Origin of the sequence: Stenotrophomonas sp. 3diitr2024, assembly GCF_042136455.1 — a bacterium.
Taxonomy (GTDB): Bacteria; Pseudomonadota; Gammaproteobacteria; order Xanthomonadales; family Xanthomonadaceae; genus Stenotrophomonas; species Stenotrophomonas sepilia.
Genome location: NZ_JBHHMJ010000702.1, coordinates 1 through 56205, shown reverse-complemented (window position 1 = coordinate 56205; position 56205 = coordinate 1). Strand labels below are relative to the sequence as shown.

General features: G+C 65.5%; 53 protein-coding genes and 1 pseudogene (1 of these 54 only partly in view). 29 read left to right on the top strand and 25 right to left on the bottom strand.

Annotated features, from left to right (window positions below; all coding sequences use genetic code 11):
- The 4 genes in view from ABGA94_RS18320 to ABGA94_RS18305 are tightly spaced (at most 9 nt apart) and all read left to right on the top strand, a layout consistent with a single transcriptional unit that may run on beyond the window.
- A protein-coding gene (locus tag ABGA94_RS18320; protein WP_375367886.1) for an FAD binding domain-containing protein crosses the window boundary here: on the top strand, positions 1 to 119 show its final stretch. The gene continues 832 nt to the left of window position 1, outside the view; only the last 119 of its 951 coding nucleotides appear in the window; its start codon lies off the left edge, out of view; the stop codon is at positions 117 to 119.
- A complete protein-coding gene (gene paoC / locus ABGA94_RS18315; protein ID WP_375367885.1) occupies positions 119 to 2323 on the top strand; it encodes an aldehyde oxidoreductase molybdenum-binding subunit PaoC in 2205 nt (734 codons plus the stop codon). Before ABGA94_RS18320 ends, paoC begins: the two co-directional genes overlap by 1 nt.
- Before the next feature lie 9 nt (positions 2324 to 2332).
- Positions 2333 to 3394, top strand: coding sequence for an XdhC family protein (locus ABGA94_RS18310; protein WP_375367884.1), 1062 nt, complete (start codon positions 2333 to 2335; stop codon positions 3392 to 3394).
- Positions 3370 to 4005, top strand: a complete 636-nt coding sequence (locus ABGA94_RS18305; protein ID WP_375367883.1) for an NTP transferase domain-containing protein — start codon at positions 3370 to 3372, stop codon at positions 4003 to 4005. The genes ABGA94_RS18310 and ABGA94_RS18305 overlap by 25 nt, the downstream gene beginning before the upstream one ends.
- Positions 4006 to 4035: 30 nt before the next feature.
- Here ABGA94_RS18305 and ABGA94_RS18300 read toward each other — a convergent pair whose 3' ends face one another.
- Together ABGA94_RS18300 and ABGA94_RS18295 are read right to left on the bottom strand one after the other, a co-directional pair.
- Entirely contained in the window at positions 4036 to 4506 is a 471-nt protein-coding gene (locus tag ABGA94_RS18300; protein WP_375367882.1) for a hypothetical protein, read from the bottom strand.
- Positions 4507 to 4863: a hypothetical protein gene (locus ABGA94_RS18295; RefSeq protein ID WP_138969993.1), complete on the bottom strand. Its 357-nt coding sequence runs from the start codon at positions 4861 to 4863 to the stop codon at positions 4507 to 4509.
- A gap of 590 nt (positions 4864 to 5453) precedes the next feature.
- Here ABGA94_RS18295 and ABGA94_RS18290 point away from each other — a divergent pair.
- Positions 5454 to 5978 (top strand): transporter, encoded by a 525-nt coding sequence (locus ABGA94_RS18290; RefSeq protein WP_375367881.1) that lies wholly within the window; start codon positions 5454 to 5456, stop codon positions 5976 to 5978.
- Between the two features lie 61 nt (positions 5979 to 6039).
- Here ABGA94_RS18290 and ABGA94_RS18285 read toward each other — a convergent pair whose 3' ends face one another.
- Positions 6040 to 6795, bottom strand: a complete 756-nt coding sequence (locus tag ABGA94_RS18285) for a tetratricopeptide repeat protein (protein ID WP_235649592.1) — start codon at positions 6793 to 6795, stop codon at positions 6040 to 6042.
- A 165-nt stretch (positions 6796 to 6960) separates the two neighbouring features.
- Between ABGA94_RS18285 and ABGA94_RS18280 the strand changes: the two genes are divergently transcribed.
- The 3 genes from ABGA94_RS18280 to ABGA94_RS18270 all read left to right on the top strand — a co-directional run bounded on the left by ABGA94_RS18280 (position 6961) and on the right by ABGA94_RS18270 (position 9818).
- Positions 6961 to 7671, top strand: a complete 711-nt coding sequence (locus ABGA94_RS18280; protein WP_375367880.1) for a hypothetical protein — start codon at positions 6961 to 6963, stop codon at positions 7669 to 7671.
- Between the two features lie 278 nt (positions 7672 to 7949).
- Entirely contained in the window at positions 7950 to 9383 is a 1434-nt protein-coding gene (locus tag ABGA94_RS18275) for a hypothetical protein (protein WP_235649590.1), read from the top strand.
- Between the two features lie 192 nt (positions 9384 to 9575).
- On the top strand, positions 9576 to 9818 hold the full coding sequence (locus ABGA94_RS18270) for a hypothetical protein (protein ID WP_231109023.1): 243 nt from the start codon (positions 9576 to 9578) through the stop codon (positions 9816 to 9818).
- A 220-nt stretch (positions 9819 to 10038) separates the two neighbouring features.
- On the opposite strand, the gene ABGA94_RS18265 is transcribed toward ABGA94_RS18270, so the two are convergent.
- Entirely contained in the window at positions 10039 to 10707 is a 669-nt protein-coding gene (locus tag ABGA94_RS18265; protein ID WP_146257041.1) for a hypothetical protein, read from the bottom strand.
- Between the two features lie 118 nt (positions 10708 to 10825).
- On the opposite strand from ABGA94_RS18265, the gene ABGA94_RS18260 reads away from it, so the two are divergent.
- Complete coding sequence (locus ABGA94_RS18260) at positions 10826 to 11233, top strand: hypothetical protein (protein WP_231109024.1); 408 nt, start codon at positions 10826 to 10828, stop codon at positions 11231 to 11233.
- A 17-nt stretch (positions 11234 to 11250) separates the two neighbouring features.
- On the opposite strand, the gene ABGA94_RS18255 is transcribed toward ABGA94_RS18260, so the two are convergent.
- The 3 genes from ABGA94_RS18255 to ABGA94_RS18245 all read right to left on the bottom strand — a co-directional run bounded on the left by ABGA94_RS18255 (position 11251) and on the right by ABGA94_RS18245 (position 12968).
- Positions 11251 to 11535: a hypothetical protein gene (locus tag ABGA94_RS18255; protein ID WP_321573330.1), complete on the bottom strand. Its 285-nt coding sequence runs from the start codon at positions 11533 to 11535 to the stop codon at positions 11251 to 11253.
- Positions 11536 to 12097: 562 nt separating this feature from the next.
- Positions 12098 to 12418: a hypothetical protein gene (locus ABGA94_RS18250; RefSeq protein WP_235649588.1), complete on the bottom strand. Its 321-nt coding sequence runs from the start codon at positions 12416 to 12418 to the stop codon at positions 12098 to 12100.
- 70 nt (positions 12419 to 12488) lie between these two features.
- Complete coding sequence (locus ABGA94_RS18245; RefSeq protein WP_111127669.1) at positions 12489 to 12968, bottom strand: GNAT family N-acetyltransferase; 480 nt, start codon at positions 12966 to 12968, stop codon at positions 12489 to 12491.
- A gap of 133 nt (positions 12969 to 13101) precedes the next feature.
- On the opposite strand from ABGA94_RS18245, the gene ABGA94_RS18240 reads away from it, so the two are divergent.
- Together ABGA94_RS18240 and ABGA94_RS18235 are read left to right on the top strand one after the other, a co-directional pair.
- Positions 13102 to 15297, top strand: a complete 2196-nt coding sequence (locus tag ABGA94_RS18240; RefSeq protein WP_375367879.1) for a hypothetical protein — start codon at positions 13102 to 13104, stop codon at positions 15295 to 15297.
- 73 nt (positions 15298 to 15370) lie between these two features.
- On the top strand, positions 15371 to 15856 hold the full coding sequence (locus ABGA94_RS18235) for a TspO/MBR family protein (protein WP_005416521.1): 486 nt from the start codon (positions 15371 to 15373) through the stop codon (positions 15854 to 15856).
- 16 nt (positions 15857 to 15872) lie between these two features.
- On the opposite strand, the gene ABGA94_RS18230 is transcribed toward ABGA94_RS18235, so the two are convergent.
- On the bottom strand, positions 15873 to 16166 hold the full coding sequence (locus tag ABGA94_RS18230; protein ID WP_088497482.1) for a hypothetical protein: 294 nt from the start codon (positions 16164 to 16166) through the stop codon (positions 15873 to 15875).
- Positions 16167 to 16293: 127 nt separating this feature from the next.
- Between ABGA94_RS18230 and ABGA94_RS18225 the strand changes: the two genes are divergently transcribed.
- The 4 genes from ABGA94_RS18225 (at position 16294) to ABGA94_RS18210 (ending at position 22093) form a co-directional block, all read left to right on the top strand.
- Entirely contained in the window at positions 16294 to 16881 is a 588-nt protein-coding gene (locus ABGA94_RS18225; RefSeq protein WP_375367878.1) for a biliverdin-producing heme oxygenase, read from the top strand.
- A 115-nt stretch (positions 16882 to 16996) separates the two neighbouring features.
- A complete protein-coding gene (locus ABGA94_RS18220; protein ID WP_111127675.1) occupies positions 16997 to 19237 on the top strand; it encodes an ATP-binding protein in 2241 nt (746 codons plus the stop codon).
- On the top strand, positions 19234 to 19701 hold the full coding sequence (locus ABGA94_RS18215; protein ID WP_005416517.1) for a response regulator: 468 nt from the start codon (positions 19234 to 19236) through the stop codon (positions 19699 to 19701). The genes ABGA94_RS18220 and ABGA94_RS18215 overlap by 4 nt, the downstream gene beginning before the upstream one ends.
- Complete coding sequence (locus tag ABGA94_RS18210; protein WP_262221726.1) at positions 19694 to 22093, top strand: response regulator; 2400 nt, start codon at positions 19694 to 19696, stop codon at positions 22091 to 22093. The genes ABGA94_RS18215 and ABGA94_RS18210 overlap by 8 nt, the downstream gene beginning before the upstream one ends.
- Positions 22094 to 22095: 2 nt before the next feature.
- Here ABGA94_RS18210 and ABGA94_RS18205 read toward each other — a convergent pair whose 3' ends face one another.
- The 3 genes from ABGA94_RS18205 to ABGA94_RS18195 are packed head-to-tail and all read right to left on the bottom strand — an operon-like array spanning position 22096 to position 24096.
- Entirely contained in the window at positions 22096 to 22788 is a 693-nt protein-coding gene (locus ABGA94_RS18205) for an oxidoreductase (RefSeq protein WP_188247397.1), read from the bottom strand.
- Positions 22789 to 22801: 13 nt separating this feature from the next.
- Positions 22802 to 23476 carry a ChrR family anti-sigma-E factor gene (locus tag ABGA94_RS18200; RefSeq protein WP_005416514.1) on the bottom strand — a complete coding sequence of 225 codons (675 nt, stop codon included), beginning with the start codon at positions 23474 to 23476 and terminating at the stop codon, positions 22802 to 22804.
- On the bottom strand, positions 23473 to 24096 hold the full coding sequence (locus tag ABGA94_RS18195) for a sigma-70 family RNA polymerase sigma factor (RefSeq protein ID WP_005416513.1): 624 nt from the start codon (positions 24094 to 24096) through the stop codon (positions 23473 to 23475). Before ABGA94_RS18195 ends, ABGA94_RS18200 begins: the two co-directional genes overlap by 4 nt.
- Before the next feature lie 131 nt (positions 24097 to 24227).
- Here ABGA94_RS18195 and ABGA94_RS18190 point away from each other — a divergent pair, with 131 nt between their 5' ends.
- The 11 genes from ABGA94_RS18190 (at position 24228) to ABGA94_RS18140 (ending at position 35573) form a co-directional block, all read left to right on the top strand.
- Positions 24228 to 24995 (top strand): hypothetical protein, encoded by a 768-nt coding sequence (locus tag ABGA94_RS18190; RefSeq protein ID WP_032954199.1) that lies wholly within the window; start codon positions 24228 to 24230, stop codon positions 24993 to 24995.
- Between the two features lie 81 nt (positions 24996 to 25076).
- On the top strand, positions 25077 to 26027 hold the full coding sequence (locus tag ABGA94_RS18185) for an acyl-CoA desaturase (protein ID WP_138951147.1): 951 nt from the start codon (positions 25077 to 25079) through the stop codon (positions 26025 to 26027).
- A gap of 1 nt (position 26028) precedes the next feature.
- Entirely contained in the window at positions 26029 to 27306 is a 1278-nt protein-coding gene (locus ABGA94_RS18180; protein ID WP_375367877.1) for an NAD(P)/FAD-dependent oxidoreductase, read from the top strand.
- Positions 27303 to 28070, top strand: a complete 768-nt coding sequence (locus tag ABGA94_RS18175; protein ID WP_069138572.1) for a DUF1365 domain-containing protein — start codon at positions 27303 to 27305, stop codon at positions 28068 to 28070. The genes ABGA94_RS18180 and ABGA94_RS18175 overlap by 4 nt, the downstream gene beginning before the upstream one ends.
- Positions 28067 to 29326 carry a cyclopropane-fatty-acyl-phospholipid synthase family protein gene (locus ABGA94_RS18170; RefSeq protein WP_005416508.1) on the top strand — a complete coding sequence of 420 codons (1260 nt, stop codon included), beginning with the start codon at positions 28067 to 28069 and terminating at the stop codon, positions 29324 to 29326. Before ABGA94_RS18175 ends, ABGA94_RS18170 begins: the two co-directional genes overlap by 4 nt.
- A gap of 1 nt (position 29327) precedes the next feature.
- Entirely contained in the window at positions 29328 to 29873 is a 546-nt protein-coding gene (locus ABGA94_RS18165) for a DUF2878 domain-containing protein (protein ID WP_188247395.1), read from the top strand.
- On the top strand, positions 29870 to 30655 hold the full coding sequence (locus tag ABGA94_RS18160) for a DUF1295 domain-containing protein (protein WP_134955168.1): 786 nt from the start codon (positions 29870 to 29872) through the stop codon (positions 30653 to 30655). The genes ABGA94_RS18165 and ABGA94_RS18160 overlap by 4 nt, the downstream gene beginning before the upstream one ends.
- Complete coding sequence (locus tag ABGA94_RS18155) at positions 30652 to 31725, top strand: cyclopropane-fatty-acyl-phospholipid synthase family protein (RefSeq protein WP_134955169.1); 1074 nt, start codon at positions 30652 to 30654, stop codon at positions 31723 to 31725. Before ABGA94_RS18160 ends, ABGA94_RS18155 begins: the two co-directional genes overlap by 4 nt.
- A gap of 8 nt (positions 31726 to 31733) precedes the next feature.
- A complete protein-coding gene (locus ABGA94_RS18150; RefSeq protein ID WP_134955170.1) occupies positions 31734 to 32267 on the top strand; it encodes a lipocalin family protein in 534 nt (177 codons plus the stop codon).
- A gap of 313 nt (positions 32268 to 32580) precedes the next feature.
- On the top strand, positions 32581 to 33207 hold the full coding sequence (locus tag ABGA94_RS18145) for a response regulator transcription factor (protein ID WP_053496660.1): 627 nt from the start codon (positions 32581 to 32583) through the stop codon (positions 33205 to 33207).
- Positions 33204 to 35573 (top strand): ATP-binding protein, encoded by a 2370-nt coding sequence (locus tag ABGA94_RS18140; protein WP_375367876.1) that lies wholly within the window; start codon positions 33204 to 33206, stop codon positions 35571 to 35573. The genes ABGA94_RS18145 and ABGA94_RS18140 overlap by 4 nt, the downstream gene beginning before the upstream one ends.
- Here ABGA94_RS18140 and ABGA94_RS18135 read toward each other — a convergent pair.
- The 9 genes from ABGA94_RS18135 to ABGA94_RS18095 all read right to left on the bottom strand — a co-directional run bounded on the left by ABGA94_RS18135 (position 35530) and on the right by ABGA94_RS18095 (position 45559).
- Positions 35530 to 36285, bottom strand: a complete 756-nt coding sequence (locus ABGA94_RS18135; protein ID WP_053496662.1) for a SapC family protein — start codon at positions 36283 to 36285, stop codon at positions 35530 to 35532. The two genes, ABGA94_RS18140 and ABGA94_RS18135, sit on opposite strands and share 44 nt — an antisense overlap.
- A 110-nt stretch (positions 36286 to 36395) precedes the next feature.
- Positions 36396 to 36668: a hypothetical protein gene (locus ABGA94_RS18130; RefSeq protein ID WP_005409616.1), complete on the bottom strand. Its 273-nt coding sequence runs from the start codon at positions 36666 to 36668 to the stop codon at positions 36396 to 36398.
- Positions 36669 to 36869: 201 nt separating this feature from the next.
- Positions 36870 to 38906, bottom strand: a complete 2037-nt coding sequence (fusA, locus tag ABGA94_RS18125; protein ID WP_197599021.1) for an elongation factor G — start codon at positions 38904 to 38906, stop codon at positions 36870 to 36872.
- A 415-nt stretch (positions 38907 to 39321) separates the two neighbouring features.
- A complete protein-coding gene (locus tag ABGA94_RS18120; protein WP_069138580.1) occupies positions 39322 to 40071 on the bottom strand; it encodes a hypothetical protein in 750 nt (249 codons plus the stop codon).
- A gap of 64 nt (positions 40072 to 40135) precedes the next feature.
- Positions 40136 to 40897 (bottom strand): heme ABC transporter ATP-binding protein, encoded by a 762-nt coding sequence (locus tag ABGA94_RS18115; RefSeq protein ID WP_065178576.1) that lies wholly within the window; start codon positions 40895 to 40897, stop codon positions 40136 to 40138.
- Positions 40894 to 41937 (bottom strand): iron ABC transporter permease, encoded by a 1044-nt coding sequence (locus tag ABGA94_RS18110; RefSeq protein ID WP_069138581.1) that lies wholly within the window; start codon positions 41935 to 41937, stop codon positions 40894 to 40896. Before ABGA94_RS18110 ends, ABGA94_RS18115 begins: the two co-directional genes overlap by 4 nt.
- On the bottom strand, positions 41934 to 42980 hold the full coding sequence (locus ABGA94_RS18105; protein ID WP_065178574.1) for a hemin ABC transporter substrate-binding protein: 1047 nt from the start codon (positions 42978 to 42980) through the stop codon (positions 41934 to 41936). The genes ABGA94_RS18110 and ABGA94_RS18105 overlap by 4 nt, the downstream gene beginning before the upstream one ends.
- 51 nt (positions 42981 to 43031) lie before the next feature.
- On the bottom strand, positions 43032 to 44408 hold the full coding sequence (locus ABGA94_RS18100; protein ID WP_197599022.1) for a YncE family protein: 1377 nt from the start codon (positions 44406 to 44408) through the stop codon (positions 43032 to 43034).
- Positions 44409 to 44530: 122 nt separating this feature from the next.
- On the bottom strand, positions 44531 to 45559 hold the full coding sequence (locus ABGA94_RS18095; RefSeq protein WP_197599023.1) for an alpha/beta hydrolase: 1029 nt from the start codon (positions 45557 to 45559) through the stop codon (positions 44531 to 44533).
- Between the two features lie 320 nt (positions 45560 to 45879).
- Between ABGA94_RS18095 and ABGA94_RS18090 the strand changes: the two genes are divergently transcribed.
- Positions 45880 to 46254, top strand: coding sequence for a hypothetical protein (locus ABGA94_RS18090; protein WP_005416493.1), 375 nt, complete (start codon positions 45880 to 45882; stop codon positions 46252 to 46254).
- 73 nt (positions 46255 to 46327) lie between these two features.
- Here ABGA94_RS18090 and ABGA94_RS18085 read toward each other — a convergent pair whose 3' ends face one another.
- A complete protein-coding gene (locus tag ABGA94_RS18085; RefSeq protein WP_026346975.1) occupies positions 46328 to 46699 on the bottom strand; it encodes a DUF805 domain-containing protein in 372 nt (123 codons plus the stop codon).
- A 188-nt stretch (positions 46700 to 46887) separates the two neighbouring features.
- Positions 46888 to 48165: a replication-associated recombination protein A gene (locus ABGA94_RS18080; protein ID WP_242014726.1), complete on the bottom strand. Its 1278-nt coding sequence runs from the start codon at positions 48163 to 48165 to the stop codon at positions 46888 to 46890.
- A gap of 290 nt (positions 48166 to 48455) precedes the next feature.
- Between ABGA94_RS18080 and ABGA94_RS18075 the strand changes: the two genes are divergently transcribed.
- Entirely contained in the window at positions 48456 to 49628 is a 1173-nt protein-coding gene (locus tag ABGA94_RS18075; RefSeq protein ID WP_134955176.1) for a hypothetical protein, read from the top strand.
- A gap of 231 nt (positions 49629 to 49859) precedes the next feature.
- Here ABGA94_RS18075 and lolA read toward each other — a convergent pair whose 3' ends face one another.
- The 3 genes from lolA to ABGA94_RS18060 all read right to left on the bottom strand — a co-directional run bounded on the left by lolA (position 49860) and on the right by ABGA94_RS18060 (position 54953).
- Positions 49860 to 50498, bottom strand: coding sequence for an outer membrane lipoprotein chaperone LolA (gene lolA, locus ABGA94_RS18070; RefSeq protein ID WP_005413289.1), 639 nt, complete (start codon positions 50496 to 50498; stop codon positions 49860 to 49862).
- 111 nt (positions 50499 to 50609) lie between these two features.
- Entirely contained in the window at positions 50610 to 52553 is a 1944-nt protein-coding gene (locus ABGA94_RS18065) for a DUF3857 domain-containing protein (protein WP_375367875.1), read from the bottom strand.
- 39 nt (positions 52554 to 52592) lie between these two features.
- Positions 52593 to 54953: a DNA translocase FtsK 4TM domain-containing protein gene (locus ABGA94_RS18060; RefSeq protein ID WP_188247389.1), complete on the bottom strand. Its 2361-nt coding sequence runs from the start codon at positions 54951 to 54953 to the stop codon at positions 52593 to 52595.
- Positions 54954 to 55186: 233 nt separating this feature from the next.
- On the opposite strand from ABGA94_RS18060, the pseudogene trxB reads away from it, so the two are divergent.
- A pseudogene (trxB, locus tag ABGA94_RS18055) lies at positions 55187 to 56116 on the top strand (thioredoxin-disulfide reductase); the annotation flags it as partial.
- Positions 56117 to 56205 lie beyond the last annotated feature (89 nt).

Here is a 56205-nt window from a genome sequence, read left to right as displayed (position 1 = left end):
GCGTAAAGGCCGCGACCCGGCAGGTGTTCGCCGGTGCCCGCCCGACGCGGGAGAACGCGTTCAAGATCGCGCTCACCGAGCGCACTCTCGCAGCCGTGCTGGTGGAAGGAGAGCGCTGATGCCCCTTGAATTCAACGCCCCCGCCGGCGACAACCTGTTCGACAAGGCCAAGGTCGTCGGCAAGTCGACGCCGCGCATCGACGGTCCACGCAAGACCACCGGTACCGCCCCCTATGCCTACGAGCGCCATGACGTGGCGCCGAACCAGGCCTACGGCTACATCGTCGGTGCGGGCATCGGCAAGGGGCGCATCATTTCGATGGATGCCTCCCGCGCGCGTGCCGCGCCCGGCGTACTGGCGGTCATCACCGCACCGGAGACCAAGCCGGTCGGCACATCGAACTGGAACAATGCGCCGCTGTTCGGCGGACCCGAGGTGGCCCACTACCACCAGGCCATCGCCTGCGTGGTGGCAGAGACCTTCGAGCAGGCCCGCGCCGCCGCGGCGCTGATCCGCACCCGCTACGAGCGCGGCAAGGGGCGCTTCGATTTCCCCGCCCTGGCGCCTTCCGCGCCGCTGGCAAAGGGGCGCGGTGGCAAGCCCGACCGGCAGACGCTCGGCGATTTCGACACCGCCTACGCGAGCGCCGCGGTCAAGCTCGACGAGACTTACCACACCTCCGACGAAAGTCATTCGATGATGGAGCCGCACGCCACCATCGCCGCCTGGGAGGGTGACACGCTCACGCTGTGGACGGCGAACCAGATGATCGACTGGGCCAGGCAGGGCATGGCGGCGATCCTCGGCATCGATCCTGCCAAGGTGCGTGTGGACTCGCCCTATATCGGCGGCGGCTTCGGCGGCAAGCTGTTCATCCGTGCCGACGCGGTGCTGGCCGCGCTGGCGGCCAAGCAGGTCGGGCGGCCGGTGAAGATCGCGCTGCAACGCCCGTTGATGCCCAACAACACCACCCACCGGCACGCGACAATTCAACGCATCCGGATCGGCTGCGGAAAGGACGGCCGGATCTCCGCCATCGCCCATGAGAACTGGTCGGGCAACATCAACGGCGAGGATGGCGAAAACGGCACCCTGCAGACGCCCAAGCTCTATGCAGGCGCCAACCGCCTGGTCGCCAACTACATCGCCACGCTCGACATGCCCGAAGGCAATGCGATGCGCGCACCGGGCGAAGCACCGGGCCACATGGCGCTGGAAGTGGCGATGGACGAAATGGCCGAGAAGCTGGGCCTCGACCCGATCGCGTTCCGCATCCTCAACGAACCCGAGGTCGTGCCCGGCGATCCGTCCAAGAAGTTCTCCGACCGCAACCTGGTGCGCTGCCTGCGCGAGGGCGCGGAGCGCTTCAACTGGAACAAGCGCAACCCCAGGCCGGCGCGGGTCAGGGAAGGGGGCTGGCTGATCGGCATGGGCGTATCTGCGGGCTATCGCGGCGCACCGACGATGAAGTCGGCGGCGCGGGTCCGGCTGGACGGCCAGGGCGGGGTGATTGTCGAGACCGACATGACCGACATCGGCACCGGCTCCTACACAATCATCGCGCAGACGGCTGCCGAGACCATGGGCGTGCCGCTGGACCGGGTCCAGGTGACCCTCGGCGACTCCCGTCATCCCGCCTCCGCCGGTTCCGGCGGCCAGTGGGGCGCGGCAAGCTCCACCGCAGGCGTGTACGCGGCGTGCGTCAGCCTGCGCCGCAAGGTGGGCGAGAAACTGGGCTTCGACGGCGACACCGCAGACTTCGCCAATGGCCGCATCCAGGCGGGTGGGCGGACGATCAAGCTGGCGGAGGCGGGGACACTGTCGGCGGAGGACGGCATTGCCTTCGGCGACTTCAAGCAAGGCTACGACGTCGGCACCTATGCAGGGCATTTCTGCGAGGTTGCCGTGCATGCCTACACGGGAGAGACGCGCATCCGCCGCATGCTTGCCGTATGCGATGGCGGCCGGATCCTCAATCCGCTGTCCGCACGCAGCCAGGTCATCGGCGGGATGGTGATGGGGGCGGGCGCGACCCTGATGGAGGAGCTGGTGGTCGACAAACGGCTGGGCTTGTTCATCAACCATGACCTGGCCGGCTACGAGGTTCCCGTGCACGCCGACATCCCGTACCAGGAAGTGGTCTTCCTCGACACGCTGGATCCGGTGATCTCGCCGATGAAGGCCAAGGGTGTGGGTGAACTGGGCATCTGCGGGGTCGGCGCCGCGATCGCCAATGCGGTCTACAACGCAACCGGCGTGCGCGTGCGCAACTATCCCATCACCCTGGACAAGCTGCTGCCCGGCTTGCCCGACGTGGGCTGACCCTTGCGCATGGACCGTCCCGCAGCCTCGACCACTCTGGAGGCCTCCGCCGCAGGCGGAGGGGAGCCCTGCGATCTTGCCGAGGACCTGTCGGCAGCGCCGGGCTTCCTCGCCGAAGGCAGCCCGCGCGGCGTACTCGAGACGGCCTTGACGCGCGTGCGCGCGGGGGAGCACGCCGTGCTCGCGCTGGTGCTGGAAACCGATGGCTCCACTTACGCCGGTGCCGGCGACATGGTGCTGTTCTGCAACGGCAGCCAGGTCGGCTGGCTGAGCGGCGGATGCCTGGAGCCCGAGCTCGCGCGACGCGCGGAGCAGGTGAGCGCGGCAGGGCGGGTCGACTGGATCGAGATCGACACCCGCAGTGACGACGACCTGTTGAGTGGGTCCGCGCTCGGGTGCCGCGGCCGGCTGCGGATTGCGCTCCTGCCATTGCGTGCCATGGCCGGCATCGACGACGTCATCGAGGCTTGGTTGCGCGAGGGTGTGTCACTCCAGCGCGACCTTCGCACGTCGGGGCAGGTCATTTTCCGTGCCGGCCATCACGAGCAGGCGTGGCAGCTGCATACGATGGATGGTACGCAGCCCTTTGGCGAGGGTGCGTGGCGTCTGCCGTTGCCCCGGCTTCCGCGGGCCCTGGTGTTGGGGGGCGGTCCGGAAACGCCCTTGCTGGTTCCGTTACTGCGGGGCCTGGGGTGGCGGGTCAGCGTGGCCGAACGGCGAGCGCGCTGGGCCTCAGCCGGGCAGTGCGCGGATGCGCATCTTCAGACCAGCCCGGCCGAGGCCCTTCATGGCGACCCGTGCGACGCGGCACTGGTGATGCATCACGATTTCGAACTGGACCGGGAGGCGCTGGTGGCCCTGGCTGATACCAAAGTTATGTTCATTGGACTGCTGGGTCCGCGGCGAAGGCGCGAGGACCTGTTCAAGTTGCTGACACCGGATCAGCGCCACCGCCTTTCCCCGAGACTTCGATCACCTGTCGGCCTGGACATCGGCGGCCGAGGGCCAGAGGCGATTTCGCTCAGCATCGCCGCGCAGCTGCAGCAATGGCGAAGCGCGCACGGCAGGTGACTGACGCGCATGCGGTCGTCGTGCTGGCTGCCGGCGGGAGCACCCGACTTGGCCAGCCCAAGCAGCTTCTGACCCGGCAGGGCGAGACCCTGGTACATCGCGTGGTGCGGTTGGCGCGCGAGCTCGCGCCAGCGCAGGTGCTGGTCGTGGTGGGCGCGAACGCACAGGCCGTGACATCCAGCATTGCCGGGCTGGACGCCACTCCGGTAACCAACAACCACTGGGAACGCGGCCTGGCGAGCAGCCTGCAGGTTGCCGGCGCACACCTGCTGCCCACGTTGACTGCGGTGATGGTCGTGGCATGCGACCAGCCCGCAATCGAGCGCTCCCATCTGCAGGCGCTGCTTTCGGGTGCCCGCGCTTCGGCGTCAGGGTGCGCGGGTACCCGCCACGGAAATGTGCTTGGCATTCCCGCAGTAGTGCCGCGTGCATGGTTCAACTCTGCGCGTGCAACCGGTGACCGCGGCTTTGGAGCGCGCCTGCGGCAACTTCCCGTCGATACGGTGCATGTCCTACAGGCACCGGAACTGGGCCTGGATATCGATACGCCAGAAGATCTTGCGCGCGTGCGCGATGCGGGCTGGATCGATGCCGAGGGGTGGCCCGCATGATCGCTGGGCCAATGCCTGTCGCGCAGGTGACTAGTGTGGGCCACATCGCGCGCCCTCAGGTACCTCGCCCCCGAACATCTGCAGCACCCGATCCAACAGAACAGGTTCCGGCACGTCAGCCAGTACCTGCTCCAGGTAATCCAACGGCTCCAACTGCCATTCGAGGAGCGCCCGCAACCGCACAACGGCAGGCGCCCGCTGCTTCGCGTCCAGTGAGACCTGCAACAGCAGATGGTGCGAGCGCCTCTCCAGCCACAGCACGGGTATGCCTCGGCAATGAACCTGGAACTCGGCATCTCGATGCCGCTCAACGAACTGGAAGCCCTGTCGTGGCCGAGCCTCCACGAACTGCATGGCTTGGCGGCGCAACTGCAGAAAGCGATCGCCGGGGATGCTGTGGAAACCGATAGGCGAGGGCTTGGGCGGTGCCAGCCACTGCGTCTGTGCCGCAACCACCACCACAAGACAGAGCGCGGTGGCCGCCCAGCGCCACCAGGCCACTCAGCCCTCCGGATGCAGTCGGGTACTGGCGTGTGCGGTAAGGCCGATTCCGGCCATGATCAGCCCCTCCATCACGCGCGGGCCGACGTATTGCTCCAGCTCGCCGTTCTCGCGGGCGCGCTGCGCGGCCAGCAGAATCTCCAGGACCACGCGAAGCCCGGCCAGCGAGCAGTCGGTGTCCGCCAAGGCGATGCGCCGGCCGGGCATCTGATGGCGTTCAGGCCACGGCTGACCATCGGAGGCGGCGCCGGAGCCGATGCTGTGCAGCAGGGCGATGAGGGTGTTCGGATCCAGCGCGGGGCTGTTCGCAGACGCGTCGTGGATCGGATGCGGGGCAGGGGAGTGGGGCTGGGTCATGGCGGGGCTCCTTGCGTGCATGCAGAAGCCGCCACCGATAAAGGTGGCGGACGATGCGTGGTTCGAAACCCCGTGTGTGGATGACCGGGCAGGCGCAAGGCCTCCACGCACCGCCCGCCATAGCCGACTGACGGATTGCCAGCCGGCACCGCGCGAAGCAGTGCCGGCTGGCAAGTGCGAGCAACATCCACACAACCGGGGTTTCGAATCCCGACCACCGATGCACGGTGGCAGGGCAAGGAATACGCGGACCTATGCGTGATGCCAATGCAGTAGGGCTGATGACGTCACTACTTTCAACATTTTCAGAATCATTGCATATGGCGCAAAGAGGCTGGAGCGTTGCGCTGCAAGGCTATCGACCATGTCGGTGGTGCAGCTCTGCGCGCTGTCGGCATCCGCCCGGCGGGGCTGTGAACAAGGCAAATGCGACAGGCCTGTCCAGCCATGCGCTGCCAATTGCGCGTGACGCGTCACGTTAATGGGTGAAATCTGCGAAGTAAGGCGCTGCATGTCACCATGTGGCGGGGCGAATCATCTGCACAATGCCCCTTGGTAGCTAATGGACGCATCCGCCCAAGAAGGTTTTCATGTCTGGCATGACTGACGGGCAGCAACTACGCAACGCGCAATGGGGCAAGGTGTCGCGCCTGTTCAAGCCTGCGATGATCATTAGCGCGGCGCTGGCGGCAAGCGCAGAAACGCTCTATCGCACAGGGGTATACCCGCGAGCCATCTTCGAGGCGGGCAGCGCTGATGCTCGAACCTGGTTGTATGTGGCACTGATGTACCTGATCGCCTTTCCAGTACTGTTTCTTTGGATGAGGCGACTGCTCGCAGGCTATCCCATGCCATGGAACCCGCCACTCAAGCGCTGGTTGCTGGGCGCGTTCTCCCTGATCCTCTGCAGCGGAATGATCATGCTGCCGGTCATCGTGCTGACTGTTGGAGGCAGCGCTGCAGGTCGCGGCAAAGGGCTGTATCAGCTGTTCACCGGCAGCCTATTCGGCACATTCCTTGTGGGAACGGTGCTCGCCTACGCAGCGGCCCTGGGGGCATGGCTGCTGTTTATCGGAACCCCCAAGCTGCTCTTCCCCAGGCCGGGCTCGCGCTAGGCCCGCTGCGATAGTTTCCTGGAAGTGCAGGTGTTCGAGCCCGCCACCTGCTGCCGGGTCGTCAGTGGCCCTTCAACGCCGCCTTGGTTCGCTCCAGCCATGCGGCATTGTGGCTCCGCGCGTGGCGCGACCAGTGCTGGGCATCGTCGATGATGCTGGCGAACAGGCTGCGGGCCTGCTCGCGATCGTCGGGTTGCGACTGCGCCATCAGCCATTCGGCGTACAGGCAGCGGGCGGCAGCGTCGTTTCCGCATTCCACGGCGCGCTCGAATGCGGCGCGGGCTCCGGGGGCTTTCGCGGTTGCCAAGGCCTGCGCGTACAGCAGGGTCTGTTCCGGCTTGCGGCGCACATTCGGATGGCGGACGAACAGGCCGTCCAGCGTCTCCACCGCAAGCGCAGCGTGCCCGGACTCGAGGCGGGCACGGGCAAGGCCGGTCAGGATGTAGGGATCGTCGCCCAGCGGCGAGCTGGCTGCCTGCTCAAGCAGGGTTCTGGCCTCCTCGGCCTGGCCGGCATCCAGCAGCGTCATGCCCAGGCGAACCCGATTCTGCACGGTCGGCGTGCGCGCCAGTTCGGTACGGGCGTTGCGAAGGTCCTGGCCCGGGTCCATGAGCTGCTTGGCGGAACGGACGACCTGCCGGGCGCCGCGCGAATGGCGGACTTCAGGGAAGTAGATCGCCAGGAAGTAGACGACGCTGCCGAGTAGCGGGAACGAGAACAGCAGGATGAGCCAGTAGAGGCTCTGGCCCGAGCGGATGGCGTGCACCGCGAAGTAGATGGCCGCCAGTACGTGGAGTCCGATTCCGATATAGGGCATGTGTGCCGCCTCGTCCTTGTGAGGGGTGGAACTATAGTGGGGGAGGGGTGGGGCGCCAATGGGCTGGGTGATCGAGCGTGACGCGTCACGTTAATAGACTGGGTTCTGCAGGGCGGAGCGCAGCGTGCCACTATGTGGCGGGGCTGCATTGATGGAAGGGGATACATGGAACGTGCGCAGAAGACGCTAACGATGGCCGATGTTGCGGGATGGGGTTCGGCGCTCGTCACCTTTGGATTGATTCAAGGGGCTTTGTACCTAAAGGAGTATTGGGGGCACTTCGGCCTGGATCCCTTTCAGTTTGTTGCGGTGAGTGAGCTTGCACTGGCAGGGCTTGCTGGGATCGGCATGGTGTTATTTCTCATGCTGCTGGCCTCGCTGTTTGGCGGCTGGGTGGAGATGAAGGTCACGAGCGGCAGCTCCAAAAGCAAGCTGTTCGCATGGCTGTTTCCAGTGCTTTTCTTCACTGTCCTGGGGCTGCTGCTTTGGTGGTCGAACACGTGGCCTCTTCTGATAGGGGTTCTTCTGACGGTCATCTGTGCGTTGATCGTGCATCTTTCGCCGGTGGTGCCCGCCGCAGTGAAAGATTCCCCTTGGCTGATCTACGCCTTGGTGATGCTGGTCTACGTCTCGATAGCGTCAAGCATGCTTGGCTCCCAGCGTGCCGAGAAGATTTCCTCTGGCGGCGGCAAGCACGTGACGGCTGTGACTGTTGATGGAAAGGTCCAGGGCGACCTAAGTCTGATTGGTCGTCTTGGTGACAGCTATGCACTGTGGGACCCGGCGCGGAAGGCTACAGTGCTTGCGCCTGTTGGCGATGTTGGGAGGTTGGAGATTCTGCGAAAGGGTGTGATTCCTGTTCCGGCAGCCCAATAGGGTTGGATCTCGGCAAGCGCCAAGCTGAGAGTGGCTGTGCACTTCAGCACGGGGAGTAGCGATAAGGGATGTTTATCGAGGGTAGGTAAAGCCACCTAGGACTCAAAAGTGGCCGTGGTGACGGGGTGCAACCCTGATCGCTGGATCAGTTCCCCAAACGGTAGCCCAAATTTCGAAGTCCCACCCGGATCAATCCTGTATGTTCGTCACGAGCCTAATCTCTGGGTTGAGTTCGATGTGGCTTGACGATAAGAAGGCAATCACAAGGAGGTTGATGCATGAATAGGTTCTTTAGCACCGAATCCACGGAGTCCGAATACCCGCAGACGGCATATGCGAGGGTCGATCAGTTCGAGCCCATCTACTTCGATGAGGCTGAAGAAGTGACGATCGCGTTTGATGCGATGGACGCAAGCTGGCGAGGGTTCAGGGAGGGTGGCCCGCTAGACCTCAATAGGGCAGAACAGGAAGTAAAACGCTATTGGACGCAGTTGTTCGAGGGTGGAGGTGAGATCGCCGATAACCCCATAGTTTCCGGCTTAGACGAAGTGCCTCTCTATCGGATCGAGATAACCGTCCCCACCTCGCACGAGTATGTAAGCCTGCTGAGGGATGGCGCGCAGTGGGTTCAGATCGAGCTTGCTCCGCGAGGTGAGATAGAGGCCTTCGTATTCGCAGGCGCCTTTGCCAATCCGGTCCAAGCATGGATAGAAAGCCTGACCCCAAAAGGGGTCCCGGCTACCGCTCTGGACAGGATATTCGACATGAGCTTGTGGCCGAAGGCCACAGAAGCTCAAATTTCCGCTGAACTCCCCAGAGGATGTCCGATTGAGCAGTTGCTGATGCTTGACATAGGGCAGGGGTCGGCGAACGCGCTGACTTGCAAGTGCGGCCTTCCGCGTCTTTACTTTGATGTGGGTTGTGGCGTGTACGGGAACAAGAAAACGTGTCCGCCAGGCATTCAGTTCTGTACGTGTGATAAGCCTTTGGTGATCCTCTCGCATTGGGATGCAGACCATTGGACTGCGGCAACGCTGGATACGGACCTGCTGAAGTTGACGTGGATAGTTCCATGTCAGACCATCAGCCAAAGCCACGCCACATTCGCTGCATCGATTCTTGCCGCCGGAGGGAAGCTCCTGATTTTTCCTCCTTACGGGACCGTAACGTGGGGGGCGCCTCAGCTCGAGATCAGACAGTGCAAAGGCGCTCTGAACAACAAGAACGAATCCGGGCTAGTCCTTATCGTAACTAATAAGGAACTCGACAGAACTTGGCTACTAATGGGAGATGCGCCATACAACCTGATTCCAGGCGATCTTCCTGAGAACATCTCGGTGATAGTGGCGCCGCATCATGGCGCGAAGATGTCGCCAAATAGTGTCCCGCCGGCAAGGCCTGCACACGACTACGCAAGGTTGCTGTACTCGTTCGGGCCAGGGAACACGCATGGCAGGACAAAAGTGCAACACCCTACGATCGAATCGGTCATCGTGCATCAGAGCGAAGGCTGGAAGCATGGTAGTTGGGTCCCCCCGATGCTGCCATCGGACCCGGGGAGTACAGTTGCCGGATTAGATGGTGACGTGCTTGCTACCGCTGTCCATTTGGTTGATCACATCGGCGGAGCGCGAGTGGGCTGGCTCGGCATGCCGAGCGCTCCGATTCACCTGCTTACGTGTGGAAAGACCATGTCGATTCCGCAAACCTGAGCGCAAACGTCTCGCTTAGGCCTGGGAGTGTGTGGCCGAATAGAGCTCGATAGTCAAAAGCGTCGATGACTTTCACTCATAAAGACCAGAGGGCCGCGGTTAGAGAAACGGAAGTGTTCGCTTCTGACCGGTGGCGGAAACTAGGCCGCAATTCCCGCGATAGCGCACGCGCCGGGTGCTCAGCCGGCCACGGTGGTCACGAAGGTTGTCGAGACGCCCAAGACGAAGGAGAAGCTTCCTGCGGGCGTTCAGTACATTCTGGACATGGCGGCCAATGCCAGGGCGAGGCACGCCGGGTGGTACGGCCAGCGCGACATCGTGGAGTTTCGCGCGTCAGGCGGCGGGCAAGTGCTCGATCGTTTCACCACTGAGCAGCTGTGGGCGCTGGGCTGGTCTGTGAAGCGAACCGAGTTTGGTGTGCTGCTTGAGCGCTAAGGGGCACGAGATCATTGCCACAACTTGGCCCGTAGACCCGTTTGGCGAGCAGTCCGATGCTACGACCGCGCGCATAAAGGCTGCGGCGGGGTCGCCTGTGACGAGCGCGAGCGAGACACAGCCGACCACCGCCGCGGCGAACGGCAGCACCCTAATTGCAGTTGGGAAGCGCCCCTTGGGCACGTTCCCAGAGACGCCGCCTTATCCGGCCAGCTTCTAGCTATGCGTCCTTGGCGCTGCAGGCCTGTGAGGCAGTAGGATGCCAGGTCGCAGTGACGCCTGAGGAATGAAGCTTGTCTACGTACTTGGCGAGGTGATGGAGCTTATTGGTGTAATCAACCAAGTCGCGCACTGTCGGGTCATCGAGATGGTTTGGTTCGTGCGTCATTCGATTCCGATCTTTCACCACTTCCTCAAGCATTTCGCGTTCGTCGTTGGAGTAGAACCGGCCAAGCTTTTCGTGTGATTTTGCGGCGGCGCCATCAGTTGGATAGCGCCTAGGCTTTGCGAACTTCTTCCACAGCTCAAACTGCGAAATTATTCCGGATCTAGCAATGATGGCCTCGATTCTCCGGGGACCGGTTCCAACGCCCGGAAGGCGCAGACCCTCATTCTCTGAGATGGGTTGTCCAGTGACTAGCTCAATGGCCCGCGCGAACTCGTTGCCCGTGTATAGATATGCAGGTATGGACAGTTCGCCCCCTTCAACGGCCGTAGTCAAAATGGGGCCGTCCTCGACCTTGACCGGATGGGAAAGGGATGTGAAACGCTGGCTTTCTACGATTTTTGCTGTGGCGACTGCCATGTCATGCGCGCGCATGGTGTCAATCAGCCACGCTGATGACAATTCAAGATATGAAACAAGGTTTGCAGCAAAGTCACGATTCATGCGAACACCTGCGGCGATGGCGGGTTGATGTATACGGGGCAGGGTGGGAGTAACTTGGTCCGGTGCCCCGGCTTTGATGGCCTGGGAGGTAGAATGCGCTGAAGCCTATGAGGCCGATATGGATATCCGAATCGGAATTCTCGCACTGCTGCTTGCACTTCCTCACGCCCTCGAGGCGGGGGCGTTGCGTTCAGCGGTTGGGCCGCCGACGCCCCCCAGGGCGGCATCTGGCGCGCCGAAGACACATAACCTCGGCGCCGAGCCCCTGAAATGCCAGCAACATCTTGATCCACGCATCCGACTTTACTGCGCGGAAATTGAACGATCGCTCATCCAGAACGAAGCGCACCGCCAAGGGATACCGACGCCATCGGGCGAAATTGTCCGCCTACCGGCCTACGGCAGCGCGGACGCCAAGCGTCTTGGCGCGGCTTGCATGGGCGGAACCGCGATGCGGCGCCTCAGCAACGGCTGGGAACAGTTGCGAAATGCCAAGGGCGAATGGCTGCGCTGCCGCGAGCAATAAGCCGGGGTGTAAGCGCCTCACACGCGCTGACGAGGCCTCGGCCCACGGCTCATGTAGACAACATTGGATGCCCCGGCGTCGGAACCGATCGCGCCCACGCCGAACTGCCGTTCTCGGCGAATTCTGAGGGCTTCGGCTAGGTAGATGACACTAGATTTCGCCGTAGTTGACGCCTTCCGGGCAGCTGCAGCTCGGGGAGACGCCTCAGCCATCATCAGCCGCCATTCGCGCGCAATGTTGCAAGTCAGGGACCACCAGGCCATGTCGCATGGCTCAAGCTGATGACCTTCGGGGGTGAACATGTGTCCACCTTGGAATCCGAAACCGGCCCAAGGGCCGGTTAGGTCAATGCGATCATGGGGATCCATCTTGCTCATGCTGCGATCTCATCCTTGTCGGGGGAGCCAACAGGGAGGCAAGAGCCAAGCCAGAGCCGCAGCCATTGCCAGATCGAGCCGACGAACCGGATCACGCCCGATACAGCATTTCGCATAATGTATATTATGTTCATTACGCCATTGCCCGATCCAGGCTTCACCAGTCACGCCCCTGATCCACTCCAGGCGCCGGCCTGATTGTCAGTGATTCGATCACTGCCAACCGCCCTTTGGGCTTCCCTCAACCTCTGCAGGAATGGCAAAGGATCTTGCGGATCTGACAGTGGCGGGTAAAGACGGCTTTGCGGGCGTAGTTTTGCCGCTGATCTTGCCGTGGCTGCACGCCAGCCTGGCAAGAGCGCTTTCGCCGATTCGGCACCAACAACCGAGGCCTCAGGAGCGCGTTCTGGCACCCCAGCCGTAGCCACTCAATGGTCGTGACGCGTCACGCTATTGGGCCGTTCCATGCCGGCGAGCTCCATGCCATCTAGGCGCGGGACCGCGTCGATGCGCTGAGGATGAGCGCCACATACGCAATCAACGTGCCGGCCGGCAAACCCCAAACCTCCATCTCCCAGTTCCTCCGGTACGGGGATGGGCCTGTCACCGCCCAAACCAACAGCAAGGCGGCCGTCACCAGCACCGTCCTGTTGGCGATGGAAATGAGCTTGTCTGCAGATTCATGGCCCAGATTGGGATCCCATCCGAAGAGCCAACGCAGGCGCTTCCAGTAGTCGTGCCCCACAGCCAACAGAAAGAGGAACGCGCCCGCCAGCAGACTCAGCAAAAACTGTACCAATGGATTCAAGGGACATCCTCAGGAATTGTGCAGCCAGCTCGGCTGGATATCGCCGACCACGCGCGGCGGACGCATCGCATCACAGGAACCTGTGCATCACAAAGACATCCACCAGACCCAGCGTCCCATGCCGGAACGCCTTGGGTAACGTACCGACCACCTCGAACCCCAGCTTCCTGTACAGCGCCACCGCCGGGGCATTGGTACTGACCACGTAATTGAACTGCATGGCGAGGAATCCTTCCGCCCTCGCCCGTTCCAGACTGTGTTCCACCAAGGCCCGGCCCACGCCCTGCCCCTGTGCGAAAACATCCACCACATACGTGGCGCTCGCCACATGCGCCCCCAGATCAGGGAAGTTCGGGCCCATCTTGTACATGCCCACCACCCGGCCCTGCAGAACGGCCACATAAGGTGTCTGCGGCAGGAGCCAATGCGCGCGAAACCTTTCGACTTCAAAAGACCCGGCAAAGGGCAGCGCATCCTGCGCCGCAATGGCCGCCTTGAACATGCCCCACATCGCGTCGAAATCGCCTGCATGGGCGGGCCGGATCTCCATGCGTCTCCTGCAGATTTGTGGTGATGACCAGGCCGGACACTACCAGAATCCAGCCCCTGCCCCATGGCTGCTTCACGCGCCACCGCCATCGGCTCCGCAATAGTTGTGGAAATTCCGGCCCTCAGAGCAGTAGATGTCTCCTGTTTCCGTGCACATCCCGCACCGGCTTCGACGGTGGCGCGTTCCCGCGTACGTCCTGCTGGGCATCTACCTGCTGTACCTGCTGGCCGGCAACATCTTCCTCAATACCCCGCTGTTCGATCAGGTCACCAACCGCAAGCCGCACAAGTTCGTGATGACCACCGGCCCGGCCATCACGCTGCTGCCCGGCCATGTCATCGCCTGGAACGTGCACATGCGCGGCCACGTGAACCACACGGTCTACGTGCTGCATGCCGAGCGCGCCAGCGCCCGGTTGGCGGTGCTGCCCCTGTTCCAGCGCGAGGTGCGGGTTCCGCGCTTGCAGGCGACGGGGGTTTCCGCCGAGATCAGCCGCGTCGAAGAAGCCATCCCGCCACCACCGCGCAGCGACCGCGGCTGGACGCTCCGTTTCGATGCCATCCACAGCGACAGCATCCGCAGCGCACGCTTTGGCAAGTTGCTGATCATTGGCAAGGGCCGGGGTACGGTGGGCTTCCTCAAGCAGCTGCGCGGCGGGCCGTCGGAGCTCTTCGAATCCGAGGTGGCGTTCAGCGATGCGGACACCAGTTTTGACGGCGTGCAGCTGTTGGGCGACATGGATCTCACCGCGCGCTTCAGCTATCCGCGCCACTATCGGGACCAGGCGCCCGGTCTGGCCAAGTTGAAGCTGCTGCATGCCCAGCTTGAGGTCGACGCCCGCAGCCAGGGCCTGCGCATGGACACGGATGCCACAACGCCGAAGATCTCCAGCGCGCCCGTACCCGGACGCCTGCAGCTGGCGCTGCACCTGATCGACGGCCAGCTGCAGCCCGGGGACCGCGCAATCTGGCAGGTGCCGCTCTACCTGGGTGATGGTGCCCCCAATCGCGGCGTGCTGGCCCTGCAGCTCAATGTGTCCAACGACCTGCGCCTGCAGGCCCGCCTGCCGCCCAAACCCGGCTCAGGCAGTGAAGTGGATGCGGATCTGCGCGTCCGTGGCCGGGACATCCCCTTCCAGCAGCCCGCCCAGCTGCTGGAACGCAGCTCTGGTACCGTGCGCGGCGAATGGACGTTCACTTCGCTCAACTGGATCCCTGCCCTGTTCGTTCGCAAGCCGTGGCTGCAGCTGGACGGCGGTGGCACGCTGAAAGCGGATCTGCGCGTGCGCAACGGCGAACTGATCGAATGCAGCACCGTGGACATTCCGGCCGCCGAAGCCGTGGCCGAAGTCGCCGGCGTACGACTGGCGGGCACGGCCAGCGCCCATGGCGAATTGAAGGCCGGCAGCCCCAGCCAGGCACAGCTGGCTGTCCGGCTGCCACGATTCACTGCACGGCCAACCGATGCCAAGGATGTGCGCCTGTTCGACGGCCGTGATCTGGCCCTGGACCTGACCGGTGATGGTCGCCTGCAGGAGCTGCGCAAGGGTGTCCGCGCGCACCTGCGCTTCAGCCAAGCAACGATTCCCGACCTGGCCGCCTACAACCGCTACCTGGACTCGCCGCAGGTGCGACTGCTCCGTGGCACCGGCAGCCTGAGCGGCGATGCCACGCTCGACACCGATGGACGCGTCGGCCACGGCACTGCCCGGCTGCTGGGGCGCAATGCCAGCGCCAAGGTGGCAGGGCTGGACATGGGCGGCGACATCGACGTGAAGGCAACGCTGCGCCGCGGTGACTTCAATCAGCGTCATTTCGATCTGTCCGGCACCACCGTCGAGCTGCGCAATGTGCAGGTGGCGGATACAGAGCAAACAAGCGCATGGAAAGGCCGCGTGGCCTTCAAGCGTGGCCGCATCGACGCGCAGTCGCCCTTCCAGGTCGATGCCACCACGGATCTGGATCTCAGCGATGCCCGGCCGTTGCTTGCACTGTTCGCAGAGCGTACCGACTACCCGCGCTGGACCCTGTCGCTGTTGGATTCCGGCCAGGTGCAGGCACGGGCGACGCTGCGCTGGCGCCCGGGCCATCTGATCATCGATGGACTGCAGGCCGAGAACGATCGGCTTTCGGTACGCGCGCGGCTGGATCTGCTCGACCAGCGCAAGCGCGGTGATCTCTACCTGCGCTGGGGGCTGCTGGGTGCGGGCATCGAGCTGGACGGTGACCAGCGCCAATGGCACCTGGCGAAGGCAAGGGAGTGGTTTGACCAGCGACCTTCCCTGCTGCCAGCGAGCCAGGGAGCCGGTGCCGTCGGCTCTTCAGATTGAAGGCCGACAGCCTGCATCCATTCGCTGCCCCTGTGCGTAGACAGGCCGCATACGTATCAAGGAGCTGCACGGTATGAAGCGGAGTTCACAGGTTTCCGGACTTCTGGGATGGGTGGCGATCACCTTCGTCGCGGCAACCCTGGGGGCGTGGGCGTCCACGTCCGCAGCAAGCTTCTACGCCAGCCTTGCCCTCCCCGCATGGGCACCACCGGCCAGCGTCTTTGGCCCGGTGTGGACACTGCTCTACGCCATGATGGCGGTTGCCGCGTGGCTGGTCTGGCGCGAACGCGGTTGGCGCGGCGCACGGCCCGCGCTGCTGCTCTATCTGGTGCAGCTGGCCGTCAACGCGCTATGGAGCTGGCTGTTCTTCGGCTGGAAGCTGGGCGCGCTTGCCTTCGCCGACATTCTTGTATTGATCGTGTTGGTGTGCGCGACGATCGTCACGTTCGCGCGCATCCGCCGGCTTGCGGCGGTGCTGCTGCTTCCTTACCTTGCCTGGATTTCGTTCGCCTCGGCGCTCAACTTCGCCGTCTGGCGGGCCAATCCCGGGCTGCTGTGACACGCGGATCCAGCGTTCAGGCCTGGGCCACGGCCTGTGGGCACCAGGTCCGCAGCAGGGCCGGCTTGAACGCCTGCTGCCCGCAACCGGTGGGGCACCGCACCACTCGCGCTGCAGTATGGCTGACCAGGCCCTGCCCTTCTTCTGCCTTGAAGATCGTCTCGCAGGAAAGGCAACGCGCTACCAGCGAGTACAGGTGCAGCAGCCGGCCACTGGCTGGATCCTGCAATGCATCCACATCCAGCAATTCAAATTGGCAGCTGTCAGGGAGCATACGGTACTGGGGCGCGGGTGCGGTCTGCAGGTTCACGGGCGTGGCATCTGTTGGAAGTGCAGTCACCGTAGGGCAGCCGCTGTCTAGTTGGCGTGCAGCGCAGATGTGCTGGCCGCGAAACCTGCACCGGTCTCTGCATCGAAATCTGCTAGGGTGCGCGCCGATGCCTACATCCACATTGCCAGCACAACCCGATCACCCCATTGCCCTCAGCGCCGCCCTGAAAGCGCACACCCGAGCGGCCCACGATCGCCTCGACCAGCACCTGTTACAGCAACACATCTTCGCGTCGCGCCAGCGTTACCTCTGCTTCCTGCGCGTGCAATGGCACTTCCATAGCGCTGTTGCGCCGCTGTACCGGATGCAGGATCCGGGCGCGACCCGCTTGCCCCTGATCGAGGAGGATCTTCGCGACCTCGGCGCTTCCGTGCCGGCACCCCATGCCTGGCAACCGCAGCCGCATGTGTTCTCGAACGCGACCGTTCTGGGCTGGCGCTACGTAGCGGAGGGCTCGACGCTGGGAGCGTCCGTGCTGTTGAAGATGGCCGCTGCGTTGCAGCTTCATGCCGGGTACGGCGCGCGCCACCTGCGTCCTTCCGAGCTCGGTGTGGCCGAGTACTGGAGACGCGAGCGGGAGGAGCTGGATGCGCTCGTTTTAAGTGACCAGGAGCGCGCACAGGCATGTAGGGGCGCGACAGACGCCTTCCTGTTCATCCGTCGCTGCGTAGATGAAGAATTCAGGTTTGAATGAAAGGCCCTTCACATTCACGTGGTGGTATGCGGCGGCACGCTTTTGCTTCACCATCCATGCACACCGGATGCAGTGCTGGGCCGTTCCAGCCATCCACGAATCATGAGTCCCGCCCTTGACGCCTCCTACCGAATCCGCGCACGACACTGCCCTGTCCCGTTGCGCGCGCGAACCGATCCACACCCCTGGCGCGATCCAGCCCTACGGTGTGCTTCTGGTCGTTGAACCGCAGTCCCTGCAGGTACGCGAGCGCGCCATCAGCCACCCCGGGCTGCTGAAACAGTTCGGCGAACCGTTGATGCGGCACGTCAGTGAAGTGCTGGGCGGCGTGCTGGCACCGTTCCAGGGCGTGTTGCAACAGGCGACGGTGGGCAGCAGCGCGCATGTCGGTGCCGTGCACCTGGATGGGCACGGCCGCCATCAGCTGCTCGTGCACCGCTCCGCCACGGATCTTCTGGTCGAGCTGGAGGCGCCGGTTCCCGGCCAGCCCGGTTCGCTGGAAGAACTGTATCCAGCCATCCGCGAGCTGATGACCGGCATTGAATCGGCAGCGACGGTGGAAGACCTGTGCAGGCTTGCGGCCGCGCACATGCGGCGGCTCACCGGCTTTGACCGCACCCTGGTCTATCAATTCGATGCTGGCTGGAATGGCATCGTGGTGGCCGAAGATGGCAATGGCCTGTTGCCGTCCTACCTGGACCTGCGCTTTCCCGAGTCGGACATTCCCGCACAGGCCCGCGAACTGTACCGCCGGAACCGGGTGCGCCTGATCGCGGACAACAACTATACCCCTACCCCGCTGATGCGGGCCGAAGACCACCGCGAGGCGCCACCGACCGACCTGAGCCTGGCCGTGCTGCGCAGCGTGTCCCCCGTGCATCTTCAGTACATGCGCAACATGGGGACCGGGGCGTCGATGTCGGTGTCACTGGTACATGAGGGGCGGTTATGGGGCCTGGTGTCCTGCCACACCGTGCAGCCACGCCGCCTGCCCTACCACGTGCGTACCGCCTGCGAGTTCATGGGCCAGATCCTGTCGCTGCAGATTGCACTGAAGGAGCGCGCGCTCGCGATTGAAGAACGCGTCGCGCGTCGCTCGATACTGGTCAAGCTGCTGGGCCGCATGGCCGGCGACGAAGAATTCATGGCGGCCCTGCGCCAGGACGAAGGCAGCCTGCTGTCGCTGACCGGCGCGGCCGGGGCTGCCATCGTGCACAAGGGCGACTGCATGCGCGTGGGTGAGTGCCCGCCCGCCAGCGACGTGCTGGCGCTGGCCGATTGGCTGGCTACCCGGCAGCCCGGCCAGGAAACCTACTGCACCGACCACCTTGCCGCCGACTGGTCGCCTGCCGCGCACCTGGCCGATGTAGCCAGCGGCCTGCTGGCAGTGTCCATTTCGCAGCTGCATGACAGCTACCTGATGTGGTTCCGGCCGGAGGTGGTGCGAACCGTGCGCTGGGGGGGAGACCCCCGCAAGACCGCAGCGCCCGGCGTCGCACTCTCCCCGCGCAGCTCCTTCGACGCCTGGAAGGAGACCGTGCGGCAGCGCAGCCTGCCGTGGACCGACGCCGACTGCGATGCGGCGCACGAGATGCGCACGGCCATCGTCGATATCGTGCTGCGCAAGGCCGAGGAGATGGCGGAACTGAACGAACAGCTCCTGCGCAGCAACAAGGAACTGGAAGCCTTTTCCTATTCGGTCAGCCACGACCTGCGCGCCCCCTTCCGCCACATCGTGGGCTATTCGGAGCTGCTTGGCAGCTCGGCGGGCGACCGCCTCAACGAGACCGAGCGCCGCTTCCTGGATACGATCGTCGATTCGGCAAAGTCCGCCGGCACACTGGTGGATGACCTGCTCAGCTTCTCGCAGATGGGACGCTCCACGCTGGGGCGGGTGCGGCTGGACATGGCTGCCCTGGCCGAGGACGTGCGCCGGAGCCTGGCGCTGGATTACGCCGGCCGCGACGTGCAGTGGACGCTCGCGCCGCTGCCGGAGGTGGAAGCCGACCCGACGATGCTTCGCCTGGTCTGGCAGAACCTGCTGGCCAACGCGATCAAGTTCACCCGCGAGCGTGAGCACGCGATGATCGAGATTGGGCACGACCGCAGCGACGACGAAGATCACTTCTTCGTGCGCGACAACGGCTGCGGCTTCGACATGCGTTACGTCGACAAGCTGTTCGGTGTGTTCCAGCGCCTGCACCATGTGGAAGAATTCGAAGGCACCGGCATCGGTCTGGCCAACGTACGCCGCATCATCGGCCGCCATGGCGGCCGTACCTGGGCCGAGGGCGAGCCCGGCAAGGGCGCGACCATTCACTTCACCCTACCCCGCTCCACAGGAGAACACCCATGAGGGACCTGCGGCCGATCCTCCTGGTAGAGGACAGCCCCAAGGATGCAGAGCTGACGATGGCCGCGCTTGAGCGCTGCCAGCTGTTGAACGATGTCATCCATGTACGCGACGGCGCCGAAGCGCTGGATTACCTGCGCTGCGAAGGCAAGTTCGCCGGTGCCATGCACGGCGGCCCGGTGGTCGTGCTGCTGGACCTGAAGCTGCCCAAAGTCAATGGCTTGGAAGTACTGGAGCAGGTCCGTGGCGACCCGTACCTGAGCAGCACCCCGGTTGTGATGCTGACCTCTTCGCGCGAGGAGCAGGATCTGGTGCGCAGTTACGAACTGGGCGTCAACGCATTCGTGGTCAAGCCGGTCGACTTCAAGGAATTCTTCGACGCCATCCAGGGCCTGGGCATGTTCTGGGGCATCACCAACCAGCCGCCACCGCATCGGCCCAACGGCTCGGGGCAGCGCAATGCGTGATGGATCGCGCCGCAGCGAGCGCCTGCGCATCCTCATGCTGGAGGACAGCGCGCTTGATGCGGAGCTGATCAGCGCCCAGCTGCAGCGTGCCGGCCTCGATTTCGAGGCCGAGCGCCTGTGGACCCGCAACGCGTTCATCGAGGCCATCGAAAGCCGCCCGTTCGACGTGATCCTCGCCGATCATGTCCTGCCAGGCTTCGATGGTGACGCAGCACTTGCCCTGGCGCGCGAGTGCGTGCCGCACACGCCTTTCATCTTTGTTTCCGGCACCCTTACCGAGGAACTGGCGGTACAGGCACTCACGCGCGGCGCCCGCGACTACGTGGTGAAGCAACGCCTGCAACGCTTGCCCGACGCCATCCGCCGCGCTCGCCAAGAGGCGCACGAGCGCACCCAGCTGGCCAATGCGCAGGCCGCGCTGAACGAAAGCCAGGCCCAGCTGCAGCAGGTCACCGATGCCGTCCCGGCGCTGATCGCCCAGTTGGACAAGGACCATCGCTACCGGTTTGCCAACAAGGCGTTCCTGGACTGGCATGGATTCAGCCTTGCAGAACTGCTGGGTCGGCCGGCTCGGGATGTCAGCGGCATTTCCGCCTTCGAGCACGCCCTGCCCAGCCTGGAACGCGTACTGCAGGGGGAGCGAGCCCGCTTCCAGGTCGAACTGATCCATCGCAGTGGCGAATTACGATTCGTGCAGATGGACTGCGTGCCCGAGCATGCCGCCGATGGCAGCGTGGCCGGGTACATCTGCCTGGGCAGCGACGTTTCGCTGCTGAAGCAGGCCGAGCTGGCCCTGCGCGAAGACAACCAGCTGCTTGAGCAGCAGGTACAGGCACGCACGGCCGAGTTGCGCGCCAGCAAGCGGCGCCTGCAGGCGATCTTCGAATCCAGTTTCCAGCACCAGGTGCTGCTGGATCTGTCCGGACGCGTGGTCGATGCCAATGACGCGTCACTGGCCGCGGTGCTGGGAGACAAGAAGGACGTCGTTGGCCAACGCTTCGCCGAATCGGTCTGGTTCGGCACCACCGAGGGCATCAGCGCGCTGATCGATCGGGCCGTGGCCGCAGCCGTACAGGGCCGCAGTTCACTGCATGCGCTGGAACTGGAACTCCCGACCGGGCGGCGCAGCTTCGATTTCTCGTTCCGTCCACTGCTCGATACGGAAGGGGTGGTCACCGCTGTGGTCTCCGAGGCCGTGGAAACCACCGCGCGCGTGCAGGCTGAGCATGCGCTGCGCCAGTCACAGAAAATCGAGGCGGTCGGCCAGCTCACCGGCGGCATCGCACATGATTTCAACAACATCCTGACGGTCATATCCGGCAACGTCGAGCACGCCATGCTGCTCAGCGAGCGCGCGGGCGAACCCGGAGCGATGGTGAGCCGTGCGCTGGACAATGCACTGAAGGGTGTCGTCCGTGCCGCCAGCCTGACCCAGCGTCTGCTGGCATTTGCCCGCCGCCAGCCGCTGCGCAGCCAGGCCGCCAACCTCAACGAGCGCCTGCTGGACATGCACGACATGCTGCAGCGTGCGCTGGGTGAGCTGGTGCAGTTGGAGATCCGCAGCGCCGAGGACATCTGGTGTGTCGAGATCGACGTCAGCCAGCTGGAGGCCTCCGTACTGAACCTGGCGGTGAATGCCCGCGATGCGATGCCGCACGGCGGCCGGCTGGTGATCGAGGTCGACAACAGCCACCTCGACCACGACTACGCTGCGCTGTTCCCGGATGCGACGCCGGGCGAGTACGTGATGCTGCGGGTGCGTGACAACGGCCACGGCATGGATGCGGCGACGCTTGCCCGGGTCTTCGAACCCTTCTTCACTACCAAGCAGGTTGGCCGTGGCACCGGCCTGGGCCTGTCGATGGTGCACGGGTTCGTCAAGCAGTCAGGCGGCCACGTACTGATCGATTCGGTGGAAGGCGGCGGCACCAGTATCACCATGATGTTCCCGCGCTCACCGCTGGCCCTGCCCTCCGAAGCGCGCACCCCGCAGACCGGCCTGGCGGGCTACTCGCCGCGCGAGGAAACCATCCTGGTGACCGAGGACAACGACGATGTCCGCGCCCACACGGTGGATGCACTGCGGCTGCTGGGCTACCGGGTATTGGAAGCCCACGACGGCCCCTCCGCACTGCGGCTGCTGGAACGCCCTGATACCAAAGTGGACCTGCTGTTCTCTGACGTGGTGATGCCCGGCATGTCGGGCTGGGAGCTGGTGCGTGAAGTCCGTGAACGCTGGCCGGAAGTCGCCGTCCTGTTCACGTCGGGCTATCCGCGCGACCACGACCAGGTGGGCAGCCAGGGACGGGCCGTTGCACTGCTGCCGAAGCCGTTTACCCGCAGTGACCTGGCGACTGCGGTACGCACCGCGCTGGAGACGGTGCCACACTGAGATCAGGACGCCGGATCGCGCGCGCCAGCAGCGATCCGGTTGATGTCCGCGCATTCCACCGTGCCCGGCGGATGCTCCCGCCCGGCCAGTGCGATCATCGCCTGGCCCAGCGCCAGATTGCTGGTCATCAACGACGGCGCAACGGCGCCGGCCAGTTTCATCAAGGGCGCACCGCCCCAGTACAGCGGCTTCAGCAGTGCATGACGGGTGCCGGTACCCGGGACCGGACGAACGCCTCCGGGGCGCAGCATCACCGTGCGCACCGGCAGGGCCTGCAATGCCACTTCGGTCTCGCCCTTGACCCTCAGCGGCATCAATCTGCTCTGTGGATCCGCGCCGGCACCGGATACATACAGGAAACATCCCTCGGGATTCGCAGTTGCCCAGGCGCGGGCCACCGCCAGCGTGATGTCCCGGGTCACGCGTCGATACTCGGCCTCAGCCGTGCCGACCGGTGGCGCACCGGCACAGTAGAAGCATGCGTCGAACCCGGCCAGTTCATCCGAGCGCCCCTGGATATGCAGGAAGTCAGGAACAACCAGCTCCCTACCCGCTCCGCTGAGGCTGCCCGGGCGCCGCACCAGCGCGGCCAGATGGCCGACCTGCGGCGAGCGCTGGCAGGCCAACGCCACGCCCTGCCCGACCAGGCCCGAGGCACCGGTCAACAGAATCCTCAACGCACCTTTCCCGGTCATGGTCGCAGCCACGCTAGAGTTTCACGAAACGCTGGATCTTCCGCGCCAACCAGCCACTGAACACCAACGGCGCGTCCAGCGCTGAAACGCAGATGCAGGGAACACCCGGGGCAGTTACCGGTTGATGCTCCACCTCCTCATCCAGGTCCGCCACGTCGCCCGGCGCGAACAGCCCCAGCGCGTCGTTGTACGAGCCCCGCAGGATCTGGGTCAGTTCGCTGCGGCCATGGCTGTGCATCGGCAGGCACTTGCCCGGGGCAATCTTCAGCATGATCAGCGAGGGCATCTGCTCAGCCCTGATGCAGTGCACGCCGGGCGCCATCCAGCGCCAGCGCAGGGCACTGAGCGAAGCGCCGAAGTAAGGATGCAACGAGGCGGGCAGATGGTCCGGATCGGCCTCGGGCCGCTCCCTCGGCACAGGGCGCCTGGTTCCGGCGATGGCGCTCGGCACTTCCGAGGCCAACTGCATCAGCATGGCCTCGCGCAACTGCTCGCGACGCGCATCGGCTGCGGGCGGTTGGGTCTGCTCCAGCAGCACCGAGCCGATCGCCTCGGCATCGCGCAGGCGCTGGCGGCAGTGGGGGCACTGCTCAAGGTGGGCACCGGCCACGATGCTCAACGGCGCCGGCAGCGCGCCGGCGGCATAGCTCATCAGCGTGGATTCGTGCAGGTGGTGGTGCGGATTCACAGCGCACCTCCCACTTTGGCCTGCAGTTGCAGGAACGCACGTCGCAGGTGTGACTTTACCGTTCCCAGCGGCATGCCCAGCGCCTGGGCAATCTCGCTATGGCTCTTCGCCTCGAAATAGGACATCCGCACCAGCCTCGCCTGCACGGCGGGCAGCTCGTTGATGCGCTGGCGAAGGCGCGCCTGGTCGGCGAACTGCTCGGCGCTGCTGCGCTCGATCATCTCCACGGCCGCGGCGTCTTCCACCGCTGCCTGCACCCGCATCCAGCTGCGCTCGCGACGGATGCGGTCGATATGCAGGTTTCGCGCGATCCGGTACAGCCAGGTACTCAGCGCGCCTTGGGCTGCATCATACTCGGCCGCCCGCAACCACAGGCGCAGCAGGCACTCCTGCGCCATTTCCTCGGCCACGGCGTCGGGTGCCCCCAGGCCACGCAGATACACGCACAGCCGCGGCATGAAGTAGTCATAGATCCGCATGAAACAGTCGCGGTCGCGCAGCCGCGCCACACTGTCCATGTCATCGGCCCAGTTCGTCGGCTCGCTGCTGGGCTGCTGGGAACTGGACACGGTGCGTGCGGTATCGAAGTTGAGGAGGGTGCTGGCAGCGTCAGGGTACATCTGCGTGAGCGGCGGGCAGGTGAAGGTCTGTCCTCTCTACGCGCAGGGGCGGCCATTGGATGCAGCAGGCACTGTGCATCCAAGCAGCCGCGCCCGCCGTATGACCTGAGCCTCCCTACCGGATGAACACCATGCGCACTGCCTGGCTGCTGCTGTGCCTGCCCCATGCCGCGCTGGCGGCGCCCTGGCTGCGCAACGAGGGCGTGGCCACCTCGGCGCAGGGCGATCTGCTCTATCGTGAAGTGCACTGGCGGCGCGGCCCATCGGAGGGTGCCGAGCGCTGGGTGCTCTATCAGTGCCCGGATGGCCGCCCCTTCGCCCGCAAGCATCTGCCGGCCAGCGCCCGCCCGCAGGCCCGGGGTTATTCGCTGCAGGACAGCCGTAGCGGGCAAACCGCTGAAGTCGACGCCAGTGGCGAGTCGGTGTCGATCGCCTGGAAAGAAGATGCCGCCAGCGAGCTGCGTCAGCGTCGGCTTGAGCTGGCACCGGATGCGGTGATCGACACGGGCTTCGACGCCGCGGTGCGCCAGCATTGGCCAGCGCTGCTGCAAGGTGAACGCATCAGCCTGCCCTTCCTGGTGCCGGGGCGGCAGCGCTTCTTCCCGGTGCAGGTGCGGCGTACCGGCCCTGTTCGCTGGCAGGGCATCGACGCCCAGGCCATCGAGGTCAGTCTGGACACCTGGTACGGCGGCATCGCGCCGCGCCTGTCGCTGGTCTATGCCAGCGCCGACCGCCGCCTGCTGGAATTCCGCGGAACCAGCAACCTGCGCGATACCCGCGGCACCTACCCACAGGTCACGGTGCGCTTCAGCTCGCCGGTGGCCGAGCGGTCCGCCAACGAATGGCAACAGGCCTGGACGCAGCCCCTGGTCGGGCGCTGCAGCGTGATGCCCAAGTGAAGCCGAAATTCTCCACAGCCGGCCGCATCCATTGCGCGCACTGCTGCGTAGAGGAAGACACGACACCCGCCGAGATCCGCCATGGCCTCTGTAGCGCCCCTCCCCCGCCGACGCTGGCGCCTGCTGCGCACCCTGAAGCGCTGGGTCGACACCGGCAGCGCTGCGGACCACGCCGCTGGCGAGCCCGGACGCATCGACTGGCTGCGCGCCGTACCGTTCGCGTTGATGCACCTGGCCTGCATCGCGGTGATCTGGGTAGGCATCTCGTGGACGGCAGTGATCGTCGCCACAGCCCTCTACGCAGTGCGCATGTTTGCGATCACCGCCTTTTACCACCGATACTTCTCGCACCGGACGTTCCAGGCATCGCGAACGGTGCAGTTCGTGTTCGCAGTGATCGGCGCGTCCAGCGTGCAACGCGGGCCACTGTGGTGGGCCGCCCACCATCGCCATCACCATCGGCATGCCGACCAGCCACTGGACCCGCACTCGCCTCGCGAAGGCGGCTTCTGGCGCAGCCACATGGGCTGGTTCCTCACCCGCGAGGCATTCGCCACGGATCTATCGCGCGTGCCTGACCTGGCGCGCTTCCCGGAGCTGCGCTGGCTGGACCGCTTCGATACGGCGGTGCCGGTACTGCTGGCTGCTGCGCTGTACGCACTCGGCGCCGGCCTGGAGCGCTGGGCGCCCGGGCTGCACACCTCTGGCCCGCAGTTGCTGGTGTGGGGCTTCTTCATCTCCACCGTGGTGCTGTTCCACGCCACCGTCACCATCAACTCGCTGGCCCATCGTTTTGGCCGGCGGCGCTTCGAGACCCGCGACGACAGCCGCAACAACCTCTGGCTGGCGCTGCTTACCTTCGGCGAGGGCTGGCACAACAACCACCATTTCTTCCCCGGCACCGTCCGCCAGGGGTTTCGCTGGTGGGAGATCGACCTGACCTGGTACGGGCTGCGCGCAATGGCGGCCATGGGCCTGGTGAAGGGGCTCAAGCCCATCCCCGAGTGGGTACTGGCCAAGGCGAGGTACTGACATGCGCATCGCGATCATCGGCTCCGGCATTGCCGGCCTGGCCAGCGCCTGGTGGCTGGACGGCGAACACGAAGTGACGCTGTTCGAGGCCAACGATTACCTGGGCGGGCATACCCACACCCATGACGTGCAGGTGGACGGCACGCGCATGGCGGTGGATACCGGTTTCATCGTCTTCAATCCCCTGCACTACCCGCTGCTGACGGCGCTGTTCGAAGAACTGGGTGTGGCTTCGCAGCCGACCACCATGAGCTTCTCGATGCACAGCGAGCGCAGTGGCGTCGAGTACAACGCCACTTCGCTGGATGGCCTGTTCTGCCAACGTCGCAATCTGGTTTCGCCGCGCTTCTGGGGAATGCTGGCCGACCTGCGCCGGTTCTACCGGGATGCGCCGCTGCTGCTGGCGGAAGACGAAGGCCCGACACTGGGCCAGTACCTGCGCAGCCAGCGCTACGGCACCGCTTTCATCGACGAGCACCTGCTGCCGATGGCTTCGGCACTGTGGTCGTCACCGACCGCCACGGTCATGCAGTTCCCGGCCCGCTACCTGGCCCAGTTCATGGCCAACCACCAGATGCTGCAGATGACCGGGCGCGCACCCTGGCGGGTAGTCAGCGGTGGCTCGGCACGCTATGTCGATGCCCTTCGCGCCCGCTGGCGGGTGCGCGAGCGGCTGGAATGCCCGATTCACTCGGTCGAACGCATGCCGTGGGGCGCGCGCGTGCACAGCGCGGCCGGCGTGGAGGGTTTCGACGAGGTCATCCTGGCGTGCCACAGCGACCAGGCGCTTGCCCTGCTGCATGACGCCGATCAGGTCGAAAGCGAAGTACTCGGCGCCATCCGCTACCAGCCCAACGAAGCAGTACTGCATACCGATGCATCGTTGCTGCCGCGCAACCGCAAAGCATGGGCTGCATGGAATGCACACGTTCCCATGGATCCAGGCGCGCCCTGTACGGTCAGCTATTGCATGAACCTCCTGCAGGGCCTGCCCGGTGACACCCCGCTGGTCGTGACCCTCAACCGCAGCGAGGCGATCGACCCGGCCAAGGTGCTGCGCAGGCTGCACTATGCCCACCCGGTGCACGATCATGCCGCTATCCGTGCCCAGCAGCGCTGGGCAGAACTGCAGGGCCGCCGCCACACCTGGTTCGCGGGCGCATACTGGGGCTGGGGCTTCCACGAAGACGGCATCCGCAGCGCCCGCCGCGTGGTGGACGCGATGCGCGAGTGCACCGCGCACCGTGACAGCGTTGTACCCGGCGAGGTGGCAGCGTGAGTGCCAGCGCACTCTACTTCGGGCAGGTGATGCACCGACGGCATCATCCGCAGCCCCACGCATTCCGCTATCCGATCGCGCAGCTGCTGCTCGATCTGGACGAGCTGGAGACCGTGTTCGCCGGGCGCTGGCTGTGGTCGGTCAATCGCCGCAACCTGGCCGAGTTCCGCCGCAGCGACTACTTCGGCAATCCCGCACAACCCCTGGCCGATGCGGTGCGCGACCGTGCCGCGGCCACCCTGGGCTATCGGCCTACCGGCCCGGTACGCCTGCTCACCCATCTTCGCTTCGCCGGGCACGTATTCAACCCGGTCAGCTTCTACTACTGCTACCAGTCCGATGGCAGCACCCTGGACTGCATCGTCGCCGAGATCACCAATACGCCCTGGAAGGAACGGCACGCCTATGTGCTGCCAGTCGCCACGGCCACCCACGAAGGCGCCTCGCTGCGCTGGCGGTTCGACAAGCGCTTCCATGTCTCACCGTTCATGCCGATGGATTGCCACTACGACTGGCGGTTCAACTGCCCGGAGGATGATCTGCGCGTGCACATGCAGGTCTGGCGCCAAGGCGTTCGCCAGTTTGATGCCACCCAGACCATGCAGCGGCACGCGCTGGATGGCCGCGGGCTGGCCCGGGTCCTGGCCTGCTATCCCTTGATGACCCTGCAGGTGATGGCCGCCATCCACTGGCACGCGCTGCGGCTGTGGCTGAAGCGCAACCCCGTGCATGACCACCCTGCCCTTGCCGAGAAACCACGATGAACTCGATGACTCCCCTGGTCGCCCTGCCGCGTCCCGGCGCCTTGGATGCCTTCCTGCGCCGCCGCCTGCTGGAACAGCTTGCCCCCATGCGCGACGGCCGCCTGTGCGTGCGTGATGCACTCGGCGAAGTCTGGCTGGGCGAAGCTCATGGCGAACTGCAGGTGACCGTCACCATCGATGACCCGGCGTTCTACCGCAAGGTTGCAGCGCAAGGTAGCGTGGGCGCAGGTGAAAGCTACATCCAGGGCGAATGGCACTGCGATGACCTGGTGGCGCTGATCCGGCTGCTGGTGCGCAATCGCGACCTGCTCGACGGCATGGAGCGCGGCCCGGCCCGCGTGGGCGGCTGGCTGCTGCGCGGCTGGAACCGCCTGCGCCGCAACAGCCGTGAAGGCAGCCGCCGCAACATTGCCGCGCACTACGACCTCGGCAACGACTTCTTTGCCCTGTTCCTGTCGCCGGACCTGATGTATTCCTCAGCCCTGTTCGACACAGAAGACGAGTCGCTGGAATCCGCCTCCCGGCGCAAGCTGGACCGCATCTGCCAGCAGCTCCAGCTCAAGCCGGGCGATCGCGTGGTGGAGATCGGCACCGGCTGGGGTGGTTTTGCGCTGCACGCCGCGCAGCACTACGGCTGCCACGTCACCACGACCACCATCTCCGCCGAGCAGCACGCGCTGGCTGCCCAGCGCGTGCAGGCAGCGGGCCAGCAGGACCAGGTCACGCTGCTGATGCAGGACTACCGCGACCTGCAGGGCCAGTTCGACAAGCTGGTGTCGATCGAGATGATCGAAGCCATCGGCGCGGAATACCTGGACACCTACATGGGCACGCTGCAGCGCCTGCTCAAGCCTGATGGCGTTGCCCTGCTGCAGGCCATCACCATCGAGGACCATCGCTACGAGCAGGCCCGGCGCAGCGTCGACTACATCAAGCGCTATGTGTTCCCCGGCAGCTTCATTCCGTCGATCAACGCGATCATGGCCGCCAAAACGCGGTCCAGCGACCTGCAGCTGATCGCCCAGCAGGACTTCGGCCACTCCTACGCGCTGACCCTGCGCGCCTGGCGCCAGCGCTTCCTCGACCGGTTGCCCGACGTGCAGGCGCAAGGCTTCGATACGCGCTTCTGCCGCCTTTGGGAGTTCTACCTGGCCTACTGCGAGGGCGGCTTCCTGGAGCGCTCGATCGGGGTCTCCCATCTGCTGATGGCGCGCCCGGGGCATCGCCCGGGCGCCTCATCGGGCCAAGGCAGCTGAGATGCGCAGATTCTGGCCCAATCTGCTTGGCAACCAGCTGGTCTGGGTGTGCGCCGTGGCCGGCGCCGGGCGCGGCTGGCAGTGGCCGGCGTTGCTGGCAGCCTCTCTCTACATCGGCAGCCAGCTGCTGACGTCGCCGCAACCACGGCTGGATCTTCGGTTGATGGTGTTGGCACTGGCCTGCGCATGGCTGGTCGACGCCAGTGCTGCCGCCAGCGGCACCGTGCGCTACGCCGCCGCCCCGCTGGGCTGGGTGCCGCCTCCCTGGATCATGGCGCTGTGGGCCGCGTTCGCGATGACGCTGACCACCTCGATGCGCTTCCTGCTGCGCCACCCTGCCTTGCCGGCCCTGTTCGGCCTGCTGTTGGCACCGCTGGCCTACCTCTCCGCAGCGCGCGGTTTCGATGCGATCCGCTTCGCCGCACCCACGTGGCAGGGCCTGCTGGTGCTGGGCGCGGGCTGGTGCATCGCGCTTTCGCTGCTGTGCGTCACCGCTCGTCGCGGCTCTCGCACCACCCCGCCCTCCCTGGCTGGAGCATCGCCATGATCAATCTGCTGTGGGTGCTGCTGTACGCCGTGCTGGTGATGAGCTGGGGCTGGGCCTGGCAACGCCGCCACCAGAACATCGGCGTCGTCGACGTGCTCTGGGCCAAGGGCGTGGGTGCCTCGGCCCTGCTGCTGGCGCTGCTCGGCGATGGCGCGCTGTTGCCCCGGATTGCGTTGGGCCTGCTCGGCGGCCTGTGGGGCAGCCGGTTGGCGCTGCACCTGTGGCGCCGGGTCCGTAGCGAACCCGAAGACGGGCGCTACCGCTATCTGCGCGAACACTGGCAGAGCCACCAGGGCAAGATCTTTGGCTTCTTCATGGCGCAGGCGCTGCTGGTCGTGCTGTTCGCCCTGCCCTTCGTTGCGGTGGCAGCCAATCCCCATGCTGGCCTGACACCGTGGACAGTCGCCGCAGCACTGGCCTGGCTGTTGAGCGTCGGCGGCGAGAGCCTGGCCGACCGCCAGCTCGCACGTTTCCGCGCCGACCCGGCGAACAAGGGCCGCACTTGCCGCGAGGGGCTCTGGCGTTATTCACGCCACCCCAACTACTTCTTCGAGTGGCTGCACTGGTTCACCTATGTGCTGCTCGCCGTCGGTTCCCCCCTGTGGTGGCTGGCGTGGGCCGGGCCGCTGCTGATGTATCTGTTCCTGCGCTATCTCAGCGGCATCCCCTTCACCGAGAAGCAGGCGTTGCGCAGCCGAGGCGACGACTACCGTGCCTACCAGCGCAGCACGCCTATGTTCTTTCCCTGGTTCCCCCGTTCTTCCAAGGAGCATTCCGCATGAGCGCGATCCCGTCACTGAATCCGGCCGAAGATGCGGAAACCGGGCTGATCGCCTGGGCCGAACGCGGGCTGGTTCCCGATGCGGCGCTGCGTGCCGGCATCCGGCGCCTGTGCGCGCAACGCCTGCATGAGGAATCGGCGGGAGGTATCGAGGCACAGTCCGCGCGCTTCAGCCGTCGCATCGCAGAACTGACCGACAGTCCGCTCGCATTGCATACCGACGCGGCCAACCGCCAACACTACGAAGTTCCCGCGGCATTCTTCCAGGCCTGCCTGGGCAAGCGGCTGAAGTACAGCAGCTGCTACTACCCCACCGGGCGCGAAACGCTGGACCAGGCCGAGGAGGCGATGCTGGAACTGTATGGCCAGCGTGCCGGACTTGCCGACGGCCAGCAGATTCTCGAACTGGGCTGTGGCTGGGGTTCGCTGACCCTGTGGATGGCCGAACGCTATCGGCAGGCCAACATCACTGCGGTGTCCAACTCGCACAGCCAGCGCCAGCACATCATGGCGCAATGCCAGGCCAGGGGCCTGCACAACGTCGAGGTACTGACCTGCGACGTCAACCAGCTTGAGCTGCCCACGGCACGCTTCGATCGCTGTGTCTCGGTGGAAATGTTCGAACATGTGCGCAATTACCAGCGACTGCTGGCGCACATCGCGCAGTGGCTGAAGCCCGACGGCGCGCTGTTCGTGCACATCTTCGCCCATCGCACGCTGATGTACCCGTTCGAGACCGAGGGCGGCGACAACTGGATGGGCCGTCATTTCTTCACCGGTGGACTGATGCCGGCCGCCGACACGCTGCTGCATTTCCAGCGCGACCTGCGACTCGATCAGCGCTGGCTGCTGGACGGCACCCACTACCAGCGCACCGCCGACCATTGGCTGGCCAACCAGGATGCGGCCCGCGAGGCGGTGATGCCGGTACTGGTCGCAACCTACGGCCAGGCCGCGGCGAAGATCTGGTGGCAGCGCTGGCGCATGTTCTGGATGGCCTGCGCCGAGCTGTTCGGCTACGACGATGGCCAGCAGTGGCTGGTTGCCCACTATCTGTTCCGTCCCCGTTGAGGTGTGACATGCGCATGCGCTCCCTGCTTCCCCTGCTGGCCTTGAGCCTGTTCGGTTCCGGCTGCAGTTCCAGCGATACCCGTCCCCTGCCCCGCCCGCCCTCGGTGGACGTGCCGCGCTTCATGGGCGACTGGTATGTGATCGCCCACATACCCTCATGGCCGGAGCGCGAGGCCTTCGACGCGGTTGAGAGCTATGCACTGCGGCCGGACGGGCGCATCCAGACGACCTTCACCTATCGCAAGGGCAGTTTCGACGCCCCGCAGAAGTCGATGCACCCGGTTGGCCGGGTGGAGAAGAACGGCAATGGCGCGATCTGGGGCATGCAGTTCGTCTGGCCGATCCAGGCTGAGTATGTGATTGCCTGGCTGGACGACGACTATGGCCAGACCATCGTCGCACGCAGCAAGCGCGACTATGTCTGGTACATGGCGCGTACCCCGCAGGTGTCGGACAGCGACTACCAGCACGCCGTGGAGCGCATCGCGGCCATGGGCTACGACACCGGCAGGCTCAGGCGCGTACCTCAGTCGGTGCGATAGATCGCCAACCGCCCACCACTCGGCTCGCGGGTGACCAGGCACTTCGGCGTGACGCGTCACATTAATACCCCCCTCGAAGGGTGCCGGCAGCCCTGCAACCCAGGCCACCTGTACCCAGCGAGAGCGCGCCAGGACACTGCGTCCACACGGCTTTCAACCTGACGATACGTCCAGCCCATGGATCAGCTCTTATCGATGGAGCTCATACATCGATCTTTAGGAATAGTCGTAAAAACGCAACAAATTCGATGTTCGACGCGACAGCGGCGCCAGAATGGCGGCCACGCCCACGGGCGCTGACCACCTCCCGCGCATGAATGGATTTCCTGCACCGCGCCGGCTTCGCCTGGCGCTCCTGGACGACCATGAAGTCGTCCGTCGCGGCACCGCCCTGCACCTGTCAGGCGATCTCCGGTTCGACATCGTCGCCAGCCATGGTTGCAGCGGTGCGCTGATCGACAGCCTGCACCGCTTGCCCGTGGATGTGGCCATCATCGATCTCACGCTCGCCCGTGGCGACCTGGGCGGCATCGAGCTGGTTACGCTGCTCTGTCGCGAATTCCCGCGCACACCAATGCTGGCCTTCGCCACGCTCTCTCCCACCACGAATCTCAACAGCCTGATCGATGCCGGACTCGGTGGGTTCGTCAGCAAGGCCGAACCCCTTGCGGCATTGTCCGACGCCATCGTGCGCGTCTTCCAGGGCCTGATCCGGATTCCGCCGGACGTCAGGCTGGCCGGTGATCGTGGCGAGCTCAGCCGCAACGAGCGGGAGGTACTGGAGCTGCTGCTGGAAGGCCTGACCGTATCGGAGATCGCGCTGCGCCGGCACCGCAGCATCAAGACCGTCAGCACACAGAAGGTCGCGGTGCTGCGCAAGCTGGGATTGCGCAGCGATGTGGAGATCTATGCGCTGCGTGAACGGCTGGAGTCTCCGTGAGGCGCCATGCGCCATTGCGCCCGTGCCTGCTGATCCTCGGGTTGCTGGTGCTGCTTCTCCTTCCCGCTGCGTCGGCGGAAGATATCCGGTCACCACGCTGGCTGCCGGGCAGCAGCGTGCGGGTCTCCACCGCCCCGTCCCTACGCCCCGCGCCCGCGGCGATGGCCGATCCGTCATCACCGCCGACGCTCGCCCATGGCTACGCCAACCTGGTGGCGCGTCACGCCCAACTCAGCTTCCTGGAACAGCCCTACCCGACGACCGCCGCATCAATCCTCGCTGTGTGCCATCACGAGGCCGACCTGGTCATGGTGTTTGGCGGTGCGAGACACCAGAAGCTGCCCTGCCCCGACCTTGCCGCGTCCAGCCGCTTCCGGGGTGGCGCCACTCTGCTGGCAGGGCGCGCCGGCGAATGGCTGCCACGGGAGATACGCGAGCTCGACGGCCGGGTCGTAGCCGTGGTTGAAGGCGGGCCCTACGCCGGCTGGCTGCGCGCGCATCACCCTCAGATCCGGCTGCAGCCCCTGCCTGATCGGTACGCAGCATTGGCGGCAGTGCAATCCGGCGTGGCCGACGTGGCGATTGGCCTGGAATCCACGCTGCGCCCGCTGGTTCGACGCCATTTCAACGGCAGCCTGCGCCTGCAGCCATTCGACAGCGACTTCTCCACCGACCTCTACCTGCTCGTCCGCCAGGAAGACCAGCAGCTGCTTGAACGCATCGGACAGGCATTACGGGAGATCACACTCGAGGAGCATGCGAGCCTGCTCCACCTGTGGGCAGGCCAGACCCTGCCAGCAGCGGCGGGAAACGCACTGGACTGGATGCAGGCCTCGCCCCCGCGCGGCTGGCTGTTGCTGGCCCCTCTGCTGGTCGCCCTGCTGCTGTGGCCCATGACCCGTCACCTGCGGGTACGGGGCGACCGCCGCAGCGCGCAGGCCATCGGGATGATCAGTCACGAGATGCGCAATTCTGCGCAGGCCGTACTGGCCTCGATCGAGCTGCTTGGACAATCGGCACTGCCGAAAGGCGAGCGCGATCTGCTCGCCGCTGCCAGCAGCGCCAGCCAATCCCTGCGCGGCCTGTTGAATCGCGCACTGGATTTTTCGCGTCTCGCCAGCGGCTCTTTCAGGCCGCATGCACAAGCCTGTGATGCGACCCAGCTTTGCCGGCAGGCACTGGAGGCCATTCGGCCACAGGCGCAACGGAAAGGGCTGCAACTGCATCTTGATGCCCCGGCCGAACCTTCGCCGATCATTCTGGTAGACAGTGATGCGCTACGCCAGATTGCCAGCAATCTGCTGGCCAATGCGGTGAAGTTCAGTGATATCGGCGGCATCGAGCTGCGCCTGCAACTGCTTCCAGCAGCGCGGCCGCAGGAGCTGCTGATGGAGGTGATCGACAGCGGGATCGGGATCGCGCCAGCACAGGTAGCCGAACTGTTCCAGCCTTTCCGTCAAGGCAGCGAGGGGCATCAGCGTGGCGGTAGTGGCCTCGGGCTTTCCATTGCACGCGAGCTGGCGCGTGCGATGGGAGGCGATCTGACCGTGCACAGCGTCCTCGGTCGCGGCAGCCGCTTCATCCTGCGCCTGCCGGTGTGCGCAGCTGACTCTGCCGAGAGTGTCCGGGACATGCCCGTGGAGGGCACGCCACTGACCGGGCTGCAACTGCTGCTGGTGGAGGACCACGCACTCAATCGCCACGTCATTGCTGAACAGTTGCGGCGCTGGGGCGCCGAGGTATGTGCCCTGGAAGATGCGGCCAGCGCGCTGGCCGAACAGATACGCCACCCCCGCCCTGCCGCGTTGATCGACATCGGGCTGCGTGGCATCGATGGCTACGCATTGGCACGCGAACTGCGCGCCCGTAACGGGCATCCGCTCCGCCTGATCGCCTTGTCCGCCCGCACCGGGCGAGGTCACCACGCACGTTGCCGTCACTCGAGTTTCGATGCGGTGCTGGCCAAGCCGTTGCGCGCCGCCGAACTGCTCGCTGCGCTGGGCATTCCGGCGCCGGAGAGCGTGGACGCACTTGAGCAGGTGACTGAAATGGACGCGGCCTACAGCGCCGACATCTGCGATGAACTCAGCAGGATCGAGCGGATTGTCGATCGTGCAGACGCATCGGCGCTCGGTCATCACGCGCACCGATTGCAGGGCGCGCTACAGATGCTGGGTCAATGCGAGCACGCCGCCGTCGCGGCCGAGCTGGTCGATCTGGCGCAGGACGCCACGCCGGACTGGACCGACGCACGGCGCCTGCTGGGCGTACTGCAGGCCGGACAGGGCGCCCGCGTCGCGGGAACCCTGCCCACCCCCTTGATCACGCGGCCAGGCGCTCGACCTGGCGACGGGTCAGGTCATTGAAGCGACCCAGCGACATCAGGTGCTGGTGGATCAGTGCCAGCCAGCCACTGCGGTGCCACTCGACCACGGTTGCTTCCGGCAGCGCGACGAACTTCTCGACGTCCACGACCAGGAAGCCGTTGAGGTTGAACTCCCGGCCATCCGGGATACGCACGGTGGCGTTGCGCTCCACCAGCAGGCCGTTGTCGACCAGGGCCTTGGAGAAAGCCTGGGTCTGTTCGTGTTCGCGGGTGTACTGGCCGCAGAATTCCAGGGCCTGCTGCACCATCTCGGTGGCCTTGCCGTCAACGAACAGCGGCTGGCCTTCCTCGCCCCCCTTGACCACGCGCGGGCTCTCTTCGTCGATGCCCAGCAGGAAATCATTCTCCGCACCGGTGTCGATGAAGATGAAGGGGTGGCGGCGCAGGTAGGCGGGAATGTAGGCCTCGTCTTCCCACAGGCCATCCTTGATGAACAGGTTCTGGTCGGACACGCCCACGGCAGCCATCGGAACCGCGCTCGGGCCGGCAAACAGGATCGGGAAGTGGTGCAGGGCCAGCGAGAACTCGCCCAGCACCAGCGGAATGGCATTGTTGCCGGCGGCGAACTCCAGCTTGCCCGGCAGGATGCGCAGATCGGCATGCACATCGGCCTGCAGCGGCACCGGGCGGGTATAGAACAGGGGGGCGCCGCTCGGCGCCGCTTCGGTGGTGGTGTCGCTGGTGGTGGTCATGTTGGGAACCGTTCGATCATGCGCGCCTGCCATCCCGGGCACGCCAGCGGGAACAACCTGAATCCCGCATTATCAACAAGCTCGATGACAACGGCCACCCCACCGGCGAACTATTTCAGCTGCAGGGGGTAGCGCTGCCAGAGTACGTGGACCAGGAAACCGGCCAGCTCGGTGTCGCGGGCACTGACCGCCGCACGGATCTTGTCCAGCAGCACCATGTCGCTGCAGGAACGCACGTCGGCATGATTGGCCTGCCCTGCCCTGCGCGCACGATAGCGCGCCGCCCGCTGCGCATCGCTCATCGCGTACCCGAACTTGGGCGGACGACCGCGCTTGCGCGGCAGGGTCAGCTCCAAGGTTCCGGGGTCTTTGTCATCACGCATGAGAGGGGTGCGGGCGGCGGCGAGCAACGGGGGGTGCGCAATTTATCGTGAGGCATCACTTTAATCCAGCTTTTTCTGCGAATTTGTTGCAGCGCAATGCAAACGTTCGCACACCGATGCGGCCTCATCCACGCATGGTGTGGATACGGAACCCACCGCAATGCAAAGAGGGAGCCCGCGAACGGGCTCCCCTCACCTTGCCTATGCCGCGCGTACTGGCTCATAGCCGTGCAGGTGCGCCTCACTGCTGGCCCGCCCCTGGCTGAGCGAACGCAGCGAGGTGGTGTAACCCACCAGCTGCGCCAGTGGCGCGAAACCACTGACCTCGGCACGACCGTCCTGGTCCTCGATGCGGGCGATGCGGCCATGGCGCCGGTTGAGGTCGCCGACCACATCACCCACCGACGCCGACGGCGAATGCACCGTCACCGCCATCACCGGCTCCAGCAGCTGCGTGCCACCCTCGGCCAGCGCCGCCTTGATCGCCTCGGCGCCTGCGCGATGGAATGCCATCTCCGAAGAGTCCTTGGCATGGGTCTGGCCATCGACAAGACTGACCTCGATGCCGACCACCGGATGTCCCTGCGGACCTTCCGACAGCGCAGCACGCACGCCCTTTTCCACCGCCGCGATGAAGCTGCGCGGCACCACGCCACCGACGATGCGGTCGTTGAACACGACAAGGTCGTCGTCGCGCGGCGTCACATCCAGCACCACGTGCGCGAACTGGCCCTGGCCACCGGTCTGCTTGACCAGCCGCCCGACGACACCGGTCATCGGGCGCATCGGCGTCTCCTGGTAGGCCACGCGTGGCGCACCTACGGCCACGTCGACCTTCCATTCGCTGCGCAGGCGCTCGACCATCACTTCCAAGTGCAGCTCGCCCATGCCCCAGACCAGGGTTTCACCCGTTTCCCGGTCCGTTTCCACACGGAACGAGGGGTCTTCCTGGGCCAGGCTGGCCAGGCCCTGCGCCATCCGGATCAGGTCCGCCGCACGCGCCGGCTCCAACCGCCAGGCCAGCACCGGCGCCTGGGCCTGGATGTTCTCCAGCCGCAGCGGTTGCGCACGGCTGCTCAGCGTCTCGCCACTGACCGCATCCTTCCAGCCCAGTACCGCGACGATGTCACCGGCCACGGCCTGCTCGATGTCATGGGTCTGGTCGGCCTGCACCCGCACCAGGCGACTGACACGCCGCCCTTGCGGATGCTGCGAACTGGCCACCGCGTCGCCCACCTTCAAGGTGCCCGAGTACAGCCGCACGAAGCTCAGCGCGCCGTGCTGCTGGTGGGTGATCTTGAACAGCAGGCCTGCCAGTGGACCGTCCGGATCCGGCGGCAGCATCACCTCGCCCTCATCGCTTTCGGCGCTGACAGCAGGGCGATCCAGCGGCGACGGCAGGTAATCGACCACGGCATCCAGCAGCGTCTCGATGCCCTTGTCCTTGAACGCAGCACCGGCCAGCACAGGCACGCCTGCACCCGCCAGCGTCGCCCGGCGGATTGCCGCGCGCAGCATATCGGCACCAATCACGCGAGCTTCCAGCCAGGCATCGGCCAGTTCTTCGTCATGATCGGCCACGGCTTCGACCAGCGCATCGCGCTGGGCCTGCCATTGGGCGCGCGCCGCTTCGTCCCACGGGGTCACCGTGGTTGCGCCGCCTTCCTGCCACTGCAGCATGCGCTCATCGACCAGATCGACCCAGCCATTGAAGCTGCTTTCGCTGCCCAACGGCACGCCCAGCGCCCACGGCCGCGCGCGCAGCTTGTCCTGCAGCTGCTCCAGCACGCGCTCAAACGAAGCGCCTACGCGGTCCATCTTGTTGACGAAAGCGATCAGCGGCACGCGATGGCGACGCGCCTGGCGCCACACCGTCTCGGACTGCGGCTGCACGCCATCCACGGCCGAGAACACCGCCACGGCGCCGTCGAGTACCCGCAGGGATCGCTCGACTTCGATGGCGAAGTCGATGTGGCCGGGGGTGTCGATCAGGGTCAATCGATGCGCCGGCAGATCACGCGGTGCCCACTGCGCCTGCACGGCGGCCGCGCCAATGGTGATGCCACGTTCGCGCTCGATCGCCGAGAAGTCGGTGGTCGCATTGCCGTCGTGCACTTCGCCGACGCGATGGATCTCGCCGCTTTTCCACAGCAGGCGTTCGGTCAGCGTGGTCTTGCCGGCGTCGATGTGGGCAATGATGCCAAGGTTGCGACGGCGGGAAAGGACTTGGGTGTTCATGAGATAGGTTCCTGCAAAGCCAACGATGGGGGCCGCGCACCCCGGTTGGCGACAGGGTGCGCGGCTAGCGTTCGGTCTCGGCGATCTGGTGCATGGCACGTTCTCCTTGCGGTACGTCGGGTTAGGGAAATGAAACTGCAGAAACGAAAAGAGCGCCCCGAAGGGCGCTCTGTGGATGATCCAGCGATAGCCGCTTCAGCGGCCCTGTGGAGCTCCAGGCAGACACGCCCATTCCGCGCTTGCGCGGGTCAGGGTGAAAAACTTCAGGAGCGGCATCCGGTTCATGGGGCGCATTCTAGACCTGCCAATCTGGCGCGCAAGTGAATATTGCGCACATAAATGGAACGATGAGGCCGACAACGATAGGGGTCAGATCCCTTTGCCCCTGGCAAAGGGATCTGACCCCTGGCAGCCCTCACTTGCAGCCGTGCAGCTTGCGCGCCTCGGCCACTGTTGCAGGCTGGTCATCTCCCATCGACATCCAGCCCTTCAACGAAATCGCCGGGTCCACGTGCGGCAGCCGTGGGCCACCATGAATCACGACCTCGATCCAGCTCCCCACCGGCGCCAGCTCGGACAGGCGTGCCGCCTGATCATCTTCGGTGCTGAATGTGTCGTCCGGGCCCGCCGGCGGCGTGGTATTCACGGTTTCCGTCTTACGGGTCCGGACCCGAAGAGCACCATCCGGCAGCCGCTGACTGATCACGTCGTAGCGCTCGATACCGTATGCCCAGCTGTTCTCGCCAACACTGCGGGTCTCGCTACCGTCATCCGCCACGGTTACCACCTCGCCGGCCGGCCCGACAACGCCCGCGACAGCCCCCAAGCCGGACATCAGTGCCTGATAGACGATCATCTGCCGCTGCTCGGTAGTCAGCGCCCCGGCCTTGAGCTTGGCGGCAGGAATCTGCAGGTACGCCGCTTCACTGCAAAGCACAAGTACCTGCTGGTCGTCCCAGCTCACCGACATTTCCTCGTTGGCAAAGTACTGCGTCTTCATCGACGTCACTGCGGCACCGTCGCCACTGGAATGCCGGGTTTCGATCAGCGAGGCATTCTCGGCCGCGTTGGCCAGCGAAACCTGGGAGGTCGACGCTGCATGGGCTGCGCAAACGGAAGCAATCATCGCGGCAAGCAGCACGCTGCGGGTAACGGTGCGGAACATGGCGTCAGTCCATTGAAGAAAGCGAAGCCTCCATGATACCCGGAGCAACCTGGCGGACGTTCGCTCAGGTCACCACCACCAGCGGCACCCCACGACGCGGATGCTCCAGCACCACTACATCCTGCTGGTACACGCGCTGCAGGTTGTCCTCGGTCAACACCTGCAATGGCGTTCCGTCGGCCGCCACGCCACCCTGCTCCAGCAGCACGATACGGTCGGCATAGCCGGCCGCCAGATTGAGGTCGTGCAGGACCACGATCACGCACGCACCGGCTTGTGCACAGGCACGCACACTGCGCAGCGTGCGCTCCTGATGGCGCAGATCCAGCGCAGCAGTAGGCTCATCCAGCAGCAGCAATGGCGTGTCCTGTGCCAGCACGCGCGCGAACGTGGTCCGGGCGGACTCACCGCCGGACAGCTGCTGCACCTCGCGCAGGCGCAGGGCCTGCAGTTCGGCGGCATCGATGGCAGCTTCCACCTGCGCGTCGTCCACACGCGGATCCGGCGGATGCGGCAACCGTCCCATCGCCACCACTTCTTCCACGCTGAAGGCAAAGCGCACGCCGTGCTCCTGCGGCATTACCGCGCGCTCGCGCGCCAGCGGCCCTGCCTTGTAGCTGGCCAGCGGCCTGCCCAACAGGCTCACCTCGCCCGCATCGGCGCGCAGGTCGCCGGCCGCGACCGCCAACAGCGTGGACTTGCCCGCACCGTTCGGGCCCACCAGCGCGGTCACCGTACCCGGTTCGAACGCCAAGGAAATGCCGTGCAGGATCTCGCGTTGCTGGCGGCGCACCACCACCTCGTGCAGCTTCAACAGCACACTCATGGCACCGCCTTGCGGCGCTGCTGCAGCACCAGCCAGAGGAAGAACGGCGCACCCAGCGCCGCCGAGAACAGGCCCAGCGGAATCTCAGCGGGTGGATCCAGCGTGCGCGCCGCGGTATCCGCCACTACGATCAGCACTGCACCCAGCAGGCCGGACAACGGCAGCAACCAGCGATGGCCGGGACCCACCAGCAGGCGCGCCACGTGCGGCACCACCAGGCCGACGAAGCTGATCGAGCCCGCAAACGCCACCGCCGCCCCCACCAGCAGCGCGCTGAACGCCACCAGTCGGCGCCGCGTGCGGGTCACATCCAGCCCCAGATGCTGGGCCTGGCGCTCGCCCAGCGCCAGCATGTCCAGCGGCGTTGCCAATCGTTGCAATGCGAACACGCCAATCGCAAACAGCGGCACCACCGCCACCACATCGGCCCAGTTGGCACGTGCCAGCGAGCCCATCTGCCAGAACACCAGCGACTGCAGTTCGCTTTCGCTTGCGATATAGGTGAGAAAACCGATCAGCGCCGAACAGAACGCCGCCATCGCGATACCGACCAGCAGCAGCGTCGCATTGCCACTGCCCTTGCCCGGCCGCGCCAGCGCATAGGTCAGGCCGATGGCCAGGGCGCCACCGACGAAGGCGGCAACCGGCACCAGCCAACCGGCGGCACCGGCAGCGCCGAGAACAATGGCAGCCACTGCACCCAGCGCAGCACCCTGGCTGACACCGACGATGCCGGGGTCGGCCAACGGATTGCCGAACAGGCCCTGCAGGCTGGCACCGGCCATCGCCAACGACGCACCGACCATCGCGCCCAACAGGGCACGCGGAATACGCAGCTGCCAGACCACCGCCAGATCGCGGCTGCTGACCGCCTGCGGATCAAGCAGGCCCAGCTTCACCGCCAGCGCCTGCATCACCTCCAGCGGTGGCAACCGCAGCGGGCCCACGGCGAACGACGCCAGCACCGCCCCCAGCAGGGCCAGCAAGGCCATCATCAACATCGCCCGCCCGCGACGGCGGCGCCGATCCGCCGGACTCATGCCTTCGGCAACGCTGCCAGGGCCTTGGCCAGCGCCAGCGCGCCCGCACCAGAACCCACGCTGGTGTACTTCAGCTGCACATCCGGCATCACCCAGACCCGGTTGGCCTGCCCGGCCGGGGTCTGCTTCAGCGTCGGGTACGCCTTCCACAGGCCATCGGCACCGCCGAACAGCTGCAGGTCGTGCTCGGTCACCAGGATCACTTCCGGTGCCGCCGCGACCACGCCCTCGTTGCTCAGCTGCGAGTAGTTCTTCACCCCGGCCTCGGTGCCGATGTTGATGCCGCCGGCCAGGGCGATCAGCTGCGCCGAGGCGCTGTCGGCACCCGCAACGGTGGGCGAGCCGCCAGCGCCGGTCGCCGATACGTGGATCAGTCGTGGCGCATGGCCCAGGCCCTTGCCAATCGCTGCAGCCTCGTCGAGCTGGCGCTGCACCTGCGTGGCCAGTGTTTGCCCCGCTTCGGCCAGCCCTAGTGCCGCAGCGACCTTGCGCACCTTGTCTGGCGCCGGCTGCAGGTCATCGATGACCACCGCCGGCTCGCCCACCTCGCGCAGCTTTTTCGCCAGCTCGGTGTGGCGGCGCAGGCTGTTGCCGAGGAACAGCGAGCCCTGCAGGCTCAGCACGCCTTCCACGCCCGTGGTGCGGTTGAACAGGAACTGGTGCGGGGCAGCCAGGCCGGCCTGGGTGGTGGTGTTGGTTGGCGCAGCGAATACCTGCTTGCCCAGTCCCAGCGCCTCGATCACCGCGATGACGTCGTCACCACCGGCAATGATCCGGCTGGTGTCGGACACTTCAATGTCAGCACCGTCATCGGAATGCACTTTGGCCGGCAGCACGGCCCTCTGTTCATGCACCGCTGGCATCTCGGCACCGGCCACGCGCTGCCAGCCTGCCGGCAACGCGGTTTCGGCAGCAGCTGTTGCGGCAGGCGGCTCGGCAGTCTTGTGGCCATCAGACGGCGTTGACGAGCCACTGCAGGCGGCCAGCGCCAGCGAAACAGCCAACGGAAGCGCACACGGGCGCAGACGGGACGCGATGTTCATGGACGTTCTCCTTGCTGGCAGGGCGACGCGCACGCCGCCCTGCCCTGTGACTTACTGCTTCGGGGTGATGCGGGTGATGCGATCACCCTTCGGATCTTCGGCGCCACGTGACTTGTTCACCGCGAACACGTTGCCCTTGCCGTCGGCACGCACATGGTTCGGAAGGGTGCCGCCATCGAGGTTGGCCACCACCTTGCCGTCGCCGTTCACCACAGTGATCGTACCGGCGCCACGGTTGCTGACATAGGCCAGGCCGGAGGCATCATCGAAGGCGACGTTCAGCGCGCCGGCGCCGACCGGCACGTCATGCAGCACCTTGCCGGAAGCCACATCGACGATCAGCAGGTTGTCGGTGCCCTGCGAGGCCACGTACAGGCGGTTGCGTGCTGCGTCGAAGGCCACGCCAGAGGCGCTGATCGAATTGCCCAGGTCGATGACCTTGTCGACCTTGCCGCTGGCCACATCGATCACCGCCGCTTCCGGCGTGCCGATGCTGACGGTGAACAGCTTGCCGCCCTTCTCGTCCAGCACCAGGCTCATCGGGGTGAACTTGCCGTCATCCACGCTGGATTCCAGCGTCACCTGCGGCAGTTCCTTGAACGTCTTCGCATCGAACACCGACAGGTGGTCCTCACCCGTGGCCGAAGCGAACACCTTGCCGTGGGTGCCGTCGACCACCACGTCGCGCGCATGCGGCACGGTGTCGACAGGGAACTGGTGGACCAGCGAGAGGTTCTTCTGGCGATAGACCGCAATCGAATTCTGGCGGGTATTGGTCACCCAGACATTGCCATTGGCGTCATCCACGCCCACACCGTAGACCGCATAGACCGCGCCGTTGGTGCTGCCCGGCACCTGCGCCGGGGTGATCGCCCTGGTTACCTTCAGGGTCTTCGGGTCCAGCTTCAGCAGCTGCGACTGGGTCACCGGCGGGCGGCCCACGGCCGAGGTGACGAACACCGCGTTGCTGGCGGCGCTGTAGGCGGACTGGTACAGACCGGGCACCAGCTTGTTGGACTGGGTGGCGAACTGCGCCTGGCCGGACAGCGGCAGTTGCGGCGACACGCGCAGCTTCAGCACGGTGGCTGCAGCCGGCTGGCTGGCGCGCACCACCACCGGGTGGGTGCCCGGCACCGCGTCGGTCGGAATGCTCAGCTGGGTCTTGAAGTTGCCATCGGCATCGACCACCACCGGCTGTGCGTTGAGCACGCTGTCGCCACGCAGCAGGCTGACCTTCTGGCCCGGCACGAAGCCACGGCCGACCACGTCGGCGGTGCTGCCGGGAATCACGTTCTCACCGCGCGAGACGACCTCACCCTTGAAGGTGGCGTTGGCCGGCTGATCGAACACCGGCTGCGCGGTGGCGGTCACCACCAGCAGCAGGCCGGCGGCGAGAGAGGTAAGGCGGAAAGACGGATGGAACGACATGGCAGGCTCCTTGCACACGTAGGCCGCGCCACGTGGCGCGGGATTCATCGGTTGCCTGGGCCGCTGCACGCCGGCAGCCTCGCCTGGGTAGTGGGGTCGCACGGCAGCGCGTGCGAAGGGATTCACTCGGCGGCGCTGTCACCGCCATTGGGCACGCCATCGCCGGCGCTGCGGTCGGTCACGCCGTACAACTCATGCAGCGCGGCATGGAACGACGCGGGCAGCATCGGGCCATGGCCGAGGCCGTCGAACTCGCGGTACTGCACGCTCAGGCCCGGCACCTTGCCCAGCCGCTCGGACAACTGCATCGCCGCATCCGGGGTGGCGCCACTGATCCGGCGCAGGTGCGCAACCACGCGCGGGTTGCTCATATCGCGCTTGCCGCGATCACCGACGCGCTCGGCGCCGCCCAGCATCAGCCAGAGCTTGGCCGGCTGGCCGTGCACGTTCTGCACGAACTGCTGCTCTGGATCACCCAGCGCCGCGCCCTGGCTCCACCACAGCGACGGACTGGCTGCCAGATAGGACTGGAACGCGGCAGGTCGCGTGTACAGCGCATTGAGCACGAATAGCCCGCCCAGCGAATGGCCCCACAGCGCCTGCTGCTGCGTATCGATGCGTGCGCGACGCTCGACTTCCGGCTTGATGCGGCGCTCGATCACATCCAGGAAAGCCGCAGCGCCGCCGCCGACGGCCTGGGTCGTGCCGCTCTCGTCGTCGGCACGGTCGATCCACGCGGTGTAGTCGCGGGTACGCGCCCTGGAATCGATGCGCAGGTCGTTGTCGTAGCCGATCAGCACCAGTACCGGCGGTGCCTTGCGCGCAGCCAGCTCGGCCAGCAGCCGCTGGTCCAGCACCATGGCCACGGCATTGCCATCCAGCGCGTACAGCACCGGGGATGGGGTCTTGCCGGCCTTGGCCGGGATCGCCAGGTTCACCCGCCAACGGCGCTGCTGGTCCGGGCTGTCCACCACGAAACGCTCGAAGCGATAGCTGGCCGCCGGCTCGTCGAGCACGGTGTGGCCGATCTTCTGCAGCGGATTACGCTGCTGCGCATGGGCGTAAGGAGTGGCCAGGAGCAGACCCATCATCATGGCAGCCAGGCCACGGGCCAATGGGCCACGGCGCGAAGGCAGGACGAAAAGCTTCATCAGTGGCGGCAGGAGCGGCCAAGGCCGCCGGTTCTCAGAGGACCGCAGTCTACCTTAAACGCGAATGATTATCACATCGATCAAATGTCACGCTGTGTATCACGCGCGCGATGCATTCATTTTCCCGGTTGCGCCGGAAACACCGGATCCACTATTTTGCCGGGCAGCGGGGCGCAGGAGCGCCCTTCCCTCGCAGGGCTGCGGATGGATGGGCAATCGAGTCGCCGGCCGCGCCCTGTCCTTTGCCAAACCCATCCACGCATGGCGTGGATCTACTGACCACCATCCACGGGAATGAATCCCGTGACTGCGAGAACACCTTGAAGCGCACCGCCTTGATCGCCCTTTCCCTCGGCCTGCTTGCACCGCTGGCCGCCCATGCCGCACAGGATCTGCCAACGCTCTACCAGGCCTTTGAAGAGGCCGGCAATTCGTCACTGGGCATGGAAGAACTCAACCAGACGGTGACATTCACTGCCGTCGCCCTGGGCGTCTCCAGCAACCTGGCGGGCGAGCCGCTGATCGAGGCCGGCGACGACCAGGGCAATGTCCTGGCCCGGCTGACCAGCGACGACGAGCACCAGGCGGCCAAGCTGGGCGCGCTGGAAGAAGGCGCGACTTTCACCGCAAGCTGCACGCTGCAGTTCAGCTCGGGAACGGACTACCTTTCCTTCGGCGACTGCAGCATCAAGTAAGAAAGAAGCCGGCGAAACGCCGGCTTCGTTTTCCCGCCCTGTAGAAGTCGAGCCATGCTCGACTCACGCAGTCTCACGGCCCCGCAGGCACCGGGCCGTAGACGTTCTCCTGCGGTGTACCTGGCAGCAGCGCGAACACGAAGATCACCAGGCCACCGAACGGAACGAAGGCCAGCAGGTACATCCAGCCCGACTGGTTGCAGTCGTGCAGTCGGCGCACGGTGACGGCGATGACCGGCACGAACGTGGCCAGCCAGAACACGACGAACAGGATGATCGACGCGATGCCCAGCACGTCGGACTGCATCACCAGCCCGGCGATGAGCGGCACCATCAGCACGGCGGAGACGATCAACAGGAACAGCTGGAACATCCAGTACTCGCGACGGTTGGCACGACCCTCGAACTGGGCATAACGCTTCAACGGCAGAATCATTTCCTGCACGGCATCAATCCTTGAAAAAGCAGCCGCGCAGTGTGCCAAAGGAGCGCCCGCAGGACAATGTGGTGACGAACCACACTCGACTGCCATTACCCCTGTAGCGCCGAGCCATGCCCGGCTGCTGCTTCCGCAGGTGCTGCTGGGTCGGTCCAGAGCGGAGTCGAGCATCGCTCGATGCTACATAAGCCAGCTCAACGGCCGTTCGCGGCCCTCGCCGCCTCACGTTCGGCGCGCAGCCGATCAAGCTTTTCCTTCAGCTTGATTTCCAGGCCACGCGGCACCGGGTTGTAGTACACGCGCTCGCCCATCGCATCCGGGAAACCGGTCTGGTCCAGCGCGATGCCGCCTTCGGCGTCGTGGTCGTACTGGTACTCGGCGCCGTAGCCGAGCTCCTTCATCAGCTTGGTCGGCGCATTGCGCAGGTGCAGCGGCACCTCTTCGGTACCGCTCTGGCGCACGTCGGCCTTGGCCTGGTTGAACGCGGCATAGCCCGCGTTCGACTTGGCGGTGCTGGCCAGGTACAGCACCAGCTGGGCGAACGCGAGCTCGCCTTCCGGGCTGCCGAGCCGCTCGTAGATGTCCCAGGCTTCCAGCGCCATGCTCTGCGCGCGCGGATCGGCCAGGCCGATGTCCTCGATCGCCATGCGGGTCAGTCGACGTGCCAGGTAGGATGGATCGCAACCGCCATCGAGCATGCGGGTCAGCCAGTACAGCGCGGCATCCGGATTGGAACTGCGTACCGACTTGTGCAGCGCTGAGATCTGGTCGTAGAACTGCTCGCCGCCCTTGTCGAAGCGGCGGGTACGATCGGCCAGCACCTGGGTCAGGGTCTGCGGGGTGATGCGACCCCCTTCCCCACCCGCCAGTTCGGCGGCGATTTCAAGAAGGGTCAGTGCGCGGCGCACGTCACCATCAGCGGCAGTGGCGATTTCCAGCAGCAGCTCGGGCGCAACCTCGATACCCTCCTCGCCCAGGCCGCGTTCGCGGTCGCCCAGCGCGCGTTCCAGCGCTTCGACGATATCGGTTGGCGATACCGCTTCCAGCACGTGCACGCGGCAACGCGACAGCAGCGCCGAATTCAGCTCGAACGATGGATTCTCGGTGGTGGCACCGACGAACAGGATCGTGCCGCGCTCGATGTGCGGCAGGAAGGCATCCTGCTGCGCCTTGTTGAAGCGATGCACCTCGTCCACGAACAGCACGGTGCGCCGGCCCTCGGCGAACCGTTGCGCAGCCTCGGCCAGCACCTGGCGCACCTCCGGCAAGCCGGACAGCACCGCGGAGATGGCACGGAACTCGGCATCGGAGTACTCGGCCAGCAGCAGTGACAGCGTGGTCTTGCCGCAGCCCGGCGGCCCCCACAGGATCATCGAATGCACGCGCCCGGATTCGACGGCGCGACGCAGCGCACTGTCCGGCGCCAGCAGGCGCTTCTGCCCGACCATTTCGTCAAGGGTGCGCGGGCGCATGCGCTCGGCCAGCGGGCGCAGATGTTCCCGATCAACGCTCAGCAGATCGGGGCCGGGGAAGGAAGTTGAACGATGTCTTGCCACCCGCACATTGTACCGCGACAAGGTGACGACGATTCCGGTAGTGCCGGCCGCTGGCCGGCAACCCCAGAATCTGTCGGAAATGAGCCGTAGCTGCGCAAGCACCTCGTCGATAAGTCACTGATTCAACAGGAATCCATACTGGGCAGTTCCGCCTACTGTTTCCAGCGACTGAAAATTCGAGAGACCCAGCCATCCAGGACCCAAGCGTGCGCGATCCCGAATCCAATCTCCTTGAGTTCATTGCTGGCTGCGCTGTCGACGAGGACATCTACTATCTGGCTGCCGCCCTTGGCCCCGGGCATGACTACTACGACCCGGATCCCGGCCCACCCACCCGCATGTTCGTCTTTGGCCGCACCCCCAAAGAGGAGTGGTTCTACCATGACCTGCAGGACTTCCAGGTCATGTCCACAGAGCTTGTCCCAGAGGAAGAAGGCGGTCGCCCCCGTCGTGTGCTTGCGCTGGATTTCTATGGGCAGCTGGAAGATTACTCCCGTGCTGGGGCCACGATCGAGTACGTCTCGGCTGAAGGCGCCGACTTCCCCGGAGGTCTTACCCGTTTGCGACTGCTGGGCGACGCCCTTTTCTGCGCGGGCACAAGAGGACAGATCCATCATCGGGGCGACGGCGGATGGCGGCAGCTTCCAACCCAATTCGCGACTGCCTTCTGCGAGGAGGACGAAGACGAGTCGGATCTGGACGACTTCGACAGTTGGCTCGAAGATGTCGGCCACCTGCTCGAACTGGGCGATGCTCCCGCACTTCCTCGAGATCCGATGGAACGCGACGCAGAGCTTCGCCGGAGATTCGCCGATTGGCGCGCCCACATGATCCATGTCCGGGAGGATGAGCGATTCAACCAGCTACTCGCTGAGTTCCGCGTGGGCAGCGTGAACGACCTCTGCGGAACGGGCTTTGCTGACCTCTACGCAATCGGCTCCCAAGGCCTGATTGCGCACTGGGATGGCTCGAGCTGGACCGTGCCCGAGCAAGTCACTACTGCGGAGCTGTTTCATGCCTGCAGGACCGACGAGGGCCGCCTCGTCTTTGTAGGCATGGACGGCACCATCGTTACGGGCGACATCTCCACTGGATTCGAGTGCTTGCACCACGACGTCAGCGAAGGCATCAACTTCAACTCTGCGTGCCAGTACAAGCAACAGGTTTACATCGGCTCGGAGAATGGCGGCCTCTACGTCTACAGTCTAGAAACCGGCGCAGTTGAACCGTTGCTGGAAGGCATCCCCGAAGAACTGAGAGATGCAACGATTATTGATATCAGTTCCGTCGGTAGCGTGCTCTGGGTGCTGACGCCCTGGGACCTGATTCGATTTGACGGCACCGCGTGGCAGGTGATCGTTCATCCAGACAACGGATGAGCCAGCCGGAAGCATGTCGACCAAGGGTGACACCCACCAAGGCGGTGCCGGTTGGTACCCACCAGAGCAGGCAGCGCCAGGCTATGCCCGTTGAATCAGGTCGCACGGGTGGTAGTGCCGGCCGCTGGCCGGCAGATCAAAATTGCGTCAACCAAGGTTGACACCCACCAAGGCGGTGCCGGTTGACACCCACCGGAGCAGGTGGCGCCGGGTCATGCCCGGCATCCTCGGTCAATTACCGATGACGTCCGTGCCCTTCGGCGGGGTGAAGCTGAAGGTGCCGGCAGCAAAGCCTGGATTGCGCTTCCAGCCACTGAAGCTGATCACGGTGCGCTGTCCGACCGCGTCGGTGATCTCCATCTTGGCCAGGCCCTGGGCATTGAAGCCCAGCGCGGCGTACTGGAAGCTGGCTTCGGTCTCGCGCTTCGGCGACAGCGACAGCCACTGCAGGCCATCACGCTGCGCAGCCTCTTCACTGACGTCGTACTGCTGTTCCAGCAGCGCCGGGTTGATCAGCGCGGTCAGCGGGCTGTTCTGCTCTTCCTTGCCCTGCTCGCGCACGGTGGCCTGCTCCAGGTCCGGCTCGTACATCCAGACTTTTTTACCGTCGGCCACGATCAGCTGTTCGTGCGGGCGCACGTATTCCCAGCGGAACAGGCGCGGCGCCGACAGGGCCACGCGGCCACTGGTCGATTCCTTCACCTTGCCGCGGCTGTCGAACACCTGCTGGCTGAACTGGCCATCCAGGCCCTTCAGGCCACTGGTGAAAGTCTTCAGGTCATCGCGGGCACCGGCCCAGGCACTGCCGGCAGCGGCACAGGCGACGGCCAGGGTAGTCGTGGCAAGGAAACGGCGGAAGCGGAAGTTCATGCGGAAATCCTGTGGGCGCGGGCGCCAGGAAAGGTGGTTGCCAGTGTGCCCGGGGGAAGATGAATGGGCGATCAGGGCGACATTATGCCGCCCTGAACGTCCATCGGCGATTCAGCCGCCAGATGCCGGCAGCTTGCCGTACAGCACCTGGCCGCGGAAGCCGCGACGCACTTCGCGGTACAGCGCGCGGAACGCCGGATAGTCCTGCGACTGGCACAGCGCCTCGGGGCCACGCACCGCGTTCTGCTGCAAGCGGTGGTGCACGATCACCTCCTGGCCCTCGCGGCTCCAGTCCACCCGGTATTCGCCAGCGGCATTGGTAAAGCGCTGGCTGGCCGGAATGGCGATGATCGGCGCATTGGCCGGGAACTGCAGGCGATAGGTTTCCTCGCGCAGGCTGGCATTGCAGTAGAACGGCGTCTCGTTGGCCGGCGCCGAGGCGGTGGCGTACAAGCCACGCACCGACTCGCCACCCGGCGGGTCCGGCACGGCCATGCCGCCGGCCACGCTGAAGTCGGCGTAGTCCTCGGCCTGGAAGGCCATGCGGTAGCCGAACGGCCGGGTCAGGTCGACCGGTACGCCCTGGATCTGCAGCTGCCCTCGCCCATCGAAACCTGAGGCGGCCATGATCTGCTCCTCAGCGCGCGCACGGTTCTGCGCGTTGAGCTGTGAGAACTGCGCGCGCATGCCGATCTCGGCGTTCTCGCCCAGCTTCGGAATCGTTTCGCCGCGCAGGTTGCCGTTGGCATCAAACGTAAAACGCACTTCCATCGACGTCGCATTGCGCTCCGGCGTATTGGCCGGGGTACGCGCCAGCGTAGCGTCCCGGGTACGCATCACCGGCGCACCCAGGTCACCTTCCGGCAGCTGCCCGAAGCGTGCCCACGCGGTGGTCGAATCCAGGTAAAGATCAAACTCGGGGATATAGGTGATGGCGTGGTTGAAGCGGCCCAGCACCGGAATCTTCGGCAGCGTCGGGCCGCCCCCCGCACCGATCAGCACCGGCGAGCTGGCGATACCCTTGGCCGCCAGCAGCGCCTCGAGGATCGTCACGTGGTCCTTGCAGTCACCATAGTGATTGTCGAGGATGCTCTGCGCGCTGTTCGGCTCCAGGCCGCCGTTGCCCAGGTACACCGCCACATAGCGGATGTTCTGCGCGACCCAGCGATACAGCGCATCAGCCTGTTCGCGGCGGTCGCTGATGCCGGCGGTGATCTCATCAGCGAGCGCCTGCAGCGCCGGGGTCACCTGGGCCGCCGGGCCCGCCTTGAGCTGGTAGGCGCGCCCCATCTGCGACCAGTCACGATACGTGCTGGCCATGATGTTCGGGCCGAACTCCCAGCCCGCCGCCGACCAGTTCTGCGCCGGCATCGCCTCGCGGCGCTGGTAGCGCCAGCGCCATTGCGCCTGGCCATTCTTCACTGTCGGCCGGTCACTGCCCTGCACGCCGCGGCTGTCGACGAACATCGGCAGGTTGGCCGGCGCACTCAGGGTGACCTCGGCGTCCTCGTACTCGGTGAAGACGTTGAAGGTCTCCCACAGGCCGAAATAGCCCGGGAAGTACGGCGTAGCCTGGGTGCGACGCACCTGGTAGTACAGGCGCGTGCCCGGGGCCAGGTTCGGGAACACGATCACCCGCACCTTGCGGTCGGCATACATCGCCGCCGAGGCGCTGGAGTAGCTTTCCTGGGTGTAGATGCGGTCGGCCGGCACGTCGCGGCGCTGGCCGTCGGCGGTGATGGTGTAGGCGCCAAGCACCTCCAGCGTTTCCATCTTCTCGCTGTAGCTCAGCCGCACCTGGCTGAACTGCTCGACCGAGGCCTTGGTCTTGAGCAGGACTTCGTAGGTTTCGGTCTGCACATTGCCCGCATCGGGCCGCACCTGGTAGTCGGCGCGGTAACGGACAATGCTGAAATTATTGCTGGCTTCGGTATCGCCGCTGGTGGAAGGCGGCGCCGTGGCGGGCGCGGAGGTGGCGGTTTCTGCCAGTGCCGGGCCGGCAGCCATCAGGGCAGCCAGCGCCAGCGCCAGCGCGCTTGGTACGGGGTGAAGCATGCGTCGGTTCCTTGGACGTCGTGGGGGATACGTCGGGTCTTACTTCGGCGGCGGCGGTGCCAGCACCGTGCGGTCGCCGTTGTGCTCGGGCGGGCTGACCACGCCGGCCGCTTCCATGGCCTCGATCAGTCGCGCTGCACGGTTGTAGCCGATCTTCAGCCGGCGCTGCACGCCGGAAATCGAGGCACGGCGGGTCTCGGTGACCACCCGCAGCGCTTCGTCATACAGCGGGTCGGACTCGTCGCCGGCCGCACTGGTCTCGGGCAGGCCAGTGGCGCCGACGACCACGCCGTCGCCCATCGTCTGCACTTCGTCCAGCACGCCGTCGACATAGTCGGCCGGGCCCATCGCCTTGAGGTGCTCGACCACGCGATGTACTTCGTCGTCGGACACGAACGCACCATGCACGCGCTCGGGCAGCGCAGTACCCGGCGGCAGGTACAGCATGTCGCCGTGGCCCAGCAGGGTCTCCGCGCCAGACTGGTCGAGAATGGTGCGCGAGTCGATCTTGGAGCTGACCTGGAAGGCGATGCGGGTCGGGATGTTGGCCTTGATCAGGCCGGTGATCACATCCACCGACGGGCGCTGCGTGGCCAGGATCAGGTGGATGCCAGCCGCACGCGCCTTCTGTGCCAGGCGCGCGATCAGCTCTTCCACCTTCTTGCCGACGATCATCATCATGTCGGCGAATTCGTCGATGAAGATGACGACGAACGGCAGCGTTTCCAGCGGACGCGGCGCCTCGCCCAGCTCCGGGTTCGGCTTGAACAGCGGATCCATCAGCGGCTGGCCGGCGTCCTGGGCTTCCTTCACCTTCTTGTTGAAGCCAGCCAGGTTGCGCACACCCACCGCGCTCATCAGCTTGTAGCGGCGCTCCATCTCGGCCACGCACCAGCGCAGGCCGTTGGCGGCCTCCTTCATGTCGGTAACCACCGGCGCCAGCAGGTGCGGAATGCCTTGGTAGACGCTCAGCTCGAGCATCTTCGGGTCGATCATCAGCATCCGCAGGTCTTTCGGCGACGCCTTGAACAGCAGGCTCAACACCATCGCGTTGACCGCCACCGACTTGCCCGAACCGGTCGTACCGGCCACCAGCAGGTGCGGCATGCGCGCCAGGTCGGCCACGGTCGGGCGGCCGGCGATGTCCTTGCCCAGCGCCAGGGTCAGCACGCTGGCCGATTTGTCATATTCCTTCGAGCGCAGCAGCTCGGACAGGAAGATCATCTCGCGGGTGACGTTGGGAATTTCCAGGCCGATCACCGACTTGCCCGGAATGACGTCGACCACGCGCACCGACTTCACCGACAGGCCACGCGCGATGTCCTTGTCCAGCGAACTGATCTGGCTGACCTTGATGCCCGGTGCCGGCTCGATCTCGAAGCGGGTGATGACCGGGCCAGGGTTGGCGCCGACCACCTGCGCATCGATGCGGAAGTCCTTCAGCTTGAACTCGATCTGCCGCGACAGGGTCTCCAGTGTCTCTTCGTCGTAGCCCTTCGGCTGTGGCTTGGGATCATCCAGCAGCGCCAGCGGCGGCAGGTCGGAACCATCGCCGTTGACGCCACGGAACATCGGAATCTGGGTATCGCGCTTGGCGCGATCACTCTTCTCGATCACCGGCTCAGGGCGCGGTTCGATCTTTACCGGCTCGCGCTTGGCGCGCACCTCGGCGTCGGCCTTGCGCACTTCCTGGCGCTCCTCGCGCATCACCCGGGTCTGCTTCCACTCGCTGACTTCTTCCTTCTTGCGCTCCAGCAGCGGTGCCAGCGACATTACGCCACGGCCGATCTTCTCCATCACCGTGAACCAGGACAGCCCGGTGGCCAGGGTGATCGAGGCCAGCAGCAATACCAGCACGAACAGGTTCGCGCCCAGCGCACCGAAGCCCACCGTGAGCGAATTGCCCACCAGCTTGCCGAGAATGCCGCCGGCACTGGCGACATCGCCACTGAACAGGCGCACGTGCAGGAAGCCCGTGCCGGCGATCAGGAAACCGACCAGACCGACCAGGCGCAGCGCCGGGTCCAGATCGTTCTCGCCCTTGCTCTCGCGCTTGAGGCCGAACATGGCGATCCACGCCAGTGCGCCGAGCACCACCGGCAACAGGAAAGCGATGTAGCCGAACAGCTGCAGCAGCACGTCGGCAATCCAGGCCCCGGCGCGGCCGCCGAGGTTATGCACCGGCGCGACCACGCTGCCGGTATGCGACCAGCCCGGATCCGTGGCTGAATAGGTGAACAGACTGGCCGCCAGGTACAGCAGGGCCGGCGCGATGGCGATCAGGCCCAGATCGCGCCAGAGGCGCTGGCGGCGTGGATTGTCGGTCGTCGCCGCCGCGGCCGTGCGACGTGACGCCTTGCTGTCGTCCGACTTGGAGCGTTCAGGGACCTGCTTCGCCACCTTAGACCATACCTTTGGAATGCGCTGTTAGTGATTGATAATAAATGAGACGGCGTCAGTTTTCAGTTATGCGACGTCGGGCAAGGCAATCCGAGGCCCGGAACCACCGCTGGATGACGGCGTTCTGTTCATCGGCTTGAATCACCCTGCCCCAGCCGCCACTCTATGAGCAGCCATGGATGCTGCGCAAACATCGCCAGCGCCTTGTCCCATCTACCTTTTCGCGAGTTTACATGAGCACCAGCCTGCCCTCCCGCCACCAGCGCCTCGTCATCCTCGGTTCCGGCCCGGCCGGTTGGACCGCCGCCGTCTACGCCGCCCGTGCCAACCTGAAGCCGGTCGTCATCACCGGCCTGCAGCAGGGTGGCCAGCTGATGACCACCACCGAGGTGGACAACTGGCCGGGTGACGCCCACGGCCTGATGGGCCCGGACCTGATGGCGCGCATGCAGGCGCACGCCGAGCGCTTCGAGACCGAGGTCATCTTCGACCATATCCACACCGCCGACCTGTCGCAGCGCCCGTTCAAGCTGATCGGCGACAGTCACGAGTACACCTGCGACGCGCTGATCATCGCCACTGGCGCCACCGCCAAATACCTGGGCATCCCGACCGAAGAGACCTTCAAGGGCCGCGGCGTCTCCGCCTGCGCCACCTGTGACGGCTTCTTCTACCGCGACCAGGACGTGGTCGTGGTCGGTGGCGGCAACACCGCCGTGGAAGAGGCGCTGTACCTGTCCAACATCGCCCGCAAGGTCTACCTGGTCCACCGCCGCGACACCCTGAAGGCGGAGAAGATCATGCAGGACAAGCTGTTCAGGAAGGTCGCCGAAGGCAAGATCGAGACCGTCTGGCACCACCAGGTGGAGGAAGTGCTGGGCAACGATGCCGGCGTGACCGGCGTTCGCGTGAAGTCCACCCTGGACGGCAGCACCCGCGACATCGACGCACACGGTTTCTTCGTGGCCATCGGCCACCATCCGAACACGACCTTGTTCGACGGCCAGCTGGCGATGAACAACGGCTACCTGGAAATCCGCTCGGGCCTGGGCGGCAACGCCACCCAGACCTCGGTGGAAGGCGTGTTCGCCGCCGGCGACGTAGCCGACCAGCACTACCGCCAGGCGATCACCTCGGCCGGCTTCGGCTGCATGGCCGCACTGGTGCAGGCGCAGGTACGGGCCGACCACGATGACCGAACGGCCCGAGTAGTCGACGCGCTTGCCGAGCAGGTTCTGGCGGAAGCGGCCCT

Excerpts from the sequence above, each read along its gene's own strand:
- paoC (WP_375367885.1), top strand. The coding sequence starts at position 119 with ATGCCCCTTGAATTCAACGCCCCCGCCGGCGACAACCTGTTCGACAAG.
- ABGA94_RS18195 (WP_005416513.1), bottom strand. The coding sequence starts at position 24,096 with ATGTACCCTGACGCTGCCAGCACCCTCCTCAACTTCGATACCGCACGC.
- ABGA94_RS18295 (WP_138969993.1), bottom strand. The coding sequence starts at position 4,863 with ATGACCCAGCCCCACTCCCCTGCCCCGCATCCGATCCACGACGCGTCT.
- ABGA94_RS18115 (WP_065178576.1), bottom strand. The coding sequence starts at position 40,897 with ATGAGTGTGCTGTTGAAGCTGCACGAGGTGGTGGTGCGCCGCCAGCAA.
- ABGA94_RS18275 (WP_235649590.1), top strand. The coding sequence starts at position 7,950 with ATGAATAGGTTCTTTAGCACCGAATCCACGGAGTCCGAATACCCGCAG.
- ABGA94_RS18245 (WP_111127669.1), bottom strand. The coding sequence starts at position 12,968 with ATGGAGATCCGGCCCGCCCATGCAGGCGATTTCGACGCGATGTGGGGC.
- lolA (WP_005413289.1), bottom strand. The coding sequence starts at position 50,498 with ATGAACTTCCGCTTCCGCCGTTTCCTTGCCACGACTACCCTGGCCGTC.
- ABGA94_RS18185 (WP_138951147.1), top strand. The coding sequence starts at position 25,077 with ATGGCCTCTGTAGCGCCCCTCCCCCGCCGACGCTGGCGCCTGCTGCGC.
- ABGA94_RS18210 (WP_262221726.1), top strand. The coding sequence starts at position 19,694 with ATGCGTGATGGATCGCGCCGCAGCGAGCGCCTGCGCATCCTCATGCTG.
- ABGA94_RS18065 (WP_375367875.1), bottom strand. The coding sequence starts at position 52,553 with ATGCTTCACCCCGTACCAAGCGCGCTGGCGCTGGCGCTGGCTGCCCTG.
- ABGA94_RS18110 (WP_069138581.1), bottom strand. The coding sequence starts at position 41,937 with ATGAGTCCGGCGGATCGGCGCCGCCGTCGCGGGCGGGCGATGTTGATG.
- ABGA94_RS18205 (WP_188247397.1), bottom strand. The coding sequence starts at position 22,788 with ATGACCGGGAAAGGTGCGTTGAGGATTCTGTTGACCGGTGCCTCGGGC.
- ABGA94_RS18265 (WP_146257041.1), bottom strand. The coding sequence starts at position 10,707 with ATGAATCGTGACTTTGCTGCAAACCTTGTTTCATATCTTGAATTGTCA.
- ABGA94_RS18080 (WP_242014726.1), bottom strand. The coding sequence starts at position 48,165 with ATGCGCCCGCGCACCCTTGACGAAATGGTCGGGCAGAAGCGCCTGCTG.
- ABGA94_RS18280 (WP_375367880.1), top strand. The coding sequence starts at position 6,961 with ATGGAACGTGCGCAGAAGACGCTAACGATGGCCGATGTTGCGGGATGG.
- ABGA94_RS18215 (WP_005416517.1), top strand. The coding sequence starts at position 19,234 with ATGAGGGACCTGCGGCCGATCCTCCTGGTAGAGGACAGCCCCAAGGAT.
- ABGA94_RS18130 (WP_005409616.1), bottom strand. The coding sequence starts at position 36,668 with ATGCGTGATGACAAAGACCCCGGAACCTTGGAGCTGACCCTGCCGCGC.
- ABGA94_RS18305 (WP_375367883.1), top strand. The coding sequence starts at position 3,370 with ATGGCGAAGCGCGCACGGCAGGTGACTGACGCGCATGCGGTCGTCGTG.
- ABGA94_RS18155 (WP_134955169.1), top strand. The coding sequence starts at position 30,652 with ATGAGCGCGATCCCGTCACTGAATCCGGCCGAAGATGCGGAAACCGGG.
- ABGA94_RS18100 (WP_197599022.1), bottom strand. The coding sequence starts at position 44,408 with ATGTCGTTCCATCCGTCTTTCCGCCTTACCTCTCTCGCCGCCGGCCTG.
- ABGA94_RS18255 (WP_321573330.1), bottom strand. The coding sequence starts at position 11,535 with ATGTTCACCCCCGAAGGTCATCAGCTTGAGCCATGCGACATGGCCTGG.
- ABGA94_RS18170 (WP_005416508.1), top strand. The coding sequence starts at position 28,067 with ATGAACTCGATGACTCCCCTGGTCGCCCTGCCGCGTCCCGGCGCCTTG.
- ABGA94_RS18145 (WP_053496660.1), top strand. The coding sequence starts at position 32,581 with ATGAATGGATTTCCTGCACCGCGCCGGCTTCGCCTGGCGCTCCTGGAC.
- ABGA94_RS18150 (WP_134955170.1), top strand. The coding sequence starts at position 31,734 with ATGCGCATGCGCTCCCTGCTTCCCCTGCTGGCCTTGAGCCTGTTCGGT.
- ABGA94_RS18095 (WP_197599023.1), bottom strand. The coding sequence starts at position 45,559 with ATGAAGCTTTTCGTCCTGCCTTCGCGCCGTGGCCCATTGGCCCGTGGC.
- ABGA94_RS18105 (WP_065178574.1), bottom strand. The coding sequence starts at position 42,980 with ATGAACATCGCGTCCCGTCTGCGCCCGTGTGCGCTTCCGTTGGCTGTT.
- ABGA94_RS18290 (WP_375367881.1), top strand. The coding sequence starts at position 5,454 with ATGTCTGGCATGACTGACGGGCAGCAACTACGCAACGCGCAATGGGGC.
- ABGA94_RS18120 (WP_069138580.1), bottom strand. The coding sequence starts at position 40,071 with ATGTTCCGCACCGTTACCCGCAGCGTGCTGCTTGCCGCGATGATTGCT.
- ABGA94_RS18190 (WP_032954199.1), top strand. The coding sequence starts at position 24,228 with ATGCGCACTGCCTGGCTGCTGCTGTGCCTGCCCCATGCCGCGCTGGCG.
- ABGA94_RS18260 (WP_231109024.1), top strand. The coding sequence starts at position 10,826 with ATGGATATCCGAATCGGAATTCTCGCACTGCTGCTTGCACTTCCTCAC.
- ABGA94_RS18225 (WP_375367878.1), top strand. The coding sequence starts at position 16,294 with ATGCCTACATCCACATTGCCAGCACAACCCGATCACCCCATTGCCCTC.
- ABGA94_RS18310 (WP_375367884.1), top strand. The coding sequence starts at position 2,333 with ATGGACCGTCCCGCAGCCTCGACCACTCTGGAGGCCTCCGCCGCAGGC.
- ABGA94_RS18240 (WP_375367879.1), top strand. The coding sequence starts at position 13,102 with ATGTCTCCTGTTTCCGTGCACATCCCGCACCGGCTTCGACGGTGGCGC.
- ABGA94_RS18180 (WP_375367877.1), top strand. The coding sequence starts at position 26,029 with ATGCGCATCGCGATCATCGGCTCCGGCATTGCCGGCCTGGCCAGCGCC.
- ABGA94_RS18285 (WP_235649592.1), bottom strand. The coding sequence starts at position 6,795 with ATGCCCTATATCGGAATCGGACTCCACGTACTGGCGGCCATCTACTTC.
- ABGA94_RS18235 (WP_005416521.1), top strand. The coding sequence starts at position 15,371 with ATGAAGCGGAGTTCACAGGTTTCCGGACTTCTGGGATGGGTGGCGATC.
- ABGA94_RS18165 (WP_188247395.1), top strand. The coding sequence starts at position 29,328 with ATGCGCAGATTCTGGCCCAATCTGCTTGGCAACCAGCTGGTCTGGGTG.
- fusA (WP_197599021.1), bottom strand. The coding sequence starts at position 38,906 with ATGAACACCCAAGTCCTTTCCCGCCGTCGCAACCTTGGCATCATTGCC.
- ABGA94_RS18160 (WP_134955168.1), top strand. The coding sequence starts at position 29,870 with ATGATCAATCTGCTGTGGGTGCTGCTGTACGCCGTGCTGGTGATGAGC.
- ABGA94_RS18135 (WP_053496662.1), bottom strand. The coding sequence starts at position 36,285 with ATGACCACCACCAGCGACACCACCACCGAAGCGGCGCCGAGCGGCGCC.